Annotated in this window: 41 protein-coding genes (1 of these 41 running past the window's edge); 20 read left to right on the top strand and 21 right to left on the bottom strand. The window is 71.7% G+C overall.

Annotation, left to right across the window (positions count from 1 at the left end):
- The 4 genes from BLT21_RS00005 to mmsB form a co-directional block, all read left to right on the top strand.
- Positions 1–411 (top strand): class II aldolase/adducin family protein (locus tag BLT21_RS00005; RefSeq protein ID WP_176786771.1); only part of this gene is annotated, 411 nt, incomplete at its 5' end.
- A 63-nt stretch (positions 412–474) separates the two neighbouring features.
- Positions 475–1,599 (top strand): multiple monosaccharide ABC transporter substrate-binding protein, encoded by a 1,125-nt coding sequence (chvE, locus tag BLT21_RS00010; RefSeq protein ID WP_176786772.1) that lies wholly within the window; start codon positions 475–477, stop codon positions 1,597–1,599.
- A 97-nt stretch (positions 1,600–1,696) separates the two neighbouring features.
- Positions 1,697–3,226, top strand: a complete 1,530-nt coding sequence (mmsA, locus tag BLT21_RS00015; RefSeq protein ID WP_091497081.1) for a multiple monosaccharide ABC transporter ATP-binding protein — start codon at positions 1,697–1,699, stop codon at positions 3,224–3,226.
- A 23-nt stretch (positions 3,227–3,249) separates the two neighbouring features.
- Positions 3,250–4,482 carry a multiple monosaccharide ABC transporter permease gene (gene mmsB / locus BLT21_RS00020; RefSeq protein WP_091497087.1) on the top strand — a complete coding sequence of 411 codons (1,233 nt, stop codon included), beginning with the start codon at positions 3,250–3,252 and terminating at the stop codon, positions 4,480–4,482.
- 75 nt (positions 4,483–4,557) lie between these two features.
- Here the strand turns inward: mmsB and BLT21_RS00025 are convergent, their stop codons facing one another.
- The 13 genes from BLT21_RS00025 to BLT21_RS00085 form a co-directional block, all read right to left on the bottom strand.
- Positions 4,558–5,499 carry a quinone oxidoreductase family protein gene (locus tag BLT21_RS00025; RefSeq protein ID WP_091497091.1) on the bottom strand — a complete coding sequence of 314 codons (942 nt, stop codon included), beginning with the start codon at positions 5,497–5,499 and terminating at the stop codon, positions 4,558–4,560.
- Positions 5,500–5,516: 17 nt separating this feature from the next.
- The gene (gene hrpA, locus BLT21_RS00030; protein ID WP_091497094.1) at positions 5,517–9,497 is read right to left on the bottom strand and encodes an ATP-dependent RNA helicase HrpA; all 3,981 of its coding nucleotides are present in this window, start codon (positions 9,495–9,497) and stop codon (positions 5,517–5,519) included.
- Between the two features lie 31 nt (positions 9,498–9,528).
- A complete protein-coding gene (locus BLT21_RS00035; protein WP_091500603.1) occupies positions 9,529–10,293 on the bottom strand; it encodes a hypothetical protein in 765 nt (254 codons plus the stop codon).
- Between the two features lie 5 nt (positions 10,294–10,298).
- The gene (locus BLT21_RS00040) at positions 10,299–11,573 is read right to left on the bottom strand and encodes a serine/threonine-protein kinase (RefSeq protein WP_143024907.1); all 1,275 of its coding nucleotides are present in this window, start codon (positions 11,571–11,573) and stop codon (positions 10,299–10,301) included.
- Positions 11,566–12,420, bottom strand: coding sequence for a PP2C family protein-serine/threonine phosphatase (locus BLT21_RS00045; RefSeq protein ID WP_091497102.1), 855 nt, complete (start codon positions 12,418–12,420; stop codon positions 11,566–11,568). Before BLT21_RS00045 ends, BLT21_RS00040 begins: the two co-directional genes overlap by 8 nt.
- Positions 12,417–13,718 (bottom strand): FHA domain-containing protein, encoded by a 1,302-nt coding sequence (locus BLT21_RS00050; protein ID WP_091497105.1) that lies wholly within the window; start codon positions 13,716–13,718, stop codon positions 12,417–12,419. The genes BLT21_RS00045 and BLT21_RS00050 overlap by 4 nt, the downstream gene beginning before the upstream one ends.
- Before the next feature lie 51 nt (positions 13,719–13,769).
- Positions 13,770–16,319 (bottom strand): transglutaminase domain-containing protein, encoded by a 2,550-nt coding sequence (locus BLT21_RS00055; RefSeq protein WP_256335855.1) that lies wholly within the window; start codon positions 16,317–16,319, stop codon positions 13,770–13,772.
- Positions 16,316–17,671, bottom strand: a complete 1,356-nt coding sequence (locus tag BLT21_RS00060) for a DUF58 domain-containing protein (protein ID WP_091497113.1) — start codon at positions 17,669–17,671, stop codon at positions 16,316–16,318. The genes BLT21_RS00055 and BLT21_RS00060 overlap by 4 nt, the downstream gene beginning before the upstream one ends.
- Positions 17,668–18,633 carry an AAA family ATPase gene (locus BLT21_RS00065; protein ID WP_091497118.1) on the bottom strand — a complete coding sequence of 322 codons (966 nt, stop codon included), beginning with the start codon at positions 18,631–18,633 and terminating at the stop codon, positions 17,668–17,670. The genes BLT21_RS00060 and BLT21_RS00065 overlap by 4 nt, the downstream gene beginning before the upstream one ends.
- A 29-nt stretch (positions 18,634–18,662) precedes the next feature.
- Positions 18,663–24,596, bottom strand: coding sequence for an Ig-like domain-containing protein (locus BLT21_RS00070; protein WP_091497122.1), 5,934 nt, complete (start codon positions 24,594–24,596; stop codon positions 18,663–18,665).
- Between the two features lie 2 nt (positions 24,597–24,598).
- Entirely contained in the window at positions 24,599–25,744 is a 1,146-nt protein-coding gene (locus tag BLT21_RS00075) for a serine/threonine-protein kinase (protein WP_371113409.1), read from the bottom strand.
- Between the two features lie 133 nt (positions 25,745–25,877).
- The gene (locus BLT21_RS00080; RefSeq protein WP_091497130.1) at positions 25,878–26,933 is read right to left on the bottom strand and encodes an FHA domain-containing protein; all 1,056 of its coding nucleotides are present in this window, start codon (positions 26,931–26,933) and stop codon (positions 25,878–25,880) included.
- A 33-nt stretch (positions 26,934–26,966) separates the two neighbouring features.
- Positions 26,967–28,562, bottom strand: a complete 1,596-nt coding sequence (locus BLT21_RS00085) for a dolichyl-phosphate-mannose--protein mannosyltransferase (protein WP_091497133.1) — start codon at positions 28,560–28,562, stop codon at positions 26,967–26,969.
- Between the two features lie 22 nt (positions 28,563–28,584).
- Between BLT21_RS00085 and rsmI the strand changes: the two genes are divergently transcribed.
- Positions 28,585–29,403: a 16S rRNA (cytidine(1402)-2'-O)-methyltransferase gene (rsmI, locus tag BLT21_RS00090; protein WP_091497137.1), complete on the top strand. Its 819-nt coding sequence runs from the start codon at positions 28,585–28,587 to the stop codon at positions 29,401–29,403.
- A gap of 86 nt (positions 29,404–29,489) precedes the next feature.
- Here rsmI and BLT21_RS00095 read toward each other — a convergent pair whose 3' ends face one another.
- The 5 genes from BLT21_RS00095 to BLT21_RS00115 form a co-directional block, all read right to left on the bottom strand.
- The gene (locus tag BLT21_RS00095; protein WP_091497141.1) at positions 29,490–31,886 is read right to left on the bottom strand and encodes a glycosyl hydrolase 53 family protein; all 2,397 of its coding nucleotides are present in this window, start codon (positions 31,884–31,886) and stop codon (positions 29,490–29,492) included.
- A 142-nt stretch (positions 31,887–32,028) separates the two neighbouring features.
- A complete protein-coding gene (locus BLT21_RS00100) occupies positions 32,029–32,922 on the bottom strand; it encodes a sugar ABC transporter permease (RefSeq protein ID WP_091497145.1) in 894 nt (297 codons plus the stop codon).
- Positions 32,922–34,550 (bottom strand): ABC transporter permease subunit, encoded by a 1,629-nt coding sequence (locus BLT21_RS00105; protein ID WP_091497149.1) that lies wholly within the window; start codon positions 34,548–34,550, stop codon positions 32,922–32,924. The genes BLT21_RS00100 and BLT21_RS00105 overlap by 1 nt, the downstream gene beginning before the upstream one ends.
- A gap of 61 nt (positions 34,551–34,611) precedes the next feature.
- Entirely contained in the window at positions 34,612–35,844 is a 1,233-nt protein-coding gene (locus tag BLT21_RS00110; protein WP_091497152.1) for a sugar ABC transporter substrate-binding protein, read from the bottom strand.
- 145 nt (positions 35,845–35,989) lie between these two features.
- A complete protein-coding gene (locus BLT21_RS00115; RefSeq protein ID WP_091497157.1) occupies positions 35,990–38,011 on the bottom strand; it encodes a beta-galactosidase in 2,022 nt (673 codons plus the stop codon).
- 198 nt (positions 38,012–38,209) lie between these two features.
- On the opposite strand from BLT21_RS00115, the gene BLT21_RS00120 reads away from it, so the two are divergent.
- The 3 genes from BLT21_RS00120 to BLT21_RS00130 all read left to right on the top strand — a co-directional run bounded on the left by BLT21_RS00120 (position 38,210) and on the right by BLT21_RS00130 (position 41,795).
- Positions 38,210–39,226 carry a LacI family DNA-binding transcriptional regulator gene (locus BLT21_RS00120; RefSeq protein WP_091497160.1) on the top strand — a complete coding sequence of 339 codons (1,017 nt, stop codon included), beginning with the start codon at positions 38,210–38,212 and terminating at the stop codon, positions 39,224–39,226.
- A 58-nt stretch (positions 39,227–39,284) separates the two neighbouring features.
- Positions 39,285–40,853 (top strand): methionine--tRNA ligase, encoded by a 1,569-nt coding sequence (gene metG, locus BLT21_RS00125; RefSeq protein WP_091497165.1) that lies wholly within the window; start codon positions 39,285–39,287, stop codon positions 40,851–40,853.
- 75 nt (positions 40,854–40,928) lie between these two features.
- Positions 40,929–41,795 carry a TatD family hydrolase gene (locus tag BLT21_RS00130; RefSeq protein ID WP_371113410.1) on the top strand — a complete coding sequence of 289 codons (867 nt, stop codon included), beginning with the start codon at positions 40,929–40,931 and terminating at the stop codon, positions 41,793–41,795.
- Between the two features lie 4 nt (positions 41,796–41,799).
- Here BLT21_RS00130 and BLT21_RS00135 read toward each other — a convergent pair whose 3' ends face one another.
- Positions 41,800–42,777, bottom strand: a complete 978-nt coding sequence (locus BLT21_RS00135; RefSeq protein ID WP_091497173.1) for a LacI family DNA-binding transcriptional regulator — start codon at positions 42,775–42,777, stop codon at positions 41,800–41,802.
- Entirely contained in the window at positions 42,774–44,084 is a 1,311-nt protein-coding gene (locus tag BLT21_RS00140) for a glutamyl-tRNA reductase (protein WP_091497176.1), read from the bottom strand. Before BLT21_RS00140 ends, BLT21_RS00135 begins: the two co-directional genes overlap by 4 nt.
- A gap of 20 nt (positions 44,085–44,104) precedes the next feature.
- On the opposite strand from BLT21_RS00140, the gene hemE reads away from it, so the two are divergent.
- The 10 genes from hemE to BLT21_RS00190 all read left to right on the top strand — a co-directional run bounded on the left by hemE (position 44,105) and on the right by BLT21_RS00190 (position 54,515).
- Complete coding sequence (hemE, locus tag BLT21_RS00145) at positions 44,105–45,271, top strand: uroporphyrinogen decarboxylase (RefSeq protein WP_371113424.1); 1,167 nt, start codon at positions 44,105–44,107, stop codon at positions 45,269–45,271.
- On the top strand, positions 45,268–46,659 hold the full coding sequence (locus BLT21_RS00150; protein ID WP_091500606.1) for a protoporphyrinogen/coproporphyrinogen oxidase: 1,392 nt from the start codon (positions 45,268–45,270) through the stop codon (positions 46,657–46,659). The genes hemE and BLT21_RS00150 overlap by 4 nt, the downstream gene beginning before the upstream one ends.
- A complete protein-coding gene (gene hemQ, locus BLT21_RS00155; RefSeq protein ID WP_091497179.1) occupies positions 46,656–47,345 on the top strand; it encodes a hydrogen peroxide-dependent heme synthase in 690 nt (229 codons plus the stop codon). The genes BLT21_RS00150 and hemQ overlap by 4 nt, the downstream gene beginning before the upstream one ends.
- On the top strand, positions 47,345–48,559 hold the full coding sequence (locus BLT21_RS00160) for a ferrochelatase (protein WP_091497183.1): 1,215 nt from the start codon (positions 47,345–47,347) through the stop codon (positions 48,557–48,559). The genes hemQ and BLT21_RS00160 overlap by 1 nt, the downstream gene beginning before the upstream one ends.
- Entirely contained in the window at positions 48,556–49,533 is a 978-nt protein-coding gene (gene hemC / locus BLT21_RS00165) for a hydroxymethylbilane synthase (protein ID WP_256335856.1), read from the top strand. Before BLT21_RS00160 ends, hemC begins: the two co-directional genes overlap by 4 nt.
- A 23-nt stretch (positions 49,534–49,556) precedes the next feature.
- Positions 49,557–50,297 (top strand): uroporphyrinogen-III synthase, encoded by a 741-nt coding sequence (locus tag BLT21_RS00170; RefSeq protein WP_256335857.1) that lies wholly within the window; start codon positions 49,557–49,559, stop codon positions 50,295–50,297.
- A complete protein-coding gene (gene hemB / locus BLT21_RS00175) occupies positions 50,294–51,289 on the top strand; it encodes a porphobilinogen synthase (protein WP_091497196.1) in 996 nt (331 codons plus the stop codon). The genes BLT21_RS00170 and hemB overlap by 4 nt, the downstream gene beginning before the upstream one ends.
- Positions 51,286–52,599: a glutamate-1-semialdehyde 2,1-aminomutase gene (hemL, locus tag BLT21_RS00180; RefSeq protein ID WP_091497200.1), complete on the top strand. Its 1,314-nt coding sequence runs from the start codon at positions 51,286–51,288 to the stop codon at positions 52,597–52,599. The genes hemB and hemL overlap by 4 nt, the downstream gene beginning before the upstream one ends.
- 52 nt (positions 52,600–52,651) lie before the next feature.
- Positions 52,652–53,497, top strand: a complete 846-nt coding sequence (gene rsmA, locus BLT21_RS00185; protein ID WP_091497203.1) for a 16S rRNA (adenine(1518)-N(6)/adenine(1519)-N(6))-dimethyltransferase RsmA — start codon at positions 52,652–52,654, stop codon at positions 53,495–53,497.
- Between the two features lie 100 nt (positions 53,498–53,597).
- Positions 53,598–54,515, top strand: a complete 918-nt coding sequence (locus tag BLT21_RS00190; protein WP_091497207.1) for a phosphodiesterase — start codon at positions 53,598–53,600, stop codon at positions 54,513–54,515.
- On the opposite strand, the gene BLT21_RS00195 is transcribed toward BLT21_RS00190, so the two are convergent.
- Positions 54,460–56,049, bottom strand: coding sequence for a stealth conserved region 3 domain-containing protein (locus tag BLT21_RS00195; protein ID WP_091497211.1), 1,590 nt, complete (start codon positions 56,047–56,049; stop codon positions 54,460–54,462). The genes BLT21_RS00190 and BLT21_RS00195 overlap by 56 nt on opposite strands.
- Before the next feature lie 191 nt (positions 56,050–56,240).
- Between BLT21_RS00195 and BLT21_RS00200 the strand changes: the two genes are divergently transcribed.
- Complete coding sequence (locus BLT21_RS00200; RefSeq protein WP_091497215.1) at positions 56,241–57,311, top strand: aldo/keto reductase; 1,071 nt, start codon at positions 56,241–56,243, stop codon at positions 57,309–57,311.
- Positions 57,308–57,671, top strand: partial view of a 4-(cytidine 5'-diphospho)-2-C-methyl-D-erythritol kinase gene (locus BLT21_RS00205; protein WP_091497218.1) — the start only. The gene runs 578 nt beyond the window's last position; only the first 364 of its 942 coding nucleotides appear in the window; the start codon lies at positions 57,308–57,310; its stop codon lies off the right edge, out of view. Before BLT21_RS00200 ends, BLT21_RS00205 begins: the two co-directional genes overlap by 4 nt.

The following is a 57,671-nucleotide window of genomic DNA, read 5'->3' on the forward strand; positions in this document are numbered from 1 at the left end:
ATGCCCGAGGTGGGTGGTGTGGTGCACACGCATTCGCCGTATGCGGTGGCGTGGGCGGCGCGGGGTGAGGAGATCCCGTGTGTGGTCACGGCGATGGCGGATGAGTTCGGGGGTCCGGTTCCGGTGGGGCCGTTCGCGATCATCGGTGATGATTCGATCGGTCGGGGGATCGTGGACACGCTTCGGGGGCATCGTTCTCGTGCGGTGTTGATGCAGAATCATGGGCCGTTCACGGTCGGGGCGAGTGCGCGGGATGCGGTGAAGGCTGCGGTGATGGTGGAGGACGTGGCTCGCACGGTCCACCTGGCGCGGCAGGGCGGTGAGGTCCTCCCGATCCCGCAGGACGCGATCGATGCGCTCTACGACCGGTATCAGAACGTTTACGGACAGACCACCGACGACCGCCGGTAGCCCCGCACCGGGGCGCGGTCACCATTTCCCGCAAGACAGTGAAGTCACTGGAAAGGACACACAGTGAACAAGAAGTTCCTGTACGCAGCAGCGACGCTCGCCGTCGGCGCCCTCGCGCTCTCGGCATGCTCCAGCACCGGCGGCGGCGCCGGCGGTGAGGGCGGCGGCGACGGCGGCCTCATCGGCGTCGCGATGCCCACCAAGAGCTCGGAGCGCTGGATCCAGGACGGCGACGCCGTCAAGAAGGCGCTGGAGGACCAGGGATACCAGGTCGACCTCCAGTACGCCGAGGACGACATCCCGACCCAGGTCTCGCAGATCGAGAACATGATCACGAAGGGCGCCGAGGCTCTCATCGTGGCCTCGATCGACGGCACGACGCTGACCGAGGCCCTCCAGAACGCGGCGGACGCCGACATCCCCGTCATCGCCTACGACCGTCTCATCAAGGGCACCGAGAACGTCGACTACTACGCGACGTTCGACAACGCGCTCGTGGGCCGTCAGCAGGCGTGGACCGTGCTCAACGGCCTCGGCCTGACGGACCTCGAGGGCAACCCGCTCGACGGCGCGCCCGCCGGACCGTTCAACATCGAGCTGTTCGCCGGCTCGCTCGACGACAACAACGCCTTCTTCTTCTGGGACGGCGCGATGGAGGTCCTCGAGCCGCTCATCGACGACGGCACCCTCGTGGTGAAGTCGGGTCAGACCGACATCGAGCAGGCGGCGACGCTCCGCTGGGACGGCGAGACCGCGCAGAGCCGCATGGAGGACATCCTCACGGCGAACTACTCCGACGGCACGCAGGTCGACGCGGTTCTCTCGCCGTACGACGGCATCTCGCGCGGCATCATCTCCGCCCTCGAGGGTGCGGGCTACTCGCTCGGCGACGAGTGGCCGATCATCTCGGGTCAGGACGCCGAGGTCGACTCGGTGAAGGCGATCCTTGCCGGTGAGCAGTACGCCACCATCTTCAAGGACACGCGTGAGCTCGCGAAGGTCGCGGCCGACATGGCCGCCGCAGCCCTGAAGGGCGAGGAGCCCGAGGTCAACGACACCGAGACGTACGACAACGACGTCAAGGTCGTGCCCTCGTACCTGCTGGCGCCGGTGCCCGTCGTCAAGGACAACGTCGAGTCGGCGCTCGTCGAGACGGGCTACTGGACCGCCGAAGAGCTCGGTCTCTGAGCCGCGGCATCCGCCCACCCTCGGAACGGCGGCGGGAGCGACACGCTCCCGCCGCCGCATCCGGAACCACCATCCACCCCACAAGGAAGTCGGAGACGTGAGCGAAACCATCCTCGAGATGCGCGGGATCACCAAGACCTTCCCCGGCGTCAAAGCGCTCTCGAACGTCAATCTCGCCGTCGAGCGCGGCGAGATCCACGCGATCTGCGGCGAGAACGGCGCCGGGAAGTCCACCCTCATGAAGGTGCTGTCGGGCGTGTACCCGTACGGCACCTACGACGGTGAGATCGTCTACGCGGGCGACACCGTCGAATTCAAGAACCTGCGCGACAGCGAGGCGCGCGGCATCGTCATCATCCACCAGGAGCTGGCGCTCAGCCCGTACCTCTCGATCGCCGAGAACATCTTCCTCAACAACGAGCGGAAGGGCGTCGGCGGCCTCATCGACTGGAACAAGACCAACTTCGCGGCCGCCGAGCTGCTGCGGCGCGTCGGGCTCAAGGAGAATCCGACGACCAAGGTCAACCAGATCGGTGTCGGCAAGCAGCAGCTCGTCGAGATCGCGAAGGCCCTGTCGAAGGAGGTCAAGCTCCTCATCCTCGACGAGCCGACCGCGGCGCTCAACGACGAGGACTCCGACCACCTGCTGGACCTGATTCTCAGCCTGCGCGAGCAGGGGATCACGTCGATCATCATCAGCCACAAGCTGAACGAGATCAAAAAGGTCGCGGACACCGTGACGGTCATCCGCGACGGCAAGACGATCGAGACGATCTCGAAGACCGATGTGACCGAGGACCGCATCATCAAGGACATGGTCGGCCGCGACCTCGAGCACCGCTACCCCGACCACGAGCCGCAGATCGGCGACGAGCTGCTGCGGGTCGAGAACTGGACCGCGCACCACCCGCAGGATCCGAGCCGCGTCGTCGTCGACGACGTCTCGGTGACGGTGCGCGCCGGCGAGATCGTCGGGATCGCCGGACTTATGGGCGCCGGGCGCACCGAGTTCGCGATGAGCCTGTTCGGCCACAGCTACGGCACGCGCATCACGGGCAAGGTCTTCGTGCGCGGCAAGGAGATCCGTACGCGCACGGTGTCCGAGGCGATCGCCAACGGCCTCGCGTACGCGACCGAGGACCGCAAGACCTACGGTCTGAACCTCATCGAAGACATCAAGCGGAACATCTCGATGGCGTCGCTGAAGAAGCTCGAGAAGGCCGGTCTGGTCGACGACAACGAGGAGTTCTCCGTCGCCAACCAGTACCGCAAGAGCATGAACATCAAGGCGCCGACGGTGCTGGCCAAGACCGGGAAGCTCTCCGGCGGCAACCAGCAGAAGGTCGTGCTGTCGAAGTGGATCTACTCCGATCCCGACGTGCTCATCCTCGACGAGCCCACGCGCGGCATCGACGTGGGCGCGAAGTACGAGATCTACACGATCATCAACAAGCTCGCGGCAGCCGGGAAGGGGATCATCGTGATCTCGTCCGAGCTGCCGGAGCTGCTCGGCATCTCCGACCGCGTGTACGCCCTCTCGGAGGGGCGCATCACGGGTGAGCTGCCCATCGCCGACGCGAGCCCCGAGTCGGTCCTCAAACTCATGACCATGGAGAAGCCCCGCTGACCGGGGCCGCAGGAGATCCTCGAATGTCTCAGAACACCCTCGCTCCCGAGACCGCCGCTGGCGGCGGGATCAACCCGAACGAGAACCGGTTCACCCGGTGGCTCGGACACATCCTCGCCGACCTCGGCAAGAACGGCATCTTCATCGCGCTGATCGCGGTGGTCGCCCTCTTCGCCATCCTCACCAACGGCATCCTGCTGCGCCCGCAGAACCTGTCGAACCTGGTGGTGCAGAACGGCTACATCCTCGTTCTCGCCATCGGCATGGTGATGATCATCATCGCCGGGCACATCGACCTCTCGGTCGGTTCGGTTGCGGCGTTCATCGGCGCCGTCTCCGGCGTGTTCGCCGTCAAGATGGGGATGCCGTGGTGGCTCGCCATCGTCCTGTCGCTGCTGATCGGCGCTCTCGTGGGGGCGTGGCAGGGCTTCTGGGTCGCCTACGTCGGCATACCCGCCTTCATCGTGACCCTCGCGGGGATGCTCATCTTCCGTGGCCTCGCCCTCGTGGTGCTCGGCAACGCCAACATCGGCTCGTTCCCCACGGAGTACCGAGCGCTTGGCAACGGGTTCCTGGCCGGGATATTCGGCGAGTCCGATCCGGATCTGTTCACGCTCGCCATCGGCGCCCTCGGCATCGTCGCGTTGGTCGTGCAGCAGTGGCGCACCCGCGCCGGACGCCAGAAGTACTCGCAGGACGTCGAGCCCCTCGTCTGGTTCGTCGGCAAGCTCGTGCTCATCGCCGTCGTCATCGGCTGGTTCGCGTGGGCGCTCGCCTCGTACAAGGGCATCCCGGTGACGCTCATCGTGCTCGCGGTTCTCGTGCTGGTCTACGGCATCGTCATGAACCGCTCCGTCTTCGGGCGCCACATCTACGCGATCGGCGGCAACCGCCACGCGGCCGAGCTCTCGGGTATCAAGACGCGTCGTGCCGACTTCTGGCTGTTCGTGAACATGGGCGTGCTCGCGGCCCTCGCCGGCCTCATCTTCACCGCTCGTCTGAACCTCGCCGGTCCGAAGGCCGGCGACGGCTTCGAGCTCGAGGCGATCTCGGCCGCGTTCATCGGCGGCGCGGCGGTGCAGGGCGGCGTCGGCACGATCGGCGGCGCGATCATCGGCGGCCTCATCATCGGTGTGCTCAACAACGGCATGTCGATCATGGGTATCGGCATCGAATGGCAGCAGGCCGTGAAGGGTCTCGTGCTGCTTCTGGCGGTCGCATTCGACGTCTACAACAAGCGGCGCTCGGGCAACTGACGCACGAGCCCGAACACGGCGGCGCTCGCGCCGGCACCCGCAGGGGTTCGCCGGCGCGAGCGCCGCTTCGTCGTGTCAGGGCAGCAGGGTGATCTTGCCCGGTGTGTGCGCCGCGACGAGGCGGTGCGCCTCGGCGGCCTCGGAAAGCGGCAGCTCGGGACCCAGCTCGACGCGGAACGCGCCCGCCGCGAGCAGCGCCGCCACGACCGGGATCGCCTCGGCACGCCACGCGAGCTGCTGCGGGGTCAGCGGTTCGGGGCTGCCACCCGAGAAAGCGCGGATGCCCAGGCCGGCGGCATCCGCACCGCGCACGACGGTCGCGATGCGAGCGCGGTCGGCGACCAGTTCGAGCGAGACGTCGAGCGCTTCGTCGGTTCCCGCGCAGTCGAGCGCCACCGTCACGCCCTGCGGCGCAGCCGCGCGCACGCGGTCCGCCAGGCCGTCGCCGTACGCCACTGCGGTCGCGCCGAGCTCGCGGACGCGTTCGGCGCGCGCCGTGCTCGCGGTGGCGACGACCGATGCGCCCCGCAGGCGGGCGAACTGGATCGCCGCCTGGCCGACCGACCCGCTGCCGCCGTGCAGCAACAGGGTGTCGGCGGGACCGACGTCGAGGGACCGCAACGCCTGGTAGGCAGTCGCGACCGGGATGCCGAGCGCCGCACCCATGGCGAAGGACACTCCCGCGGGCAGCGGTGCGAGCTTCTCGGGGGTCACGACGACCTCGTCGGCGTAGACGCCGCTCGCGCCGAACACCACGACCTCGTCGCCCACACGGAAGCCGTCGACCCCGGCGCCGACCTCGGCGACCACACCCGCGCCGTCGCTCCCGACCCGCCGCGGCGTCGAGATCGTGGCGGACGGCCGCAGGCCGGCACGCAGCTTGTGGTCGATCGGGTTCACCCCGGCCGCGGTGATGCGGACGCGCACCTCGCCGGCACCGGGGGAGGGGACCTCGATCTCACGGAGGGTGAGGACCTCGGGTCCGCCGAACTCTGAATACGTCACTGCGTGGACCATGATGCCACGCTACCGATTCAGCCGTCCTTGCCGGCGAGCGTCTTCGTGATCCGCTGGATCGAGACGGGCTCGGCGGTGCCGAGCCGCTGGGCGAAGAGGCTCACGCGATACTCCTCGAGCAGCCACCGCGCACGGCGCAGGCTCGGCGGCGCGTCGTCGGGCACCGGCATGGTCCCGCCCGCCTCGGTGAACAGCGCCGCCGCACGCTCGTATTCGGTCAGCCGCTGGCGGTCGCGACCGGGGTTGTCGCTGAGCGTCGTCACGCGCTCGAGCGCGGCTTGGAGATAACGCGGCAGGTGAGCGAGGCGCGCCGTCCCGGTCCGTGCCAGGAAACCGGGGAAGACCAGTCCGGCCAGCTGCTGCTTCACGTCACCGAGCGCGGCGAGGAGCACCATCGAGTTCTCTTTGCGGATCGCCCGCTCGACGTCGCGCTGCAGGGTGAGGATGCGGGCACTCAGCGACACGGTCTGGAACAGCTCGTCGACCACGGCGGCCGAGAACGCATCGCGGACCGCCTGGAACTGCGCGGAGGTGCGGACCGAAGCCGTGGTGCGATCGATCACGGCATCGGCGACGGCGACGCGCGCGTCCTCGATGAGGGCCTTGGCCGACGGGTATGGGGACGCCGCGAGGGCGAGCTTCTCGGACGCAGTGAGATGGTCGAGCACGTACGCGGCGGGCGACGGGACCGACAGCAGCACGAGCCGGCGGACCCCCGTGCGGGTCAGGCGGGCCGCGCGCTCGGGTGTCGCCTCGATCCGCAACGCGACCGTCGACCCCTCGTCCACGAGCGCGGGATAGCCGCGGACGACACCGCCGGCAACGCGCGTGTCGACGAGTTCCGGCAGATCCCCGAAGCTCCAGTCCGTCAAGCCGGCCTGCTCGGCGACGCCCGCCCCTGGTGTACCCGAGCCGCGACCACCGCCGGACGCCGGTGCTGCTGCGGGCTGCGCGCCCGGTCGTGGCGCCGCCCTCGCGAGTGAGCGGGCGACCGACGCCCGGCTGCGTCCCTCGAGGTTCTGCTGCAGCTCCGAGAGGTCGCGGGAGGAACCGAGCGGGCGGCCGCGCTCGTCGACGGCACGGAACGACATCGACAGGTGCGCGGGCACCCGCTCGAGATCGAAGTCGGCCGCCGTCACCGGCTGGTTCGCGACCCGCTGGATGCGTGCGGCGAGTGCGTCGCGGAGGGTGCGCGGGGGCAGACCGTCGCGGGACTCCGGCCCCTCGCCGGCGAGCTCCTCGGCGAATCGCGAGGCCCAGTCCGCAGCGGGGACGACATGGCGGCGGACGGCCTTCGGCAGCGCGCGCAGCAGACCGGCGATCAGCTCGTCGCGGAGGCCCGGCACCTGCCAGTCGAAGCCGTCGGGCCGGAGTGAGGCGAGCAGGGCGACCGGGACGACGACGCTGACTCCGTCGTCGGGCGAACCCGGTTCGAACCGGTAGGCGAGCGAGAGCACCTGGTCGCCCTGCCGCCAGCGCGCGGGGAACGCCCGCTCATCGCCTCCGGCGGCGTCCCCCGCGAGGTCGCTCTCGGTCATGTCGAGCAGGCGCGGTGTGCGGGTCGCGGCGTCGCGCCACCAGGCTTCGAACGACCGCACGTCGAACACGTCGCGCGGGAGGCGCGCGTCATAGAAGGCGAACACCGCCTCGTCGCCGACCAGGATGTCGCGGCGGCGCTCGCGTTCCTCGATCTTCTCCAGGCGCCGACGCAGCTCGAGGTTGCGACGCTCGAAGGCCGTGAGCCGCTTGTCGAGGTGCGCGGAGTTCCAGTCGCCCTCGACCAGGGCGTGTCGGAGGAAGAGCTCGCGCGCGAGCTCGCGGTCGCGTCCGGCGAGCTGCACGCGACGCCGCGGTACGATCTCGACCCCGAAGAGCGTCACCTTCTCGGCCGCGACGGCCGCTCCGGCATCCTTCGACCAGTGCGGGTCGCTCATCGAGCGATGGGCGAGGTCGCCGGCGAGGTCTTCGGCCCAGGCCGGATCGATCGCCGCCGCGGTGCGGGCGTAGAGGCGCGAGGTCTCGACGAGCTCGGCGGCCATGACCGCGTCGGGCGATGCCTTGCGCAGCCCCGAGCCGGGGAAGATCGCGAACTTGGCGCCGCGGGCGCCGCGGTACTCGGCACGCTGCCGCTGCGGCTTGGCGCTCCCGCCGCGACCGCCGGTCGGGCGGCTCGCCGTGGTGCTGCGGGTGTCGAGCACGCCGATCTGCGAGAGAAGTCCGGCGAGGATGGCGCGATGCACCCGGTCGGGGTGGGCGGCGCCCGGCGCGGGGGCGGTGGTCGAGGCATCGTCGGGCGCTGGACGATCGCGGCGATCGTCTCGGTCGCGACGGCCGCGGTCGCCGCGGCCGAGGGCGCTGAGCTGCCGGTGGACGTCGAACCACTCGCGCACGCGCACGTAGTTCAGGTGCTCGGCTCGGCAGGCGCGGCGGAACGCGCTCGAGCCCAGCTCGCGCTGCTGGTCCTGCAGGTGGTTCCAGAGGTTCAGCAGCGTGAGGAAATCGCTCGTGGGGTCGGTGAAGCGTGCGTGCAGCCGGTCGGCCTCATCGCGCCTCTCCTCGGGGCGCTCGCGGACGTCCTGGATCGACATCCCCGCGACGATCGCGAGCACGTCGCGAGAGACGCCGAGCGCTCGCGCCTCGATCAGCATGCGGGCGAACCGCGGGTCGATCGGGATGCGCGAGATCTCGCGGCCGGTGTCGGTGAGCCGCCACCCGCCGGCGTCATCGCGGCGCACCGCGCGCAGCTCGACGAGCAGATCGAACGCGGCCTTCACGCCACGGGAATCGGGTGGCGTCAGGAACGGGAAGTCGGCGATGTCACCGAATCCCAGCGCGAGCATCTGCAGGACGACCGACGCCAGGGACGTGCGGAGGATCTCGGGCTCGGTGAACTCCGGGCGTGAGGCGAAGTCATCCTCGGCGTAGAGGCGGACGGCGATACCGGGGGAGGTGCGGCCCGCGCGCCCGGCGCGCTGCTGCGCCGATGCCTGCGAGACGGCCTCGATCGGCAGTCGCTGGATCTTCGACCGGTTGCTGTAGCGCGAGATGCGTGCCGTACCGGCGTCGACGACGTAGCGGATGCCGGGGACGGTCAGGCTCGTCTCGGCGACGTTGGTGGCGAGGATGACGCGTCGGCGGACCCCGGCGACGCGGGAGGGCTCGAAGACGCGATGCTGCTCGGCGGCGGAGAGCCGGCCGTACAGGGGGAGCACCTCGGTCGGACGCGCGTCCCGCGCGTACGCCGACCGCACGGCGTCCATCGCGTCTCGGATCTCCGCCTCGCCCGGGAGGAACACGAGCACGTCGCCGTCCGACTCGCGGTCGAGCTCGCGCAGCGCGGCGACCAGACCGTCGACGTCGTCGGCGGCCGCGTGGTCGTCACCCGTGTCGTCGTGCGGCCGGTAGCGGACCTCGACCGGATAGGTGCGACCCGACACCTCGATGATCGGCGCGGGAGCGCCCGCCGCGTCGGCGAAATGGGCCGCGAAACTCTCGGGATCGATCGTCGCCGAGGTCACGATGACCTTCAGATCGGGGCGACGGGGGAGGATGCGGCGGAGATAGCCCAGGAGGAAGTCGATGTTGAGCGAGCGCTCGTGCGCCTCGTCGATGATGATCGTGTCGTAGCGGCGCAGCAGCCGATCGCGGTGGATCTCGTTGAGCAGGATGCCGTCGGTGACGAGCGCGACCCGGGTGTCGGCGGACACCTGGTCGGTGAACCGCACCTTGTACCCGACCGCGCCGCCGAGCGGCACCTCCATCTCGGCGGCGATGCGTTCGGCCACGGTCCGCGCGGCGATGCGGCGCGGCTGCGTGTGAGCGATGCTGGTGCGGCCGAGCTCGAGACAGATCTTCGGCAGCTGCGTGGTCTTGCCCGAGCCCGTGGCACCCGCGACGATCACGACCTGGTGATCGCGAATGGCGCGCGCGATCTCGTCCCGAGCCGCGCTGACCGGCAGCTCGGGCGGGAAGGAGATCACAGGGGCGGGCGAGGACACAGCCCTCCATCGTACGACGACACAGCGCCGCTCAGGACTTCTGCGCGCCGGCCTCGTCGAGCAGCGGCAGATCGGCGGCGGTCACGAGGCGCGACAGGACGGCATGCTCGACGAGCCGTGCGCGACGGTTCGTGGCGAGTTTGCCCACGCCGCCCCGCAGACCCCGGACGCCCTCGCGGTCGAGCTTGTCGCAGACGTTGTCGAGTTTGCGATTGAACGTCGTCAGCGGCCAGCCGAGCCGCTCGGCTGCGGCCGCAGACGTCGGCACCTGGCTCGACCCGACCATGCCGCCGCGCAGGATGGGCTCGCACATCGCCACGAGCAGCAGGCGCTGGCTCGCCGTGAGCGCCACCGCCCCGACGGTGGTCGTGCCGACGTGCTCGTCCACCGTGCGGGGGAAGGCGTCGCGCACGGTGAAGCGCGACCCGTCGGTGTGGACGGTGAGCTCGTACGTGAAGGCCCCTGCCGTGAACATGACCACCAGGGCCGGGAACACGAGCGGCACTCGGGCGCCGGGGCCGAGGACGGCCTGATAGGCGCCGTCGGGGGTGGCGAGGCTCACCGAGATGGACTGCCCGGTGTTGGAGAGCCACCACAGCCCGTGCTCGGCGTCGATCGCCAGGAGACGGCGATGCAGATAGGGGTTGGTGTCGATGATGAGATCGGCGTCGCGTCCGATCGCGTACGTGGTGCCCGCGACCGGTCGGAACCACTCGCCGCAGAACTCGATCGCGACGCTCTCGTCGGCGGGGGCATCCGGCTGGTCCCGCTCGTGCTCGCCGGTGTCCTGATCCATGGCGGTCATACTCCTCCTCCGATGACCATCGCCACGACAGTGGCGGCGGTGCCGAGGATGACGACCCCGGCTGTGATGACGGCGACGACCGCGACCCGCGGTCCCCGGCGTCGCGCCGCCGGACCGTCGTGGCGGCGGACGGGCTGCTCGATGTGAAGGCGCTCGACCTCGGGTGACGCGCGCTGCGCGCGGGGTCGGTATCGCTCGCGCCTGCCGTCGGGCACGGCTGCGGCGCGATCCGCGGCGACGTGATCCTTCTCGACGGGGCTGCGCGGCGAACGGCGGGCGAGCATCGTCGACTCATCGTCCGCCTGGTCGGCTCCGGCCGTGTCGGGGCCGGGTCCGCGGCGTTCCACGAGAACGGTCTCGTCGGGTGCGGCGGCCTCCGCGCCGGCGGCGCGATCCCGGCGGTCCACGAGCACGGTGCGGTCCTCGCCGGAGCGGCTCGACAGGACGGTGCGGTCGTCGGGGTCATCGGGGTTGTTGCCGACATCGCCGACATCGCCGACGTCGAGGTGCGTGATCGGCAGATGGAGATCCGCCTCGATGCGCTGCAAGGCGTGGCCGAAGTCCGCGGCGGAGGGCCCCGTGCCCACCGCCGCGTCGAGCGTCGCGAGAATGAGCGACTCGAGGGCGACGGGAATCGCATCCTCGTGCGTCGAGCCTGCGGCGGATTCGGCGATCGGGCGGCCCGTCAGCAGCTCAGCGGCAGCGACCGCCAATCCCCGGACGTCCGCGGCGCGGGTCTCGGTCGTCGCGGTGTCCGCGCGGCCACGCAGCACGGCATCGGAGTCGAAGCCGATCATCGCGGGCCACCCGTAAGGCGTGGTGAGCACGCGCTCGATTCCGACCCGCCCGTGCGCCAGGCCCGCTCGATGCGCGCTCTCGAGCGCCCCGCACAGCCGGATCAGCAGGCGCAGGGCTTCGGGGACGCTGGCCGGGCCGCGAGCCGTGGTCTCGGCGAGGTCCGGCTGCGAGCAGTACTCGAGCACGATGTAGGGACGACCGTCCGACGACGTGCCCGCCCGATGGACCGTGGCGATGCTCGGGTGCGCCGAGAGCGCGATCAGGCGCGACGTCGCCGCCGGGAAGATCTCAAGCTCGCTGTCCGCGAGCGGGCGTCGGAAAACCTTCACCACGACCTGCCGGGATTGGGCGGCATCCCGGCAGAGGTGGAGATCGGCGCGCTCGCCGGCGGCCAGGAAACGCTCGAACGAGAGCCCGGTCGGCAGCTCCACGGCAGGCGCGGCGCCACGGGAACGGCGACGGAGCTCAGCCACGGTCCACCCGCCGGCGAGGGGACCGGGCCGTCGCGACCTCGACGGTGGAGGTGACGGATTCGCTGTTCATGATGTCGCCGGTCGTGTCCTCGAGGCGGGGACTGATTCCGCCGGCCACGACGTCCAGGACGATCGTGCTGATGTTGTCGCGTCCGCCGTGGGCGAGCGCCTGCGCGACGAGCGACTCGGCCGTCTGCGCGGGTGAGCCGCCCATCATGAGGCCCGCGCGCAGGGCCTCGTCGGAGATCTCGCCCGTGAGGCCGTCGGAGCAGACGATGATGCGCTCGCCCGTCACGATCGGGATGAGCCAGTAGTCGGCACGGCTGTGCTCGCCGCCGATCGCGCGCGTGATGACATTGCGTCCCGCATACGTCGACATCTCGAGCCGCGAGAGCTCGCCCGCATCCACGAGCTCCTGGGCGACCGAGTGATCGATGGTCAGCTGCTCGAGTCGCTCGGCGAGCAGCCGGTACACGCGGGAGTCGCCGACGTTGACGATGAGCCAGCGCGGGGCGCCCGCCTGCTGCACGGCGACGACCCCCGAGAGGGTCGAGCCAGCGCCGCGCTCGGTTCCCGCCGCCACCGCGGCGACCGCCGAGTGCGCGCGCTCCACGGCATCCGCGACCTCCTCCGGTCGCAGGTCGTCGCGCCCCACGAGCGGACGGAACACCTCGATGACGGCCGCCGACGCCCGATCGCCGGCGTCGTGCCCGCCCATCCCGTCGGCGACGACGAACACAGGGTACGCGGCGAGGAGCGCGTCCTCGTTGACGGTGCGACGACGTCCGGTGTCTGTGCGACTGCCGCTCGTGACATGGACGTCGATCGGCGCGGTCGCGGGCGTCATCCGGCCTCGGAGAGCCGCAGCTCGGCGTCGCCGAGGTGGAACACGTCGACGACGGCGACGGGTCCGACCGCCTCGACGGCGTCGGACCCGACGAAGACCCCGTTCGTCGAGGCGAGGTCGGTGACGATCCAACCGGAGTCCGTCTGTCGGAGCATCGCGTGGGTCTTGGAGACGGTGCGGCTGACGTCGTCGATCGGCACGAGCTGGGCGTCGACGACGCCGTCGGGGGCCAGCGGGTTGCGTCCGAGCACGACGGTCGCCGACGACAGGAGCACGGTCGATCCGTCCGGCAGCGCGAGCGTCGTCTGCGGTGCGCGTCGTACGGCGAGGACGGTGTGATCGTCGACGTCGTCGTTCGCGTCGGCGCCGGCGGGCGCCGCTGAGGCGAACGACGCCGCTGCGGGCGCTGAGGCGAACGGCGCCGCCACGGGCGCTGCGACGGGGGGCGCGACGGGCGGCGCGCTCCAGACCTGCGGCGCGCTGCTCGCGGGCTCGAGCTCGACCGGCGGAGGCGGTGGAGCCCACGGGCTGGCGCTGATCGGCTCCGGTGCGGGAGCCGGCGGTACAGCGGGGCCGGTCACCGCCGCGGCGTCGCCGCTCGGCGGTGCGAAGACCGGAGCGCTCGGCGCCGAGGCCGCCGAGGCGCTCGTGCGCGTCGCGTCGGCGGAGCTGCGGCGGGGCGCGGCCGTGTCGTCGGAGCGACCCGCCTCAGCCTCGGGCGCGACCTCGCGGCCGAGCCAGCGTGCAGATCCCCACCCCACGATGCTCGCCCACACCGGGAAGAGCACCGCGCCCAGCACGACGAAGCCGGTGCCGAGACCGAAGCCCCGGCACAGCGCGCGGATCATCCGGACCTGGATGACGAGCGCGAACGCCAGGAAGGCGATCCAGATGAGGGCCGGCACGATCGCGGCGGCGGCGAGAGCGCCGGCGGCGCTGCCCGCGTCGCCGCCGAAGCCGGCGTTGAGGGCGATCCCCGCGAAGAGTCCCGCGATCAGTCCCGCGACGGCGGCGACGATCACCGAGCCCCCGGCGAGCACCGCCGCCCACCAGCCGCGCATGCCGGCCAGCACGAAGAGCTCCCAGACATTGAGCACGGGGACCCACGCCCGCCAGGTCTCGATGCCGGTCTTGCGGAACACCGCAGTGAGCGTGAGCGCGGTCCACACGTAGATCGCGATGCCCGCGAGCGCCGGCACGATCCCCAGGGCCGCGAACGCCCCCGATGGATCGGCGCGGCCTCCACCGAGCGCCATGACCTCGAGTGCCAGCTCGACGGGAATGCCGTGTGCCCTCACCTGTTCTCCTGCCCTCGCGCGCGGTGTGTCCCGCGCCTGCCGCGTGCCACCCTATCGATCCCGACGGTCGCGTGGGAGCCGTTGCGCGGCTCCCGCGCGGGCGCTGCGCCGGAGGAGGGATCGCAGGGAGATCTGCGCGCGCAGTCGCGCCCACGCGCTCAGTCCGTCGTCCAGCCGGGTGCGCTCGGCATCGACGATGCGCCAGAACCGCTCGCCCTCGGCCTCGTCGGGCGGTCGCACGTCGAAGACCGACCGGTCGGCGAGGGTCGCCAGCTCGGCGGCTCCGGGCGAGCCGCCGTAGGCGGCGACGAGCTCGTGCCGCGTCTGCGCGCCGGGCCCGGGCATACCGTGGTCGACCGCGGCGTCGACGAACTCCTGCCACCCGCCCGTGAAGCGCTCGACCGGGTCGGGGCTCGCGCGGCGCGCACGTCGGCGAACGAGTTTGACAAGCACCACGAGCGCGAACGGTCCGATCACGAGCAGCAAGACGAGCAGCGACACGCCTCCGACACGCAGCGCCGCCCACAGGGCCGTCAGGTCGGTGGCGCCGGTGGTGTCGTCGCCGGGGCTGCGGCCGCCGTCGCTCGGATCGGCGTCGGCGGGCTGGACGACCTCGGCCTGTTCCTGGCGGACCTCCGTGGGGTTCTTCGGATCCTGCCGCTGCTGCGTATCGGGCGAGGGGAACGCCGTGTGCTGGGGGGTCACGTCGACCGCGACCCAGTCGGAGCCCGCGCCGCGGACCTCGACCCACGCGGCGAGGTCGCCCGCCGTGCATACCCCCGCATCGCAGGCTGCGAGCGACTCGTCGTCCGACGCGAGCCGGGCACCGACCACGATGCGCGCGTCGAATCCCAACCGATCGGCGATCATCATCGCCGCCACGGCGAACTGCTCGTCGTCGCCGACCCCCGCGACCAGCGCAGCGTCGTCGTCGCCTCCCACCTCGTCCTCGCGGGCCAGCAGCGCGGCGAACAGCTGCTCGATCCTGTCGGTCGAGTGCCCGGCACGGCTCGGCTGGAAGGCGTAATCTCCGAGCGCTTCGGCCCACAGCGGCGGCGACGCCGGGTCGATGACGAGCGCATGGCTGAGGAAGCCGCGGGCACGGAGGAGGTCGATGAGGTCGGCCAGGGCGACGCCGCCCTTCCCGGCGGCATGCTCGTCGACCCACCGGACGAGGCTCTCCGGAACGAGGTCGTCGCCGAGCGTCGGACCGGTGCGCGCGGGTTCCAGCCCGGTCAGGGCGGGTCCGTCCGATACGAAGGCCGTCGCCTGGCGGTACGCGGTCCCGGGGGCGAATCCCGTGTCGGAGAGCTGCACGCCCGCAGCGGTCTCGGCGTTGTAGTAGAAGCCGTCGGCGAGGGTCGCGGCGCCGCCTCCCTCGAAGTTGACGGAGGTCACATCGCCGACCGTCGGCATCCACACCTCGTTCCACTCCTCGACGACGAAGCGCGCGCTTCCGCTCGACGACCCGGCCGGCGCGGCAAGGGTCGAGGGCACCCGGGAGAAGGACGACCGCGCATCCGCGGACGCGGCGGCGGCATCGACCACGCGGGCGGCGCGGCCGTCGTAGAAGGGCAGCGTCGCCAGTCGGACACGATCGATCCCGGCCGGCGCCTCGACGCGGAAGAGCGTCTGCTCGTAGCGGTCGTCCGCGAAGACGGCGCGGTACTGGCCGAGCGGGCTCAGCTCGGCGGCGAGCTCCAGGCGCGGGTCGATCTCGGACCGCAGGACGTCGCGGGTCGCCCCCGCGAGGGCCCAGGGGGCGACCGCCGACGCGGCGACGACGGCGATGGCGACCATGCCCACCGCTGTCGCGACGCGACCGGCGACGCCCCGCAACGGACGTCCGCTGGCGCGCGCGCCGCTCGCCGCCGTCGCGGTGGCGAGCGCGCGGCGGCGTTCGACGACGGTCCGCCAGACGACCGCCGCGAGAGCGGCCACCAGGACAGCCACGCCGACGACGGCCTCGCGGCCGACCGAGAGCGGTCCGAGGTTCACGGCGGGCGCGGTCGCGGTGTCTCCGAAGGCGATGCCGAACAGAGCGGGGACGAGCGCCGTCACCACCGCCAGCGGCCACCACCGTCCGCCACGCCACGCGATCGTCAACGCGAGCACCGGGACGGACAGGAAGATCAGGAGCGCTGGGGCGAGTGTCGCCTGGTAGCTGCCGAGGGGCAGATCGAGCGTCAGCAGATCCTTCCACCCTGTCACGGGGGCGGTCGCGACGCCGCGCAGGCCGACCACGGCCTGCGCGGGGGACGTGAGGGAGCCCGGGGATGCGAGCGGGAGCCCGAGGACGAGGTACGCGGCGATGGTCGCCAGCGCGAGCCACCACCCGTTCCAGCGCCATCGCAGACCCGCCGCGGCGACCGCGTTGCCCGCCACGAGGGCCACGAGGACGAGGACGACGAAGGCGGTATCCCGGTAGATCGGCCACGCCGCGAACGCGCCCACCACCATCACGAGGTCGAGGAGGGCCGCCTGCATCACGAGCGTGCGCCGAGGTGTCCGCGGCGCACGCAGCGAACGACGATCGCGTCGTGCGGGTGTGCCCACGTCCGCGCCGCTCACGTCTGCGCCGTTATCGTTCGCGTCGCTCACGTCTGTGCCGCCCGCGAGAGCAGTTGCCGGAGGTCGTCGAGCAGGCCGATGGACACGACCGACATGTTCCCGAGTGCGCGGAAGCCGGGCTCGGCCGCCGGCGAGCAGACGATCGCCACGACGCCGACGGCGGCCGGGAAGGCGAGGGCGGCGGACTGCAGCTGCGCGGGAGTGAGGGGCGAGCCGCACACGAGGAACGCGATCGAGACGTCGGGGTGGCTCTCCGCCGCGAGCGACGCGGCGTCGCGCAGCGGGCTGACGTGCTCGATGCGCTCCAGACCCGAGAGGTCGTCGAGCAGGGTGCGGGTGGTGACCGTGGTGAGCTCCCGGATGGTGCGGACCCGACGCCGCGCGAACTCCGGCACCTCGCCGCCGACCACGACGTCGACGTCGCGTCCGTCGCGGATCCCGCGCAGGGCGAGTGACGCGGCCGCGCTCACCGCGAGCTCGAACTCGTCGTCCGACGCGAACTCGTCCTCGCCGGCGGCGAGCGCGATGATCATACGGCTGCGTCGCGTCTCCTCGTACTGCCGCACCATGAGCGTGCCGGTCTTGGCGGTCGACTTCCAGTGGATCTGACGCTGCGAGTCGCCGGCCACGTAGGGGCGGATCGCGTGGAACGAGAAGTCGGCGTCGACGACCGTGCGCGACGCGCTGCCCTCGAGATCGCGGATGTAGCCGGTCGTCGTGCTGCGGAGGGTCGTGGTGACCGGATGCACGTAGAGGGTGTGCACGTCGTCCCATGTGCCCTCGCGCTTGAGGATGCCGAGCGGGTCGCCGCGCACGGTCCGGGCGGGGCCGATCGTGATGATGCCGCGCCGGCGCGTCGGTATGAGCACCTGCTCGGTGTACGTCTGGTCGTGTCGCAGCAGCGGGACGTGCACGTCCACGATGCCGTCGCCGACCGGCACGTCGATGCGTCCGGGCAGGGCCGGTGCGTTGCCGACGTTGGTCACGACGAGGGTGCCGACGACCTCCGAGCCGGCGACCACCCGATCGTGCTCGAGTCGCAGCGAGACCTCGTACGCGCGCGCGCTGAAGAGGAACGGGATGGACAGGAGCAGGAGCACGAGCGCGGCGGCGCCCGCCGCTGCGAGTTCGAGGAGCCCGAACCCGAGCCCGGTTCCCAGCCCGACGGCGGCCGTGGAGACGACGAGCCAGCCCGCGACGGTGACCGTCTCCGAGATCCATCGCAGGGTCGAGGTCGTCGCGCGCCGCATCCGACGCCACGACTGCACGCCGCGCACCGCGAGCGCCGTGGTGCGGCCGGTCGTGCCGAAGCGCGTGCGCGCGAAGCCCGTGCCGTCGGCGATCGACGTGCGGGTGAGGCGTGACTCGGTGTCGAAGCTCACACGGCCTCTCTCTGGCTGGGCGGCACCGTGTCGAGCAGCACCTGTCCGACGACCGCGCCCGCGGTCACGCCGTCGAACTCCGCCTCCGGGTCGAGGATGAGACGGTGCGCCAGCACCGGCTCGGCGAGCGCCTTGACGTCGTCCGGCGTGACGTAGCTGCGTCCGTGTGCGACCGCCCAGGTCTTCGCCGCCTTCGTCAGCGCGATCGCACCGCGCACGCTGACGCCGAGACGCACCTGCGTCGCAAGACGCGTCGCCTCGACGAGCCGCGCGATGTAGTCCAGGACGAGCGAGTCCAGATAGACCCCCCGGGCGATGTCGGCCATGCTCACGATCCCCTGCGGGCTGATCACGGGGGAGACCTCATGCCGCGCCTCGGCGGCGCCCTCCAGGATGCGGACCGTCGCTGCGTGGTCGGGGTAGCCGAGCGACGTCTTCAGCAGGAAGCGATCGAGCTGCGCCTCGGGCAGGCGATACGTGCCCGCCTGCTCCACCGGGTTCTGGGTCGCCACGACGAGGAACGGCACGCCGACGCGTCGGCTCACGCCGTCGACCGTCACCTGTCCCTCCTCCATGACCTCGAGCAGCGCCGACTGGGTCTTCGGCGATGCGCGATTGATCTCGTCGGCGAGGACGATGTTGGCGAAGATCGGCCCCTGGTGGAACTCGAACTCGCCCCGGCTCTGGTCGTAGACGGTGATGCCGGTGACGTCGCCCGGAAGCAGGTCGGGAGTGAACTGGATGCGGCTGCTCGTGCCGTCGACCGACTGTCCCATCGCCCGGGCGAGCGAGGTCTTCCCCGTGCCCGGGTAGTCCTCCAGCAGCAGGTGGCCCTCGGAGACCATCGCGGTGAACGCCAGCTCGATCACGTGCCGCTTGCCGAGCACGACGGTCTCGACGTTGTCGACGAGCGTCGCGAACGTCTCCTGGAACCACGTGGTCTGCTCCGGGGTGATGCTCATGATGTCCTCTCGCTGCGCCGTACGGCGGGTCAGGGTGTGCCGTCGGTGGGCGTCGGTGTGGGGGTGGGTGCGGGGGTGATCTGGCGGCAGTCGATGCGCACGGTCAGCGGGTCGAGCCCCGAGAGGGCGCCGCGCCAGGTGAGACGCCACTGCACGCTGCTCGGTCCGCCGAGCGGCCCCTCCTCGACGGTTCGCTGCACGCCGACGACGTTCGAGCCGAACCCCGCGGGCGACCAGTCCGGCGCCGTCTGGTCCGAGCGACAGGTCGGTAGATCGTCGGTCGCGACGGAGATCGGGTAGTCGGCGCTGCCCGCGGCGGCCGCGATGGGGCTGGCATCGGAGCAGGTGGTGTCGACGCCCAGGAAGGAATCGCACCATCGCGCGGTCCAGCGGTCGTCGGGGGCGTTGTAGCGTGGCGCGAACACGTCGCGGGGCTCACCGTTGAGGAAGAGCCGCAGGCGGGCGTCGTCGAACGGTCGCGGACCGGGATCGGAGAGGCCGCTCGCGTCGTAGCGGAAGCCGTTCGCCGTCGTTCCCGCGGGCTGCGGGGCGACCGTGTACGTCATGCGCGCGGGCGCCCCAACGCTTCCGACGGGTCGTGCCGTGATCTCGGCCGTGGTCACGCCGAAGCCCGAGCGGCCGTCGTAGGTGTTCTCGGCGCACGCCCAGATCGTCTTCTGCTGGAAGGGCTCCGCGTCGAAGCGCTGGCTGGCGGCGGAGCCGGTCGGAGTGCATGCGGCGGCGGACCGATCGCTGAATCCGATGCGCACCTGCGTGCCGTCGCCATTGGGCGCGACATCGGCGGTGACGGTGACGGAGTCGGCCGTGTTCGTCTCGGACAGCGTCAGTCGCGGCGCGCCGACGCCGTGCGCGCGGACGTCGATCGATCGGCCTTCGCTCGACCCGGCGGCGATGGGCGGCAGGTCGAACGTGGTCAGCGGTGTCGCGGTGAGGGTCGTGGCCGAGTTCGAGCCCACGTCGTAGCCGGGGAATGTGGCGGTCCCGCCCACGACGGGACGTGTGTCGGAGCCCTGGCGGCCGCCCGAGAGCCGCACGCTGCCGGTGGTCGCGTCGAGGCCGGTGACGGTGACGGTCGCCTTTCCGCCCTCCGTGCCGCTCGGGACCGGCTCGAACGCGGCGCTGCTCGGCTGCGCCGGCGGGCGGTAGGCCCAGGCCTGCGCGCGGACGGTGGCGCGCGACTCGCCGACGGCGCTGTATGCACGGGCCTCATAGGTGATCTTCTCGCCCACCGGCGCGGAGATCGGCGCGCAGGACCCGGACGCCGGGCACGAGGCAACCTCGCGGCCGTCGGCCGTGATGCGGTAACCCTGAACCGCGGGGTACGAGCCGCCCTCCGCGGTGACGCGGAGGGTCACCGAGTCGCCGGTGTAGGCGGTCCACTCCATCCGCGCCGGATCGGCCGGGAGCCCCTGCAGGTCGAGGATGACCTGGCCGTCGCGCGCCCCGCTCGACTGCCGCCCCTGCGCGTCCTCGACGGTGAACGTGCCGGTGCAGGCGGCGGCACCGGGGGCGTCCGACTGCCACGAGGCACGCACCGCGGTGTCGCTGGCTCGCGAGAACGACACGCCCGTGCAGTTGCCGGGCCCGCTCGCCCCCACCAGCCGCAACGGCGTGCCCGGCAGCGGGTTGACTTCGCCGGCGCCCCCGATGACCTCGATCGTGCACGATGTCGTGCCGCCGGACTGCGAGCACGTCTGCACCGCCGACCCGCCCTTGGGGAGCGTCGACGGTGCGGGCCCGACCGTGAGCAGCAGGTTGGCGGGGCCGGCATCTCCATGACTCGGCAGAGACACGGAGACCGGCTCCTGGCGGCCCGGCCGCGCCGTATCGACGGCCGTCAGGGTCGCGGTGCTGCCCTCGACCGTGACACGGAACTGGTCTCCGCCGTACGACGCGTCGTAGCGGAGCGAGGGCCAGTCGGCCCGGCCCGCCCACTGCACCATCTGGGCGAGGTCGTATGTCTGGGTCGCGCCGGGGCTCACGGTCAGCGAGGCGCTGCGCAGGCTGGGCTGGGGGATCTCGGCTTCGACGACGACACGAAGCGTCAGGTAGGTCGGGGCGTCCTGCGAGTCGAGGCGGGCCGGCACGATGCAGCTGTCGGTCCACGGGGCGCCGGACCCCGCCGTGTAGCGCACCGTGGTCGCGGACACGACCGTGCAGACCGCTTCCGCGCGTGCCCCGCCGGTGCGGATGCCCTCATCGATCACGAGCGTCGCGCCGCGGGGGATCCGGACGGCGTCTGCGAGGTCGACCTCGACGCTCTCCTTCTCGCGGACCTGCAGCGGCGGGAACCCGTCGCGCACCGCGAGCCGCACGTCGGCGTCGCCCGGCACCCTCAGGAAGCCGTAGGACGTCACCTCGGACCCGTCGAACGCGGTGCCGGCGACCTCGAACGGGATCAGCCGCGAGCGCTCCGGAAGCTCGCCCGAGATCTCCCAGCCGTCGACGGATAGGTCGTCGGCACCGTCACCCCACAGCGACAGATGCAACCCCGACACGTCGCCGGTGTTCCACGAGACCTGACCGTCGAGCACGTCCACGCCCCGGGGGAAGTCGTCGCGGTCCTCGAGGGTGAGAACGGTGTCGGTCACGAGGGGATAATCCGGCACGGGCTCGCGCACGGTCTTCACGACGATCAGCCCGATCGCCGTATCGCCCTGCTCGTTGCGCACCGTGTACGTGTACGAGAACGTTCCGAGCACCTCCCCGGCGCGCAGGGTCACCGCCCCGTCGTCGATCGGTCCGATGAGCGACCGCAGCGCGTCGAACTCCTCCGAACCCTGGGGGGCGTTGGGCGAGACGTCGATGAGCTCGAGGTCGCTGCCGCCCGGGTCGATGTCGTTGTCGGCGGGACGCACCACGACGGTGCTCTCGGCACCGACCTGCACCTGCAGGTAGTCGCTGTAGGTCACCGGACTCGGATCGGTCTGGGTGTCGATCACCCCCACCCGGACGTCGGCGGTGCCCGTCGCGCCGCTCGGATCGCGCACCGCATACCCGAACCGCACCTGGCCGCTGTAGCCGTCCGGGCTGGTGTAGACGATGGCCGACCCGTCGGCCGAGATCGTGGCCGACCCCTGCTCGGGCTGCTCGACGATGCGATCGAGCACGACCGGATCGCCGTCGGGGTCGACGGCGTAGCCATCGAGCGGGATGGTCGTCGACTGACCGCTCAGGACGCGCCCCACGAGCGTCCGCGGCAGCGGCGCCTGGTTCGACTCGTCACCGACGACCGTGATCGTGACCCGTGCCGTGTCGGTGACCTCGGGGAATCCGAGCCGGAAGATCGTGTAGGTCAACGCGTAGGTCCCCGCCTCGTCGGGGGCCAGGTACCGCACGACCCGGCTCGTGGCGAACGCGAGCCCGCCACCGGTCTCGTTGACGATCGACGAAGGGTCGATGGCGATCGGCGCGCCCGACGGCGCGGTGTCGTTGTCGAGGACCGGGATGTCGATCTGCGTGCCCGCCCGGACCGTGACGGCATCGTCGACGGCGATCGGCGGTTCGGCGCTCGCCGCCGGCAGCAGGACGACGGTCAGCTCGCCCTGCGCGGTCGCTGCGGCGGTGCCGGTGCCGTCGGAGACGGTGTACCGCACCACGCCGAGTCGGCCGGGCTCGCCCGAGTCGGTCGTGCCGCTCACGCGGATGAGGCTCTGGCCGACGAGATCGACGCCGAGCGACGCGAACGGGTCGCTCTCGGGGCGGATGTCGCTCAGCAGCAGAACGGAACCGGCGGGATTCGACACGGCCGAGGCGACATCGATCGTCGCATCCTCGTCCGGCCGCACGAAGGCCGTGAGCGGTGGGGTGGTCACGACGGCCGACTCGGGTGCCAGCAACGTCACGCGCACCGCGGCGGTGGCCTCGGCGAGCTCGTCGCGGACGCTGTACTGGACGATGTAGGAGCCCGGCTCGGACGCGTCGACGACCATGCTGAGCGCGGCGGGATTGGCTGCGGCCGTCGAGCGCGCCGCGTCGAGCGCGACGACTCCCGTCAGCGTGACCGGCCCGGCCGCGCCGGTCACGAACGGCGCTACCGACACGTCGAGCGGTTCGCCGGCGACGCCCGTGACGGCGAAGGACTCGGCCGTCAGCTCGGGCGTCGGGGTGACGGTGACGGTCAGCGGCTGCGAGGCGGTCGCGCCACGGGCATCCGACACGGTCACCGTGATCGTCACCGTCAGCGACTCCGTCGCGTTGGGATCGGGGTGCTGGTAGGTCAGCGTGCCGTCGGGCGACGTCGTCACGGTTCCCACCCCGGTGTCGTTGGTGGCACCGGCGAGGAACACCGGATCGCCCTCGGGATCGACCCATCCCCCGAGGACCTCGGCCGACACCGTGCCGCCGGGCGTGACGGTCAGCGCGGGCCACGTGGCGAGGCATCCCTCGACGCCGCACCACACCGGCGGACTGTTCTGCTCGTCGTCGACGACGGTGAGCGTGACGATCGCGTAGTCGGAGAGCAGCCCGTCGGCGGTCGTTCCATCGGTCACGCGGTATCGCAGGGTCGCCGTGCCCGCAGCATCCGGCGACACTGCGACCGTCAGCTGCTGTTGCGCTCCCGTGATCGATGCGGTGCCGAACGCCGGGTCCAGGTTCTCGAGCGATCCGGGGTCGATGCTGAGCACGTCGTCGTTCGGGTCGTGGTCGTTCAGCAGGACCGGGAGCAGCGTGACGGACCCGGGACGGACGCCGAACGCGTCGTCGACGGCGACGGGCGGTTTCGGGTCTGTCACGCGTTCGGAGGTCGCCTCGTCCTGCTGCTCGACCTCGGTCTGCCGGTCGAGGGTCCACTGCTGCGACGACGCGACGAGCGCGCCGTCCGGAACCGTCCAGACCCAGCCCGACCGGCGGTCGTTGAGCGCGAGCCGTGTTCCGTTGCCGACGAAGGCCGGGTCCACCGTGTCGCCGATGTCGGCGCCGGCGTAGTCGAGCGGCGTGACGACGTCGGGGCGGTCGCTCGACCACAGTGCACCCGACGACTCGCCGTCGCCGAGCCAGGCGGCGTGCACCACGGATCCGAGCACCGCGGGCGCCGCAGCCGCGCCGATGCCCGGGCGGTCGAGCACTCGCGCGGCCGTTCCCTCGCCGAGGTCGACGCGCACGACCCCGTCGACGTCGGCGGCGTACGCCGCATCGCCGTCGGCGGCGGCCTCCTGCAGCCGGGCGCCCGCTGCCAGTCCCGCGGCGACGGGCTCGTCGCGTCCGCGGATCCAGAGCTCGTCGGCATCCTCGTCGAGCAGCACCCAGCGCGTGCCGACGACGCTCAGCTGCGCCGGCTCGGCCTCGACCGGCGCCGGATCGTCGCCCAGGATGCGTCCGGTGAGCGCCTCGGCGCGCACGACGCGGCCCTCGGCGGCCGAATAGGCGTAGACGATGCCGGCGGCGTCGACCGCGACGGCCGTGGCGACGAATCGCGGCCGCTCCGCGCCGTCCGCGACGTCCGCGTCGGCGTAGGGATCGATGGGGACGGCTTCCCCGCCGCCAGACAGGCTCGAGCCGAACACGGTCCCGGCGTCGGTGCGGTAGGCGAGCGCGTCACCCGAGACCGCGACATCCACGGTGCCCGGCGGCGTCGGGGTGAAGACATCCTCGGCATCTGCCGTGAGGTCGGCGGGGCGGCCCATGTCGACGTCGGAGAACTGCGACGTCCCGTCGCTGTACACGAACAGGCGATCGGCGGTCTGCGCGAGCCGGGTGCCGTTGTCGACCTGCTTGACGGTGTCGATCTCACCCAGCTCCAGGTTGACGCGCGCGTACCCGCTGCCGGTGCCGTTCTGCAGCGCCCACACCATGGGGTCGTCCGGCGGGGTCTGCCGTGCGTCGTAGCCGGGCCACACGACCGCGAGGGTCACCGTCAACGCGAGCAGCGCCGTGACGGCACCGGCGGCGATGAGGGTGCTCCGGCGCGCGCGGGGGCGGAGCCGTTCGCGTCGCGCCACGATCAGAGGCCCCCGCCGACGACGAGCAGCGTGGTCACGGCACCCAGTCCGGCCAGCAGGAGGGCGCCACCGGCGAAGAGGGCGACCCGGGCGACGGTGCCCAGCCGACGCTCCGGCTCGGAGCCCGCCAGGATCGTGCCCTCGTCGGGCCGCCTGTCGACGGCACGCGGGGTGCGTGCCGCACGCCGCGACTCGTACGCGACCGCGGGTCGGACGGGGCCGCGCAGCCGGTCGTCGGCGAAGTCCACGCTCGCGCCCGCCGCCGCCCATTCGTCCACCGCGACCTCGATCGGGGTGTGGGGGAGCTGCAGCTCGTGCTGCACGAGCTGCAGCTCGTGCGCCAGCTCGACCGCCGTCGCGTGCCGCCCCGAGGGGTCGCGGCTCATCGCGCGGGCGAGCACCTGCTCGAGTCGATCCGGCACGTCCGCGCGGCCGACGGGTGTGTAGTCGGCTCTGCGGATGCGCGACTTCAGCTGCTCGCGGGTGTTCTGGCCGCGTCCCGCCCGCTCGAAGGGGCTGCGGCCGGCGAGCAGCGAGTAGAGCGTCGCCCCGAGCGCCCACACCTCGGCCGCGACGGAACCGGAGATCCGCTCGTCGACGATCTCGGGCGCGCTCCAGGGCACCGACATGGCGAACACCTCGTCGCCGTCGGCGCGCCCCGTGATCGCCGCGGCGATGCCGAAGTCCGACAGCACGGGGGTTCCGAAGGTCGTGATCAGGATGTTCGATGGCTTGATGTCGCGATGCAGCAGGCCCGAGCGGTGGGCCGTCTCGAGCGCCGACGCGATCTTCACCCCGAGCTGCAGCACCTCGGCGACCGGGATGACTTCGCGGCGGTAGCGATTCGTCAGCGACGTGGGGCAGTACTCCATCACGATGTACGGCCGGCCGTCCGACGAGATGGAGGCCTCGTAGATCGTGAGGATCGAGGGGTGCGAGCTCAACCGCGCCATGACATCGGCCTCGGCGTTGAACATGCGCAGCAGACTGTCGTCGACGATGTCCTCGAGCAGCACCTTCACCGCCACGGGGCGTCGGGGCAGGTTCTGCTCGAACAGGAAGACATCGGCGAAGCCGCCGGTGCCCAGGGGGCGGACATAGGTGAAGCCGGCGAGGCCGGGCGGCGCGGAGGGGAGTCTCGACGCCACAGTCATGCACCCCCTGTCGACGGGGGCACGATCAGCGGGTCCCCCGGAGTCCGTATCCAGTGAGATTTTTCTAACACACAGACCCGGGGCCGAGAAATCGCTCGCGCGCCGTCACCGCGTCGTCACCACGCCGTCACGAGCGGGACTCGAAGGTCGCTGTGACGCCGTCGCCGAGGTCGAGCACCGTACCCGGGGCGACGCTCGTCACGGCACCGCCGCGGAGCAGCACCGCCTCGCCGGCGGGATCGCGGATGATCGTGCCGTTCGTCGAGTCGAGGTCACGGACTTCGAGCACGTCGCCGTCGAGGCGGACCTGGACGTGCGTGCCGGACACCTCCTTGCGCGGCGAGCTGACGCTCACGACGCGGACGCCGGGATGCCGGTCGGCCCGCGGAGACCGGCCGAGCACGATCGGGCGGTCGAGGGCCAGCTCTTCGCCGGGGTCGAGCCGGAGCACGTACCGGCGCTCGGCGGGAGCGTCCGTGACCCCGCCGCCGCTGCGCCGAGCGCCGAGCATCGTTCGGTCGTCGACGTCGGGCGTGCCAGCCTCCGCCTCGAGCGGAGCGGAGCTCTGGCGCGATCGCCGGCGCGGGCCGACCACCTCGGCGAGCGCCGCGCGGTCGATCGAGATGGTCTCCAGGGCAGCGCGCTCGGCCGGCGACTCGGTGACGGGGTCCGGCGACGCGTGCGACACGTCTCCTGCGCCGGTGTGCGCGGACCGCCGCCGGCTCCGCTCCCTCTCGCCGGTGAGCCCCCAGCGGAGGGCATCCGCTCGGACGATGCCACGTCCGAGCGGAAGCACCGACGAGTCCGGAACCGTGGTCAGCGCCAGCGAGATGCCGCCGACGTGCTGAGCGGAGCCCTCGACCCAGGTGCCCGCGCCTCTCCCGGCGTAGGTGCTGCGCTGCGGACCGTGCAGGTCGATCGTCGCCGAGCCGCGCACCGCGACCGAGACGGAGCTCGAGGCGGCGTCGACGAGTTCGACGAGCGCGAAGTCGGGGAGCGAGCCGATGCCGGCCGCTGCGATCACCGACAGAACGTCGTCGAAGGCGGCATCCGGGGCCGTCATGGCCTCCCAGGCCGCGGTCGCGAGCGCGTCGCCCGCCGTCTCCCCGATCAGCAGGGCGAACCGGTCCGTCACCATCGCGAACCCGCCTCCGGGGCCGTCGGTCGTGGGATAGCGGAACACGCGCCTAGCCTACGGCGCCGTGCCGGCGACGCATCAGACCCAACCGGGCAGCCAGTTGTGCAGGCGGTAGTACTCGTAGGGCACGGAGATCGCCGACCACAGGGGGAACCAGAAGACGGCGAGGACGACGACGAGCGCCAGGAAGCCGATCACGGCGCCCTCCACAGTGCGGACACGCGAGCCCGCCTCTCGGGCGGAGCGCACGGCGGAACGGATGACGAACACGAGGGCGAGCAGCAGGAAGGGCTGGATCAGCACCGTGTAGAACTGGAAGATCGTGCGCTCGGGGAACAGCAGCCACGGGGTGTACGTGGCCACGATGCCGGTGAGGACGATCGCGTAGGCGCCGTCGCGCGTACGCACGAACAGGTAGACGAGGTACAGCGCAGCGGCGACGCCGGCCCACCACACCACCGGGTTCGGCATGCTGTACAAGATCTCCCAGCACCCGTTCGGGTCGGTGCACGAGCCCGTGCCGGCCGGCGTGCTGCCGGCGTACATCGACGTCGGCCGCAGCAGCAGCGGCCACTGCGCTGCGGGGCTCGCGTAGGCGTGAGGCGTCGACATCGCGGCCGTCGAGCCGTACATCGACTCGTGGTACCGCCACAGGCTCTGCAGCGAGAGCGGCACCCACGACCAGATGCCCGTCGCCGGGGCGGCATCTGCGGCATGACGGTCGTACCCGCCATCCGTCGCGAACCAGCCGGCCCACGAGGCGAGGTAGACGCCGAGCGCCACGGGAACCAGCAGCAGGAACGACACCACGCCCTGGCGGGCTGCCGCATCGGCGGGCCAGAAGAGGATGCCGGCACGACGGCGCGCGAGGGCGTCGCTGACGACGAGATAGATGCCGATCGTCGCGAGGACCCACACGCCCGACCACTTCACGGCCGTCGCGGCTCCGGCGGCCGCCCCCGCGGCGACGACCCAGGGGCGGTTCCACAGCACCGGCCCCCAGGCGGGAGCGCCCGCGTCGTCCCATCGGGCCGCGGTGCGCTCGGCGAGCACGATGCGGTGCCGTCGCCGGTCGAGGACGACGAACCAGAACGCGAGCAGGGTGAAGAGCGTGAGGAAGATGTCGAGGAGGGCGACCCTGCTCATCACGATTCCCAAGCCGTCGATCGCGAGCAGACCCGAGGCGAGCGAGGCGAACACGGTCGAACGGGTCAGGCTGCGGGCCACGAGGTAGAGCACTAGCACGCACGCCGTGCCCGCGATCGCCGTGCCGAGTCGCCAGGCGAACGTCGAGTCCGCGCCGAAGAGCGCCATCGGCAGGGCGATGAGGTACTTCCCCAACGGGGGATGCACGACGAAGCTGCCGGTCGTGGTGAAGATGTCGGTCTCGCCCGCCAGGAACCGCTCGTCGGCTCCATCGGGCCAGGTCGCCGCGTAGCCGAGCACCCACTGGCTCCACGCGTCCTTGACGTAATACGTCTCGTCGAACACGACGGCGTGCGGGTGCGCGAGGTTCCACATCCGCAGGACGGCCGCCAGCAGCGTGATCACCAGCGGTGCGATCCATGCCGCGCGCCGGGCGAGCGCGGGGTCGGCGGTCGCACGCGCATGCCATCGGTCGAGCAGCGTCGTCGCGCGCGCTGCAGGCGCCGGCACCTCAGCGGTCGTCGTCACGCCGCCAGCCTATGCTGGGGCGGTGATCATCCTCGCCGCGACGCCCATCGGGAACCTCGGCGACGCCACCGCGAGGCTCGTCACCGCCCTCGAGCAGGCGACCACGATCGCCGCCGAGGACACGCGCACCACGCAGCGATTACTGCAGGCGCTCGGGGTCGACAATCGTCCGCGCCTGATCGCGCTGCACGACCACAACGAGAAGCAGCGCGCGGATGAGCTCGTGGAGCGCGCCCGTACCGAGGATGTCCTCGTGCTCAGCGACGCCGGCATGCCCACGGTGAGCGACCCCGGGTTCGGCCTCGTCGCGGCCGCCGCCGCCGCTGGTGTGACCGTGACCGTGCTGCCCGGGCCGAGCGCCGTCCTCGCCGCGCTCGCCGTCTCGGGCCTGCCCACCGATCGATTCGCCTTCGAGGGCTTCCCGCCGCGCAAGCCGGGGGAGCGCCGCCGGCTCTTCGCACAGCTCGCTGCCGAGCAGCGCACGCTCGTCTTCTTCGAGGCGCCCTCGCGTATCGCCGAGGTTCTGGCGGCGATGGCCGACACCTTCGGCCCCGACCGCCGCGCCGCCGTCTGCCGCGAGCTGACGAAGCTGCACGAGGAGGTCGCGCGCGGCACGCTCGCCGAGCTGGCGGCGTGGGCGGCGGAAGGCGTGCGCGGCGAGATCGTCGTCGTGATCGAGGGCGCTGACGCCCGTGGAACCGACCCCGACGATGCACTGGCGCAGGTGCAGCGCCTCGTCGCCGACGGCATCCGGTTGAAGGACGCCGCCGCCGAGGTCTCCGCCGCGACGGGGCTGTCGTCCCGCGACCTGTACCAGGCCGCGTTGGCTGCTCGACGTTAGCGGGCCGCCGCCGCGAGGACGCACCGCCGCCGCGAGGACGCACCGTTCCCGGTGCATTCTCGCGAGCAGGGTGCGTCCTCGCCGGGTCACGCGCGCTGGCTGCGCACGAGGCGGCGGACGGTGAGCACCGTCGCGCCGAGCGCGACCAGCAGACCGCCGAGCGCCAGCGCGGCGACGGGGGCCGCGCCGCCGGAGGAAGCGAGAGCGCCGGACCCCGAGGCCGACGGCGACCCGGGTGCCGCCGCCGGGTCGCCGCCCGCGGGCGGGACCGACGTGCCGGGCTCCGGTGCGGTCGGCGATTCGGTGCCGGGCGGGACGGCGACGAGGGCGTCGAGGGCCGCGACGAGCGCGGTCGCGGCCGCGTCGACGTCTCCCTGCGCCGTGGCGGGTTCGGCCAGCACGGCACGCGCAATGCCGAGCGCGGCATCGACCGCGGTGAGGGATGCCGGGGTGTACAGCGTCCGATCGAGGGCATCGGCTCGTTCCGCAGCGGCGGTCAGGGCCGTCGCGTCGGCAGCCGGCGCCGCGCGGACCAGGGCGACGTCGTCGAACGTCCCCCAGGCGCCGGCGGGGAGGTCGGCGGCGACGCCTACCGAGAGACGGTCGCCCGCAGCGGCGAACACGCTGTCGGTGACCGGCGTAGACCACGCGCGCCAGCCGTCGAGTCCGAAGTCGACCGAGGCGGTGCCGCGGGCGGAGTCGTCGTCTCCGTGGCCGAGGTTGGCGAGCGTCAACCGCACGTGTCCGTCCGTGCCTCCCGCGCCTCCCTGCAGGGCTGCCGTCGCCGTGTAGAACCCGGCCTCGGGCGCCGTCACCTCCTGCTCGAGGGAGAACGTGTACGGCTCGTCGGCGTAGAAGTGAGTGGCGTAGGCGCCGGATCGCGGGTCGTCTGCCGTCCGCACGGTCATCCCGTCGCCGCCGGCCTGCCACATCGACGTGTCGGCGTCCTCGAAGCCGCCGTTGCCGAGCAGATTGCGGCCGACCACCGTGACGGTCGCGGTCGTGGACAGTCCCGACGCCGTCGTCCCCGCGAAGGTGTAGACCCCGACGCCCTGGACGGCATCCGTACCCGGCGTCCAGACGACGTCGTGCTGCTCCGTCGTGCCGTCGCTGTACGAGACGGCGACGCTCGGGGCCAGGTCGACCGGCTGGCCCTCCTCGATCGTGAGCGACAGCCTCTCGACGTCGCTGACGGTGCGCGGTGCGACGGCGCCCGTGCGGATGTACGAGAACACGTCGAGCGAGGCGAGGGGCGAGCCGTCGTGGTCGAAGAGGGCCTGGTTGTCCCATGCCGAGCCGCCGAACCATTCGCCGGCGTCCTCGGCGTCGTACTCGCCCGCGTAGCTCGATGCCCAGCCCGAGCCGTCGCGCTCCCAGAGCGCCCGGTTGGCCTCGAGCCGGTCCGGCGGGCCCACGGGCAGCCACGCGGGCTCCCAGTAGAAGAGGCCCAGTGCGGCGTCGCCCACGTCGGCGACGGCCTGTGCGACGTCGCGGAACGCGGTCGCCTGGCCCTGCACGCTCACGGGGTAGCGCTCGGCATCCGCGGGGGTCTTGACGACGTTCGGGTGCCCGTCGCCGTCCTCGAGCGTGTAGGCCCACGACGTCTCGGCGACGAGCACCTTCTTGTCGTAGGTCGTGGCGATGTCGGACAGCACGGAGGTCAGGTTCTCGGGCGACCCGTGCCAGAAGGGGTAGTACGACGACGCGAAGACGTCGTAGTCGACGTCGCGGGCGTCGAGCTCGCGCGCGACGCCCGCGTAGAACCCGTCGCGCTCGGGGTTGGTGAAATGCAGCACGACGAGGGCCTCGGGCAGCACCTCGCGGATCGCGGCGGAGCCAGCATCGAAGATCTCGGCCATGTCGTCCCAGCCGCGCACGCCGGCGACGCCGCCGTTCGTCTCGTTGCCGACCTGCACCATCTCGACGTCGACACCGGCATCGCGGAATCGCAGGAGGGCGTCGCGGGTGAACTCGCCCGTCGCGACGGCCTTCTCGTCGACCGACATTCCCTCCCACGCCTTCGGTGCCTGCTGCTTGGCCGGATCGGCCCAGAAGTCGGAGTAGTGGAAGTCGACGAGCACCCCCAGGCCCGCCGCGGTCGCCCGCCGACCGATCTCAACCGCGCGGGTGACGTCGACGTCTCCGCCGCCGTATCCGTTGCCGGCGGCGTCGAACGGGTCGTTCCAGACACGGATGCGGATGTCGGTGACACCGGCGTCGCTCAGGATCGCGAACAGGTCGCCGGGGGTGCCGCTCGCGTCGCGGAAGACGACACCCGACTGCTCGAGCGACAGCACCGACGACACATCCACGCCGCCGATGAAGTCGTCGGGCAGGTTCTCGATGCGCGGGACGGTGATGGTGCTGTCGACGGGCGACGGTGTGTCGGCGGCCGCCGCTGCGGCACCCGGGAGGGCGAGCGCACCCAGGGCGAGCGTCGTCGCGGTGACGGCGGCCGCCAGGCGCGGGATCGTTCGGGACATGAGCCTCTCCTTCGAGGGTCGGTGATGCCTCCGCGGGCGAGCGAAGGTGTGCGGTCCCGGCGAGGACGTGCCGGGGACGGTGCCCTCTCGACGAGAGGGTGTGATGTCGGCGGGCGGACCGAGGGCCCGCTCGGCCGGGCGTTCAGCCCTTCACGGAGCCGGCGGTGAGTCCGCCGATGATGTACCGCTGGAGGCCGAGGAACAGTGCGAGCACGGGGAGCGATGCGAGCACAGCCCCCGCGGCGAACAGCCCCCAGTTGCTCGCGAGCTGGTTCGACACCCACTGGAACATCCCGACCGCGAGGGTCCAGTTGTCCTGCGAGACCAGCACGATCTTCGAGATGATGTAGTCGCCGAACGAGGCGATGAACGCCAGCAGGGCCACGACGGCGAGGATCGGCGTCACGAGGGGCATGATGATGCGCCAGAACACCTGGGCGTGGGTCGCGCCGTCGATCTTGGCCGACTCGTCGAGCTCCATCGGGATCGTGTTGAAGAACCCGTACATGAGGAACGTGTTCACCCCGAGCGCACCGCCGAGGTAGACGCAGATCAGTGCGATCTTCGAGTTCAGCCCGAGCACCGGGAAGACCTCGCCGAGTGCCAGGAGCATGAGGAAGATCGCCACGAACGCGAGCGCCTGCGGGAACATCTGGATGATGAGCAGTGCGGTCAAGCCGGGGCGGCGGCCGCGGAAGCGGAACCGCGAGAAGGCATAGGCGGCCGCAGCGCCCATCAGTACGGCGCCGACGGCGGACGCGCCGCTGACGATGAGCGTGTTGCCGTACCAGGTCCAGTACGACGTGCCGCCGAGCGAAGCGAAGTTCGCGAGGTCGAAGACCCCGAACAGCTGGTTGCTGGCCGCGAGGCTGCCGCGCGGATTGAGCGCGGCCGAAACGACGTGGAGCAGCGGGAACATCGCGTAGAAGAGGATGACGAGCGCGACGAGGTACTTCCAGCCGACCTCGAGCAGCCACCGGCGACGGCGAGCGCCGACGCGGCTGGGCGGGGTGGCGACGGTGGTGGTTGCAGACATCACTGGTACTCCTCCAGCTTGCGGGTCTGGCGGAACGCCAGTGCGGAGATCGCGCCGACCACGATGAAGACGAGGATCGACAGGGCGCTCGCGAGACCGTAGTCGGCGGCACCTCCCGAGACTCCCGAGATGTCCCAGATCGCGGAGATCAGGATGTCGGTGGCCCCGAGCGCGTAGGGCGCGCCGGGGATCGCCGGCCCGCCGCTGTTGAACATGTAGATGACGGTGAAGTTGTTGAAGCTGAACGCGAACGACGAGATGAGCAGCGGTGCGGTCGCGACGAGGACGAGGGGCAGGACGATCGCGCGGAACTGGCGGAAGCGCCCCGCGCCGTCGATCGACGCGGCCTCGAGGGTGTCGGATGGCAGCGCCTGCAGCGCCCCCGTGCACACCAGGAAGTAGTACGGGTAGGTGAGCCAGACGTTGACGAACAGCACCGCGACGCGCGCGAGCCAGGGATCGCCGAGCCAGTCGATGTTCGCGCCGCCGAAGAAGAATTCGTTGATCACGCCGAACTCGGCATTGAACATGCCCCTGAACAGCAGCGCCGACATGAACGCGGGGAAGGCGTACGGGAGGATGAACAGCGTCCGCAGGACCTTGCGGCCCTTGACTCGCGGGTCGTTGAAGATCAAGGCGACGACGAGTCCCATCGCGAACGGGATCAGCACCGACAATGCCGCCCAGACGAAGGTCCACAGGGTGACGAGCGCGAGCGGCTCGAGCAGGCCCGGGTCGGTGACGAGGCGCAGGAAGTTGTCGAACCCGACGTTGACGACCCACCCCGTGGGGAGCGCCGCCCCGTCGGCCGCGACGAATCGTCCGTCGTCGGTCGCGGTGTAGACGGCCCCGGATGCCGTGTCGGTGATGGTCTGCGCGTCGGCATCCCAGGTCAGCGTCGACAGGTAGACGGCTCCGGTCGAGCCGTCGCGCGTGCGGATCGAGCCCTCGTTCGGGTCGTCCGACACCGGCACGCGCAGTTCGACGACCTGCTGCTGCAACGCGGTGTCGCCGAGGAAGGTGCCGCGCGGCACGACGTTCCATCCCGGCACCTCGGTCGGTGCGCCCGACGCGGCGGCGTCGCCGACGACCTCGAGCGGCTGCTCGGCCGAGCCGGCCTTGATCTCGCCGTCGTCGACGATCGCGAAGCCGTACTCACCGCCGCGCTCGACGACCGAGAGCGGGTAGGAGGGCGACGTGTCGATGCGGCGCTCGCCTTGCGCGAGGGCGGCAGCGACAGCCTGGTCCTGCGAGCCGACGTGTCCGGCGCCGTAGTTCGTGAAGGCGATGTACGCCGTGTAGCCGAAGATGAAGACCTGGAAGACGAGCAGGAACGCCAGCCCGGGCAGCAGGTACTTCAGGGGTAGGGCGCGCTTGGTGAAGTAGACGACGTCGGCGGCGATCAGCAGGACGGCCGCGGCAGTCGCGATGACCCACGACTCGGCCTGGACCGCGGCGAAGATGCCCATCAGTCCGAATGCGTTGACGATGGCCATCAGAACGAGCTTCACGACGAAGCCCCAGCCGAGGCCCGACCAGCGACGGCCGTGGGGTTCGGCCTGCCGCGATCGCGCGGGGGTGCGGGGCGGCGGTGCGCTCTCGCTCACGGTTCCCTGGGGGACCGACATGTGCATCTCCTTCACGAGAGGGGTCCGGGGGCGGAGCATGTCACTCCGCCCCCGGAGGGGGTCAGCCGATCGCGGCCTGGACGTCGGTCACCATGGTGTTCCAGGTGCCGACGGGCTCGCCGCCCTTGATGATCTGCACCTGTGCGGCGTTCCAGAGGTCCCACACCGATCCCATCTCGGGGATCGACGGCTGGGGCACGCCGTTGGCCGCGGAGGCCAGGAAGCCCGCGACGACCGGGTCCGACGACACCTCGGCCGCGACCGTCTTCCACGCGGGCAGACGGGGGTCGGCCTCGTAGAGGGCGCGCTGTGCGTCGTCGGTCGCGAGGTAGGTGGTGAGGAACTCCTGCGCGAGCAGCTTGTTCGCGCTCTCCGAGCTGATGTAGAAGCCCTGCACGCCGACGAACGGCGCGGCGGTCTCGCCACCGGCGGACGGGATCGGGTTGACCTTGACGTTCACGCCGTTGGCGGTGAGCGCCTCGATGGCCCACGGGCCCTGCACGGTGTAGGCGGCGGTGCCCGCGGCGAACAGCTCGTTGTTCGTGTCGTAGTCGATCGTCGTCGAGATATCGCCCGAGCCGGCCTCGCCGTGAGCGCCGAGCCAGGTCGCGAACGCCTCGCCGCCGGCGCCGCCCATGCCGACCTCCGTCGTGTACGAGCCCGACGCGTCCTGCACGAACACCGGAGCGCCGAAGGACGTCTGGAAGCCGTACATCGTGTACGCGTCGCCCTTCTGGCCCGCGGTGTTGACGACGATCGGACGCTCGGCGCCTGCGGCCTGAGCGCGCGCGATCATGTCGTCCCACGACGTCGGGGCGTCTTCGCCGACGAGGTCGGTGTTCTGGACGAGGGCGATGGTCTCGAGAGCGTAGGGGAAGCCGTAGAGCTGGCCGTCGTAGGTGAAGGCGTCGAGCGCGACCTGCTCGATCTGGTCGGCCTTGTCGCCGAGGTCGATCGTGTCGACGACACCGGCCGACACGAACGAGCCGAGGAAGTCGTGCGCACCGACGGTGATGTCGGGGCCCTCGCCTGTGGGCACCTGGTTGATGAAGTCGTTGCGGATGTCCTCGAAGTTCTTCTGGACCAGCTCGATCTTGGTGCCGGTCTCCTCCTCGAACGCCTCGGCGGCGGCCTCGATGGCCGGCGCGCGGTTCGCGTCGGTCCAGACGACGAGCGAGGCTCCCGAACCGCTGTCGGCGTCGCCGCCCTCGCTGGGGGTGCTGCTGCCGGAGCAACCGGCGAGCAGGACGGTGGTCGCCGCGATGGCGACGAATCCGGTCCCGATCTTGCGCATGGATCTTCCTTCCGAAATGGTCGGACGGAAGGGCCTCTCGCGAGGTCGCTCCGTCACGACCGGTGTGGATGCCGTCCCCGGATGGCGACGGCGTTTTCTCAGTGCTCGCCGAGAGACGTCGGCTGTCTCTCGATGTCGGGGGCGGTCACCGACCGCTCCCGGGTGCTGTGCGCGGTGCGCGGACGACGGCGACGTCGCCCGCGCACACCTCCAGCGTGCCCGCGACGGTCCGGCCTGTCACCAGGTCGACGCCGTCGAGGGCGAGTCGTGCGTCCGTCGTGGCGTGGTTGATCACGACGACGAAGTCATCGGTCTCGCCCGCCCGCCGGACGACCTCGAGGCCGGCCGGCGCGTCGAGCGGGACGAGGCCCGCGTCGGCATAGACCTCGGTGAGGATCGCAGCCAGTCCTGCGGCATCCGGGCGGGTGCTGATGTACCAGCCGGTGCCGCGGCCGTGTCGCTTGCGGGTCACCGCGGGCATCCCGGCCCCGGGGCCGTCGACGTAGGTCGCGCGAGCTTCGGCGTCGGTGAGGACGAGGTGCTCGTGCCAGACATCGGCGCGGAGCTCATCGCCGCCGAACGAGATCGAGGTCGTGTCGCCGGCGCGCAGCGGCAGGTGCTCCTCGATGCGCACGCCGAGCGCCGGCTCGAGTGGAGCGCCGAAGCCGCCGGGGTGCACCGCGTCGTTCTCGTCGACGACGGCGGAGAAGAACGACACGACGAGCGTGCCGCCGTTCTCGACGTAACGGTTGAGGTTGTCGGCGTCGGCCTGGCGCAGGAGGTACTGCGCGGGCGCGATCACGAGGCGATAGCCCGAGAGGTCGTGGCCCGGCAGGGCGAAGTCGACCGTGATGTTGTCGCGCCACAGCCGCTCGTAGAACGCCCGGATGCGCTCGTCGTGCGAGACGTCCTCGGACGGGCGCCATTCCAGATCCTGCGCCCAGAACGACTCGAAGTCCCAGAGGATCGCGACGTCGGCCTGCACGCGCGCGCCCCGCACCTCGCCCAGACGGTCGAGCTTCGCGCCCAGGTCGACGACCTCGCGGAAGACGCGGGAGTCCGCGCCGGCATGGGGGAGCATCGCGGAGTGGAACTTCTCGGCGCCCGAGCGGCCGGCCCGCCACTGGAAGAAGAGGATGCCGTCGGCGCCGCGGCCGAGGTGCGCGAGCGAGTTCCGCGCCATCTCGCCGGGCCGCTTGGCGACGTTGCGCGGCTGCCAGTTCACGGCCGAGGTGGAGTGCTCCATGAGGATCCAGGGCGCGCCGCCGCCCACCGAGCGTGACAGGTCGGCAGCGATCGAGAGGCCGATCTCGCCCTCGGTGTCGGCTGCCCACAGGTAGTGGTCGTCCGAGACGATGTCGACCTCGCGGGCCCAGGCCCACAGGTCGCAGCCGTGGTGCTGGTTGGCCATGAAGTTCGTCGTGACGGGCAGAGACGAGAACCGGCGGATGGCGTCTCGCTCGGCGACGAAGCAGGCGCGCAGCTGGGAATCGGTGAACCGTGCGAAGTCGAGCCGCTGAGCGGGGTTGACGACCGACGGGGCGGCGGCGGGGACACCGACGTGCTCCCACTGGCCGTAGTGCTGCCCCCAGAACGCGGTGCCCCAGGCGGCGTTGAGCGCCTCGAGCGATCCGTACTTCTCCTGCAGCCAGATGCGCCATGCGCGCTGGGAGTGGGCGGAATAGTCCTCGCCCACGGGCACGCCGTACTCGTTGTGGACGTGCCACATCACGACGCCCGGGTGATCGGCGTAACGCTCAGCGAGCGTGGCGGCGATGCGGACGGCGGCGTCGCGGTACGCGGGGGCGGAGTGCGAGGCCATGCCTCGCGAGCCGAAGCCCATGACCACACCGTCGCGGTTGACCGCACGCGCGTCGGGGTGCGCGGCGAAGAACCAGGCGGGCGGCGAGGCCGTGGGCGTCCCCAGGTCGACCGCGATGCCGTTCTCGTGGAGCAGGCCGATGATCTCGTCGAGCCACGCGAAGTCGAACACGCCCTCGCTCGTCTCGATGAGGGCCCACGAGAAGATGCCGACGCTGACGAGATTGACACCCGCCTCGCGCATGAGGCGGACGTCGTCGCGCCACACCTCCCGGGGCCACTGCTCCGGGTTGTAGTCGCCGCCGTAGGCGATCCCGTCGATGGCCGGCCAAACGCTCGCAGGCATGAAACGCGTCCTCGTGTCTCTCGGTGCACCCGGTCGTACTGTGACCGGTCACAGGGTGTGGCATCACTCTAAGCGAGCGCTCGATCCCGGACACGCGTCGTTATCGAACTGTGACCGGTCCCAACCCGGTCTGCCAGCCTCGGCGCGTCGGCGCCGCTCGTGTCGGGGGGACCACGGCCGCAGAGTAGGCTCGCCGTCGTGAACGGCTCCACCGGCGCGTCGCGCAGACCGACCATCCGCGACGTCGCGGCTGCCGCCGGCGTGTCGCACGGAACCGTCTCGCGGGTCATCAACGGTGGCCACTGGGTCTCTCCCGAGGCCCGCGACGCCGTGGATCGCGCGATCCGCGAGACCGGCTACACCGCGAACCACGCCGCCCGCAGCCTCGCGACCGGTCGCTCGAACTCGCTCGCGTTCCTCCTCACCGAGCCGCAGCACCTGCTCTTCGCCGACCCGACGTTCGCCCTGCTGCTGCGCGGCGCGACGGAGGCCCTCGCACAGCGTTCGATGACGCTCGTGCTGATGATCGCCGACACCGCCGCCGAGCGTGCCAACGTGGAGCGTTACGTGCGAGCGGGCCACGTCGACGGGGTGCTCCTGATCTCGTCGCACGAGTCGAACCCCCTGCTCTCTTCGCTCATCGCGGGCGGTGTGCCCACCGTCTGCACCGGCGTCCCGCTCGGCGACCGCGCGCATGTGCCGACGGTGTCGGTCGACGAGCAGGAGTCGGCTCGCACGATGACGCGCCATCTCCTCTCCCGCGGGCACCGGCGGATCGCCGTCATCACGGGTCCCGACGACACCCCCGGCGGACGGTACCGCCTGGCGGGGTTCCGCTCCGAGATGGGCGACCTGTTCGATCCTGCCCTCGTCGAGCAGGACGTCTACTCGAGCGACGCGGGTGCCGCCGCCATGACGCGGCTGCTCGAGCGGGCCCCCGACATCGACGCGGTCTTCGCCGCATCCGACGTCATGGCGGTCGGAGCGATCGCCGCGATCCGCCGCAGCGGACGTCGGGTGCCCGACGACATCGCCGTCGCCGGCTTCGACGACTCCGGCCTCGCGGCCACCCACGACCCGCCGCTCACCACGATGCGACAGCCGTGGAACGAGATCAGCTCGGCCATGGTCGACATGGTGCTGCAGGTCATCGCGGGCGGCGACCCCGAGCCCCTCGTGCTGCCCACGTCGCTCATCGTCCGCGACACGGCCTGAGCCCGCCCGGCCCGACACACGGCTCCGGCGGGTCGTGCGCTCGAACTAGAATCTCGGGGTGAGCAACGGCCGCAGCTTCTACATCACCACGCCGATCTACTATCCGAGCGACCTGCCCCACATCGGGCACGGGTACACGACGGTGGCGGTCGACACGCTCGCGCGCTGGCACCGTCAGGCGGGCGACGACACCTGGATGCTGACCGGCACCGACGAGCATGGACAGAAGATGCTCCGCGCTGCGGCGGCGAACAACGTGACCGCTCAGGAGTGGGTCGACAAGCTCGTCGAGGAGTCCTGGTTCCCCCTGCTCCGCACGCTCGACGTCGCGAACGACGACTTCATCCGCACGACCCAGGAGCGCCACGAGGAGCGCGTGAAGGTGTTCGTGCAGACGCTGTTCGACCGCGGATACATCTACGCCGGCGAGTACGCCGCGCTCTACTGCGTCGGCTGCGAGGAGTTCAAGCCCGAGGCCGAGATCGTCAACGGCACCGGCGCCTTCGAGGGGCTCAAGGTCTGCGCGATCCACTCGAAGCCCCTCGAGCTGCTGCAGGAGAAGAACTACTTCTTCAAGCTCAGCGAGTTCCAGGACCGTCTGCTCGAGCTGTACCGGACCGTTCCCGATTTCGTGCGCCCCGAGTCGGCGCGCAACGAGGTCGTCTCGTTCGTGAAGTCGGGGCTCAAGGATCTGTCGATCTCGCGTTCGGCGTTCGACTGGGGCATCACGGTGCCGTGGGATCCGGCTCACGTCATCTACGTGTGGGTCGACGCGCTGTTGAATTACGCGACCGCGATCGGCTACGGCACCGACCCCGAGGAGTTCGCTCGCCGGTGGCCGGCCTACCACGTCGTCGGCAAGGACATCCTGCGGTTCCACGCGGTGATCTGGCCGGCGATGCTGATGGCGGCGGGTCTCGAGGTGCCGCGTGGCGTCTTCGCGCACGGATGGCTCCTCGTGGGCGGCGAGAAGATGTCGAAGTCGAAGCTGACGGGCATCGCCCCGACCGAGATCACCGACGTGTTCGGGTCGGACGCCTACCGCTTCTACTTCCTCTCGGCGATCGCGTTCGGTCAGGACGGGTCGTTCTCGTGGGAGGACCTCTCGGCGCGGTACCAGGCCGAGCTCGCCAACGGGTTCGGCAACCTCGCCTCCCGCACGATCGCGATGATCGAGCGCTACTACGAGGGCGTGGTGCCCGCGCCCACCGAGTACGCCGAGGGCGATCTCGAGATCCAGCGGGTCGTCGCGTCGGCGGTCGATGCGGCCGACGCCGCGATGGAGCGCTTCCGCCCCGACGAGGCGATCGCCGCCATCTGGACCATCGTCGATGCGCTCAACGGGTACATCACGGAGAACGAGCCGTGGGCCCTCGCGAAGGACGACGCGCTGCGCGCGCGTCTCGACACCGTCCTGTACACCGCCGCCGAGGGACTGCGCGCCCTGGCCGTGCTGCTGTCGCCGGTGATGCCCGCGTCGACCGGCACGTTGTGGGCCGCGCTCGGCATCGACGCGCGCCTCGAGGAGCAGCCGCTGCGCGAGGCCGGGTCGTGGGGCGTCCTGCCGGCGGGCACGCGGGTGAGCAGCCTGGCCCCGCTCTTCCCGCGCGTCGAGCAGACGGCCTGATCCATGGTCGACTCGCCAGCGAATGCGGATCAGGCCGGCCTGACACCGCCACTTCGTGGCGAGTCGACGGATGACGTGTCGCAGTACGTACGCCAGCGCACGCAGGCGGCGCGCGATGTGCGCTGGCCCGACGCGCCGGAGCCGCTCGCGGTGCCGGTGTACGACAACCACACGCACCTCGAGATCGAGGACGGCGACGAGCCTCGCACGCTCGACGAGCAGCTCGAGCTCGCCGCATCGGTCGGCGTGATCGGCGTCGTCCAGGCCGGCGGCGACATCGAGTCGTCCCGCTGGTCGGCGTGGGCCGCGGCATCCCACCCCCGCGTCCTCGCCGCCGTCGCCGTTCACCCCAACGAGGCACCGCTGTACGCCGCGGCCGGGCGGCTCGACGAGGCGATCGGCGTCATCGATGAGCTCGCCGCGCAGCCCCGGGTGCGGGCGATCGGCGAGACCGGTCTCGACTTCTTCCGCACGGGCGAAGAAGGGCTGCCCGCGCAGTTCGCGAGCTTCGAGGCGCACATCGCGCTCGCCAAGAAGCACGGCATCGCGATGCAGATCCACGACCGCGACGCGCACGACGCCGTTCTCGAGACCCTCGAGCGCGTGGGCGCTCCGGAGCGGACGGTGTTCCACTGCTTCTCGGGCGATGCCGAGATGGCGCGCACGGCGGCCGACCGAGGATACTGGCTGAGCTTCGCGGGGAACGTCACCTTCAAGAACGCGCAGAACCTGCGCGACGCGCTCGCGGTGACGCCGATCGACCGCATCCTCGTCGAGACCGACGCGCCGTTCCTGACGCCTGCGCCGCACCGCGGGCGTCCGAACGCGCCCTACCTGATCCCCGTGACGCTGCGGTTCCTGGCTGCGGAGCTCGGCCTCGAGGTCGACGAGCTGTCGGCCCGGGTCGCGGCGAACACGCTCGAGGTCTACGGCGCGTTCTGACGACTCAGCGCGTCGACGAGCCGCGCACGATCTCCCAGGGGAGGTCGACGATGTCGGGAGCAGCCGCGTCTCGGATGCTGCTGAGCGCCTGGAACATCGCGGCCGGGGCGAGTTCGGGATGCACGCACACGTGCGTCACGCCGAGACGCGTGTTGACCGCGCAGTCGGTCGTGCAGAGGGTGACGAACTGCATGTCGCGGGGGATGACGAAGTCCATCTCCTCGAGCTGCAGGTAGATGGCCGGGCCCTCCTCGGCGAACGAGAAGATGGCGTCGGCCCCCGCGTCGCGCAGCTCCCCGACACGGCGGGGGAGCGACCCGTGCTCGGCGTCGACGTAGGCGACGAGCGGGTCGCGGCCGCGGACCGTGCTCCACGCGCGGTAGGCGGTCTCGCCGATCTCGTCGCGCGGCGCGCCCGCGTCGTCGACGAGGAAGCCGATGCGGCGCGCGCCGCCGGCCTCGAGCAGCGCGAGCGCGGCGCGGACGGCTTCGTCGTAGCCGGTGCGCACCGTGATCGACAGCTCGGTGTCGATGAGGAGGTCGTTCGTGGCGACCGGGATGCCGCGCGACAGGGCCTCGTGCAGCAGGAGGTCGTCGGCGGCGACCTCGGCGAAGTAGACGACGTCGATCTGCGCGCCGCGGAGCAGGTCGGGTCGGGCGGCCGGGAGCATGGTCACGGTGAAGCCCTGCTCGGCGGCCGCGCTCACGAGCGCCCCGATGTGGCGGCTGCGGTGCAACGCCCCGCGTTTCGAGAGGTCGAGCTCGGCGTCCTGCGGCACGACGAAGCCGACCGACATCGTACGGCCGCTGCGGAGCGCCGCAGCGTACTTGTTGGGCTGGTAGCCGAGCTCGGCGGCGATCGCCTTGATGCGCTCGCGGGTCTCGGGCCGCAGGCTGCCGCGGTCGTTGAGGGCCTGACTGATGGCGGCCGTGGAGACACCCGCGCGCAGCGCGATGTCCTTCAGGGTCACCTGTCGGGTCATGACCGGCCGGCTCCCGCCTCGATCGCTCCCGGTGCGCGCTCGGCGGGGGGCTCTGCGGCGACGCTCGGAGGCGCCGTCGGGAAGACGGTGCCGACGGCGTCGGTCCACGCCGCCCCCGAGCCGGAGGAGGCGAGGGTGTGGCCCTGCGCGATGAGGCGATGGAGGAGCACCCCGGAGAAGTGGCGGAGCGCCGCCTCGACCTGCGGCGATTCGCCGCGGAGGTGCGCGCGCTCGAGCTCGTCGTCGAGGATGCCGGTGATGTAGCCGCGCATCGCGACGACCGACGGTGCGACCTCGTGCACGCGTCGTGCGGCCGCATGACGGGCGGCGGCACCCGCCACGATCTCGCGCGCCTCGTCGAGCGTCGCGAACTCGTCGATGGGGGCGTGGATGCGGATGGTCTCGAGGTCGAGGAGCTCGATGTCGGGGACGTCGCGCAGCGCCGGGTCGACGTTGCGGGGCAGCCCCAGGTCGATGATCAGCTGCGTGCGGTCGGCACCGGCTCGGCGCGCGGCGTGCTCGGCGGCCGTGAGCGCGTACGTGTCGGTCGTGGTCGTGCACGTGACGACGACGTCGGCAGCCGCGGCCTCGTCGGCGTAGTGCGCGGCGTCGACGGCGACCAGGTGCTCGCGCTGCGCGAAGCGGCTGCGCCCGGAGCGCGAGTGCACGCGGACGTCGACGGCGCCCTTGTCGCGGAGCGCGGCGAGGGAGGCGGCGGCGTAGCGTCCCGTGCCGACGAGGAGGACCCGTGCCGTCGACCAGTCGGCGACGCGCGACGATGCGAGCTCGAGCGCGAGCCGCACGAGCGAGCGTCCCGACTCGCCGATGCGCGTGCTGTTCTTGACGGCACGCGAGGTCTCGGTGGCGCGCTGGAACAGATGCTCGAGCGGCGCGGTCGTGAGTCCGCCCCGGCGCGCGTCGTCGAGGGCGCGACGCACCTGACCGGCGATCTCGTCCTCGCCGACCGCGACGGAGTCGAGGCCGGATGCGACGGAGAAGAGGTGGTGCGCGACCTTGTTGCCGTGGGCGAAGTCGACGGTCTCGCGGACGGTGCGGTAGGGCAGCTCGCTGAGTTTCGCGATCTCCTCCATGGCGGCGTCCATCGCGGGGATGGTCGAGGGGAAGTCGGCGTCGTCCTGCAGGTCGAAGTAGGCCTCGAAGCGGTTGCACGTCGCGAGGACGACGGCGCCCTGGATGGCTTCATGGGCCTCTGTCAACCGGGTGCCGACTTCGTCTCCGATGACGGAGAGTCGCTCGAGTGAAGCGAGCGGCGTGGAGCGCTGATGCGCGGTGAGAGCGACGAGCACGTGCGGAAGAACCCCCTGGAATCGTGACTAGTATATCGATTAACTCATTCGAGGAGATCATCATTCCGGCATCCGCCCACCCTCTCGTCTCGCACGCCACCGCATCGAGCCGGCTCGTGCGCTCCCTGCTCGGCGAACGCGTCGAGAAGACCCCCGTCTGGTTCATGCGTCAGGCCGGGCGGTCGCTGCCCGAATACCGCGCCCTGCGCTCGCAGGGATCCATGCTCGACGCCTGCCTGACACCCGAGCTCGCGAGCGAGATCACGCTCCAGCCGGTGCGTCGTCACGGTGTCGACGCCGCCATCTTCTTCAGCGACATCATCGTCCCCCTCGCGATCCTCGGCATCGAGGTCGAGATCGCCGCCGGCCGCGGGCCGGTGTTCGCGCAGCCGCTGCGCACCGCCGCCGACATCGCCCGCGCCGTCGAGATCGATCCACGCCTCGTGCGCGAGCGCGGCGAGGCCATCGCCCGCGCGGTGGAGCTGACGACCGGCATGCTGGCCGAGGAGTCCGAGTCGCGCGGCGAAGCGGTGCCGCTCATCGGTTTCGCCGGCGCCCCGTTCACACTCGCGGCCTACCTGGTCGAGGGCGGTCCCTCGAAGGACCACCTCGCCGCACGGCGGCTCATTCACGAGGACCCCGCCGCGTGGCGTGCGCTCACCGAATGGCTCGCGCGCGTGACGGGCGAGTTCCTCGCGCTGCAGGTCGAATCCGGTGCCAGCGCCGCCCAACTGTTCGACTCGTGGGCCGGCGGTCTGCCGCCCGAGGACTACCGGGCCGCCGCGCTGCCCGCCTCCGCAGCCTCGTTCGACGCCGTCCGCGCCCTCCCGGTGCCGGCGGGCGCCGGCATCGACCACATCCCGCTCGTGCACTTCGGCGTCGGCACCGGCGAGATCCTGCGTGACATGGCCTCGATCGACATCGATGCGCTCGGGGTCGACTACCGCGTGCCGCTCGACGAGGCCGCCCGGCGCGTCGGTCCCGAGCTGACGCTGCAGGGCAATCTCGACCCCGCACTGCTGTTCGCGCCCGCACCGGTGCGCGACGCGGCGATCGCCCGCATCCTCGAGGCGGGGCGCGCCGCGCGGGCGCACGTGTTCAACCTCGGTCACGGCGTGCCGATGGAGGCCGACCCCGACGCGATCAGCTCGGTCGTCCGTACCGTCCACCAGTGGCGCGCCGGATGACGGGCGAGACCGACCTCGTCGTCGTCGGCGCCGGCATCGCCGGTCTCGTGGTGGCGCTCGAGGCCGCTACCGCGGGTGCGCGGGTGACCGTCCTCGAGTCCGACGACCGCGTCGGAGGGATGCTGCGCCGCGGCCGCATCGCCGGCGTCGACGTCGACCTCGGCGCGGAGTCCTTCGCCAAGCGCACCGATGCCGTCCCGCGCCTGATCGCCGACTTCGCGCTGCCCCTCGAGGTGGTCGTGCCGAACTCCGGTCCCGCTCATCTCGTGTCGCAGCCGGGCGTCGGGCGCTGGAGCCGGCTGCCGCTGCCGCGACGCACCGTGATCGGCATCCCCGCCGACCCGCTCGCGGCGGACGTCGTCGCGATCATCGGTGAGCGCGCGGCCCGGCGTGCGGCCGTCGAGGTGCTCGACGCGCCGGTCGACCCGACCGCGTCGCTCGCCGATGTCGTCGAGGAGCGCCTGGGCGCCGGGCTCGTCCGCGACCTGGTCGACCCGCTGTGCCGGAGCATCTATTCGCAGCCCGCCGCCGCCGTGCCGCTGCCGCGCCTTCATCCGAAGATGTGGGCGGCGTTCGAGCGCACCGGTTCGCTGCTGGCCGCCGCGGGCGAGGTCGCGCCCCACGCGGCCGGCGGTACCGCCGTGGGCGGGATCATGGGCGGCATGTGGCGCCTCGCCGACGCCGTCGCCTCGCTCGCGCAGGAACGCGGTGCCGTCATCCGCACGGGCGTCGTCGCCGAGGCCCTGTCGTCGGACGCGGCCGGCGTGTCGGTGGTCCTCGCCGACGGCGAGAGCATCCGAGCCGCCCGCGCGGTGGTCGCGACCGGCCCTCGCGGTGCCGCGGCTCTGCTCGGCGCGCCCGCGAGCGAGATCGACGAGGCCGCGACGGCGCCCATCCAGCCCGCCGTGCGCCTGCTGACCGCCGCGGTCACCGCGCCCGACCTGGCGGCGGACCCGGTCGGATCGGGCGTCATCGTCGCCCCCGGGGCGCACACCGCCGCCAAGGCGCTGACGCACATCGACGCGAAATGGGCGTGGGCACGCGCGGCGCTGCCCGAGGGCACTCACCTCGTGCGGCTGTCCGCGCGCGTCGACGACTCCGCCGGACTCGACTCGGCCACGGCGGTCGCCCGCGAGATCGCCCATCTCACCGGTGGGCGTGTCGACCGCGACGACATCGGCGAGATCGTCACGACCCGTTGGCGCGACGCCGTCGTCCCCGCCGAGTCCGAGGCGTGGACCGAGACGGTGGCGGATGCCGCCGCCCGCGGCATCCACGTCGTCGGTGCCGTCGCCGCCGGCACCGGACTGGCCTCCGTCATCCCGCACGCCCGTGCCCTCGCGCACGAGCTGCTCGCTCCCACCTCCGTCCGAAAGGAGTCCCGATGACCGAACAGATCCCGCTCGGTTACACCCTCTTCGCCATCCTCGCCGGTCCCCGTCCGCGGCCCCAGGCACCGACGGAGGCCGATCTCGCCGAGCTCGAGCGCGTCGTCGCCGGGCTGCCGGAGCGCGGAGTGACGGTGCGCGGCCTGTACGACGTGACCGGCATGCGTGCCGGTGCCGACCTGATGGTGTGGCTGCACACCGCCCCCGGGTCGGACGACGATCCGGCGGCGCTGCAGCGCGCGCTCCGCGAGCTGCGCCGGACGGCCGCCCTCGCGGCCTTCGACCTCGAGTGGAGCGCGATGGGCGTGCACCGCGAGGCGGAGTTCAACAAGCGGCACGTTCCGGGCTACCTCCGCGGCGAGCACGCTCGCGACTGGCTCTGCCTCTACCCCTTCGTGCGCAGTTACGAGTGGTACCTGCTGCCCGAGGAGGAACGGTCGGCGATGCTCGCGCAGCACGGCCGTCGTGGCGCGAAGTTCTCGGATGTCATCGCGAACACGGTGTCGACCTTCGCACTGAGCGACTACGAGTGGCTGCTCCCGCTCGAGAGCGACGAGCTCATCAGCCTCGTCGACCTCATGCGCGACCTGCGCGCCACCGACGCCCGTCGGCACGTGCGCGAGGAGGTGCCGTTCTACACCGGACGGCGCGTCGAGGTTTCCGAACTGGCAGAGGTGCTGTCCTGATGAGTGCGACCGAGTTCCGTCCCAAGCCCCCGCGCGCCGAGAGCGCGCCCCCCTGCGCACCCGGGTGCGCGGTCCCCGCCGCAGGTCCGGCATCGTGCGGGGGAGCGCCCCACGTGAGCGAGCCCACGTCGTACGATGCCCTGCTCCTGCTCGGCTTCGGCGGCCCGGAGGGTCAGGACGACGTCCTGCCCTTCCTCCGCAACGTCACCGCCGGTCGCGGCATCCCCGACGAGCGGCTCGAAGAGGTCGCGCACCATTACCGCCACTTCGGCGGCGTCTCACCCATCAACCAGCACAATCGCGAGCTGAAGGCCGCCCTCGAGGCGGAGATCGCGGCGCGGGGGCTGGGGCTGCCGGTGTACTGGGGAAACCGCAACTGGATGCCCTACGTCGACGACGCCCTGCGCGACCTCCACGCCGACGGGCACCGCCGGGTGATCGCCGTCGCCACGAGCGCCTACAGCTCGTACTCGTCGTGCCGTCAGTACCGCGAGGACCTGGCCGACGCGATGGCGGCGACCGGACTCGCGGGCGAGGTCGAGATCGACAAGGTGCGTCAGTTCTTCGACCACCCCGGCTTCGTCGCCCCCTTCGTCGAGGGCATCCGGGACGGTCTCGCTCAGGTGCGCGACCGCGGTATCGCCGAGGAGGACGTCGAGATCCTCTTCTCGACGCACTCGATCCCCGATTCCGATGCCGACCGTTCCGGTCCCCCCGAGCGCGGTTTCGGGCCGGGCGGCGCGTACGTCGCGCAGCACACCGCCGTCGCCGAGGCCATCGTCGCGGAGCTCGGCACCACGAGCCCGTGGCAGCTCGTCTTCCAGAGCCGCTCCGGCCCGCCTTCCGTGCCGTGGCTCGAGCCCGACATCAACGATGCGATCGCGGAGCTCCCGGCCGCGGGTCGCAAGGCGATCCTGATCGTCCCGCTCGGGTTCGTCAGCGACCACATGGAGGTGCTCTGGGACCTCGACACCGAGGCGATGGAGACCGCCGAGGAGCACGGCCTGTTCGCCGTGCGCACCGCCTCGCCCAGCACTCACCCCGCGTACGTCTCGGGGCTGGTCGACCTCGTCGAGGAGCGGGTGAACGGCACTCCCGTCGAGGAACGCCCCGCCGTGACGTCGCTCGGACCGTGGTACGACGTGTGCCGTCCCGGATGCTGCGAGAACAAGAGACTGGGCTTCCAGCCGGCCCTCGCGGGGGTCGCCCCGTGACAGCCGGCGTCGACGCCGCCGAGGCGGGCGCTCCGGTCCTGCGGCTCGGGACGCGCGCGAGCCTGCTCGCGACGACCCAGTCGCGTCATGTCGCGGACGCGATCTCGGCGGCCACCGGCATCGCTGTCGAGCTCGTCGAGATCACGACCGACGGTGACGTCCTGACCGGATCGCTCGCGCAGATGGGCGGCACCGGCGTGTTCGCGACGGCCCTGCGCGAAGCGCTCCTGCGGGGGGAGTGCGATCTCGTCGTGCACTCGATGAAGGACCTGCCGACGGCGCCCTACCCGGGGCTCACGATCGCCGCGGTGCCGCCCCGCGCGCCTCAGCGGGACGTGCTCTGCGGGCCGGTCGCCGCGACGACCCTCGACGATCTGCCCGCCGGCGCGACCGTCGGCACCGGCTCACCTCGACGGGTCGCGCAGGTGCTGCGCCGCCGCCCGGACCTGCGCGTGCGCGACATCCGCGGCAACATCGACACGCGCCTGCGCAAGATGCGCGACGGCGAGTACGACGCGATCGTCCTCGCCGAGGCGGGGCTGCGCCGCATCGAACGGGATGCCGCCATCGGCGAGGTGTTCGCCCTCGAGCAGTGGCCGACCTCTGCAGGTCAGGGGGCGTTGGCCGTCGAGATCCGGACGGTCGACGGCGACGGTCCGATCGGTCGTGCGGTCTCCGTCATCGACGACCCGGAGTCGTCGTCGCGCGCGCGTCTGGAGCGCGCGGTGCTCCGGCTGCTCGAGGCGGGGTGCGCCGCCCCCGTCGGCATCTCCGTCAGCGGGCAGGGCCCCGAAGCGGTCTTCGTCGCCGAGGTCTACGCGCCCGACGGTCTGCGCACGGTGCGGGCGCACCGCACCCTCGGTGCTCAGCCCGCGTCGGACGAGGCTCGTGAAGCCCTCGCGGCCGACGTCGTCGCGGAACTGCTGGACGGCGGTGCCGCCGACATCGTCGATCTGCCGGGGACGAGCCGATGACGGGCGGTCTCCGTGGGCGGCGCGTGCTGATCCCTCGCGGTGGTGCCTGGGGCGAACGCGTGCGCGACGAGCTCGCGCGGCGCGGCGCGGCGGGCGTCGTGGCGCCGCTGATCGAATCGCGCCCGCCGCGCGACACCGCCGCGCGCGACGCGGCGTTCGCACGTCTGGCGGCGGGCGAGTACGCCTGGGTGTTCATCACGAGCGCCGCGACGGTCGAGCAGCTCGTCGCGCAGCGGGTCGACATCCCCGTCGGCACCCGCATCGCGGCCGTCGGCCGCCCGACCGCCCGCGCGGTCGCCGAGGCGGGCTTCGAGGTCGAGTTCGTCCCGGTCGGCACCTCGTCGGCCACGAACATGATCGCCCAGTGGTGCGCCGGCCGATCGCCGCGCTCGACCGGGCGATGCCTCGTGCTGCGCTCCGACCTCGCGATGGCGGTCATCAGTGATGAGCTGGAGCTGCAGGGGTACGAGGTCGACGTGTGCATCGCGTACCGCACGGTGGGGGTCGACCTCGAGCCGGACGTCGCAGACGCGGTGCGGTCGGGCGCGGTCGACACCGTGCTCCTGACCTCGCTGAGCGTCGGCCGCGAACTTCGCCGCCAGGTCGGCATCCCCGGGCCCGAGGTGTTCATCGCCTCGATCGGCCCCGGCACCACGCGCGACGCCGAGAAGCTCGGCTACACCGTGCACCACACCGCACACTCGCAGAGCGTCGACGCCCTGATCGCAGAGCTCGACGCGCGACCATCGGAGGATTCCCCATGAGCACCTTTCCCGAGCGGCGATTGCGCCGCACCCGCCGCACGCCCGCGATGCGACGGCTCTCGACCGAGCATCACCTCGTCGCCGCCCAGCTGGTCCTGCCGGTCTTCGTCAAGGAGGGCATCGACGAGGCGTTGCCGATCGCGAGCATGCCGGGTGTCATGCAGCATCCGATCGAGGCCATCGCGAGCGTCGTGACCGACGCCGCGGATGCGGGCGTCGGCGGCATCATGCTCTTCGGCGTGCCCGCCGTGCGCGACGCCGAGGGATCGGGCGCGGTGGCCGAGGACGGCATCCTCAACCGCGCCATCCGCGTGGCACGCGACGCCGCAGGCGGACGCATCACCGTGCAGGCCGACCTGTGCCTCGACGAGTTCACCGACCACGGCCACTGCGGCCTGCTCGCCGCCGACGGGTCGGTCGACAACGACGCGACGCTCGAGGTGTACGCGCGGATGGCACTCGCGCAGGCGCGTGCCGGAGCCGAGGTGCTCGGTCTGTCGGGCATGATGGACGGCCAGGTGGCCGTCATCCGTGCCGCGCTCGACGGAGCCGGTCACAGCGACGTCGCGCTGCTGGCGTACTCCGCCAAGTACGCGTCGGCCTACTACGGCCCCTTCCGAGACGCGGTCGAGTCGACCCTCCAGGGCGACCGCCGCACCTACCAGCTCGACCCCGCGAACGCTCGCGAGGGGCTCTCCGAGGCGATGCAGGACATCGCCGAGGGCGCCGACTACGTGATGGTGAAGCCCGCCGGCCCCTACCTCGACGTGCTCGCTCGCGTCGCAGACGCCGCCACCGTCCCGGTGTGGGCGTACCAGGTGTCGGGGGAGTACGCGATGATCGAGCTGGCCGCGCGGGCCGGTGCGATCGATCGCGAGCGGACAATCGCCGAGTCGCTCGTAGGCATCCGCCGGGCGGGCGCCGACGTCATCCTGACCTACTGGGCGCGCGAGGTCGCCGACTGGATCCGCGCCGGAAAGGACTTCGCATGAGCCGCAACGACGACCTGTTCGACCGAGCCCGGGCCGTCATCCCCGGCGGTGTGAACTCGCCCGTCCGCGCCTTCGGATCGGTCGGCGGTACGCCGCGCTTCTACGTCTCGGCCAGCGGCCCCCTCGTGACCGACGCCGAGGGCCGCGACTACGTCGATCTCGTTGCGAGCTGGGGTCCTGCCCTCGTCGGCCACGCCCATCCCGAGGTCATCGACGCCGTCGTCGAGGCCGCTCGTCGCGGCCTGTCGTTCGGCGCCTCGACACCCGCCGAGACCGAGCTCGCCGAGGAGATCCGGCGTCGCGTGCCGATCGCCGAGAAGATCCGTCTCGTGTCGACGGGCACCGAGGCGACGATGACCGCGATCCGCCTCGCCCGTGGCGCGACCGGCCGCGACCTGCTGGTGAAGTTCTCGGGCCACTACCACGGGCACTCCGACGGACTCCTCGCGCAGGCGGGCTCGGGCCTCGCGACCCTCGCCCTTCCCGGTTCCGCGGGAGTGCCCGCGGCGATCGCCGCCCAGACGCTCGTGGTCCCCTACAACGACCCGTCTGCTCTCGAGGCCGTCTTCGCCGAGCACGGCCCGAACATCGCCGCGGTCATCACCGAGGCCGCCGGAGCCAACATGGGCGTCGTGCCGCCCGCACCGGGATTCACCTCGTTCCTGCGCGAGCTCACCGACCGCCACGGCGCGCTGCTCATCAGCGACGAGGTGCTGACCGGGTTCCGCTCGGGACCGTCGGGCTACTGGGGAGTGCTCCGCGAGGCCGGCGAGGACGTCGCACCCGACCTCCTGACCTTCGGCAAGGTGGTCGGCGGCGGGCTGCCTGTCGCCGCGCTCGCGGGTCGCGCCGACGTCATGGATCTGCTCGCGCCGCTCGGTCCCGTCTACCAGGCCGGCACGCTCTCGGGTAATCCCGTCGCGGTCGCGGCCGGTCTCGCGACCCTGCGTCTCGCCGACGCCGAGGTCTACGCGCACATCGGCCGAGCGGCCGACGTCGTGTCGCACGCGGCATCCGCGGCTCTCGACGCGGCGGGCGTGCCCCATGTCGTCCAGCGCGCCGGCACCCTCTTCAGCGTGTTCTTCGGCGCCGAGGTCGCGGCGGGCGTGCCCGACTACGAGACGGCGACGCGGCAGGACACCCCGGCCTACGCCGCCTTCTTCCACGCCATGCTCGACGCGGGGGTGTCACTGCCGCCGTCGGCCTTCGAGGCATGGTTTCTCACCTCGGCGCACGACGACGCCGCTCTCGGCCGCATCCTCGACGCCCTTCCCGGCGCCGCGCGGGCTGCGGCGGCATCGGCCCGTTGAGCCGACCGTCCTCCGGCGGGAGGCGTGAGGCGCCGCAACTAGGCTTGTCGTCATGCCTGTGACCCTGCTCGGTGCCGCCGAGATCCGCGCCCTTGCGGCCGACCTCGACGTGACACCGACCAAGAAGCTCGGGCAGAACTTCGTGGTCGATGCCAACACCGTCCGCAAGATCGTCCACGCCGCACGCGTGCAGCCGGGCGAGCGTGTGGTCGAGATCGGACCCGGACTGGGGTCGCTGACCCTCGCCATCCTCGAGGCCGGGGCGAGCGTGACGGCCGTCGAGATCGACCACCGCCTGGCCGCGCAGCTGCCGGCGACCGCGGCGCGGCACGGGGTGCCGGACGGCGCATTGACCGTCGTCGACGCCGACGCGATGCGCGTCACCGAGCTCCCGGGCGCGCCTGCCGTGCTCGTCGCGAACCTCCCGTACAACGTCAGCGTGCCGGTTCTCCTGCACTTCCTCGAGACCTTCCCGTACCTGCAGCGCGGCGTCGTGATGGTGCAGGCCGAGGTGGCCGAGCGGCTGGCCGCCGCGCCCGGGTCGAAGATCTACGGCTCACCGAGCGTGAAGGCGGCCTGGTACGGGTCGTGGCGCCTCGCGGGCACGGTATCGCGCCAGGTGTTCTGGCCGGTGCCGAACGTCGACAGCCTGCTCGTCGGGTTCGATCGCGACGAGATCGAGCGCGGTGACGATGCGCTCCGGCGGCGCACCTTCCAGATCGTCGATGCTGCGTTCGGGCAACGCCGCAAGATGCTGCGCCAGGCTGTCTCGCCGCTGTTCGGCGGCACCGCCGCAACGGCGTCGGTCGCGCTCGAGGCGGCCGGAATCGACCCGACGCTGCGCGGCGAGCAGCTGACGATCGACGACTTCGTGCGGCTCGCACGAACCGTTCATTGAATGATCATCAGCGCGTCATCGGTTTCACCCGAAACATGCCGGTAACATTCCGGACGAGCCGCGAGCGTCGTGGCGAGCATCACCCGACCTGGAAGAGACGATGCGAACCGCCGAGTACCCGGCACCCGAGAGGGTGCTGCTGCACCTGAGCGACACCCACCTGAGAGCAGCCGGCTCCCAGCTCTTCGACCGCGTCGACGCGGCCGCGCACCTGCGCCGCGCCCTCGACGCTATCGAGGCTGCGGCCCTCCGTCCCGACGGCATCGTCTTCACCGGCGACCTGGTCGACCTGGGCGAGCGGCGGGCCTACGCCGAGCTCCGCGATCTCGTCGAACCTTTCGCCGAGCGGCTCGGCACCCGGGTGTTCTGGGTCATGGGCAACCACGACGACCGCGCGGGGTTCCGTGAAACGCTGTGGCGTGACACGGGCACCGAGACCGCCGACCGTGTCGACGAGATCGACGGACTGCGGCTCATCACCCTCGACACGAGCGTGCCGGGGGCGCACCACGGCGAGGTGCGACCGGAGCAGCTCGCGTGGCTCCGCGACGTCCTGGCGACTCCCGCGCCGTTGGGGACCATCCTCGCGATGCATCACCCGCCGGTCCCGAGCGTGCTGCCGCTCGCCGCCAGCGTCGAGTTGCGCGACCAGCGGTCGCTCGCCTCCGTGCTCGCCGGATCCGACGTGCGCGCGATCATCGCCGGACACCTGCACTATTCGACGTTCGCGACGTTCGCGGGCATCCCCGTCTCGGTCGCGTCGTCGACCTGCTACGCGCAGGACCTGACCGTTCCCGTCGGCGGGACGCGGCCGCAGGACGGCGCGCAGTCCTTCAACTTCGTGCACGTCTACGACGACACGGTGGTCCACTCGGTCGTTCCCGTCGAGGCGCCGGTGACCCTCGAGTACACCGATGCGGGCGAGGCGCAGCGACGCCTGGCCGAGGCGGGGATCGCCCCGGTCAGCGCTTCGCGCCGGAGCGCGCCACCGACGCGTCCCGTGCCCGTCCTTCGCTGACGGCCGGGATCTCCCACGGCGCCCGGATCGGGAACATCCGCTCGAGCACGTCGCGGAGCGAAGCGACCCGGATCTCCTCGGGGACCTCGGTCTCGCCGCCGTCGTTGAGGCAGAACATGTCGATGTCGCGCCGCTTGGCGAGCCGCTCCATCCCGGCGAGGGACCGCGCCAGGGTCGTCTGGACGTAGCGCGTGCGCGGCACCGAGCTCGGCAGCGCCCGTCCGGTGAACATCGCGTAGTAGTGATACAGCGAGTTCGTGACCGAGATGTCGGTCGCCGCGCGGAATCGGGACGCGGCGGTGCGCCGGAAGTCGTCCGGGAACGTCTCCTCGAGCTCGGTCATCACACTGCGGCGCAGCGGCGCGGCGCAGTGCTCGAGGTCCCGGACGATGACGCGGCCGAAGCGCTCCTGAAGCAGCGCGCGGTTCACCCGCAGCCCGTTGTCGTGGCCGGAGCGCTCGATGCGCGGATCGCCGGCGCCGATGCGCACGTCGCACTCGACGAACGACGACACCCCGCCGGGGGAGAAGAACAGCTCGGGGTGTACCGGTCGACCGAAGAACATGTCGTCGTTCGAGTACAGGAAGTGCTCGGCGAGGCCGTCGATGCGGTGCAGCTGCGACTCGACGGCATGCGAGTTGTGGGTGGGCAGCGTCGACGGGTCTGCGAAGAACTCCTCGCTCCGCACGATCGTCACCTTCGGGTGGTCGGCCAGCCAGGCCGGAGCGGGGGAGTCGGTGGCGATGAAGATCCGCCGTACCCACGGCGCGTACATATGCACGCTCCGCAGCGCGTAGCGCAGCTCGTCGACGTGGCGGTAGCGCGCCGGACCGTCGTCACCCTCGCCCACCACGTATTCCGACAGCTGCGCGGCCCGCTGCCGCTGGAAGTCGGTGGCCGAACCGTCGACCCAGGAGAACACCATGTCGATGTCGTGCGTGACCTCGCGCGGGTGCGGGTCGAGCATGCCGTCCACGGTCTGCCAGTCGCGCCCGTACCGTGCCGCCGTCACGACACGCACGTCCTCGGCCGGCGTGATGCGGCGCATGAGGGCATTGGCCTGCGGGGCTTCGACGGTCGCGTCGCCGAAGCGCCAGAACTCCAGACGCACACCGTACTCGTGGTCGTAGCGGCGTCCGCCGGTGCCGGTGACCCGCGGGCGGTAGGCGCGGAGCGCGTGGGGCGTGGCGGCCGGGATCACGGCATCGGCTGCAAAGATCGGCGCCGCACCCTTCGCCTTGAGATACACCGGCTCGCGACGGCCCAGAGTCTGCAGCGCCGCCGCGGCCTGCCCGGCATCCGCGAGATCGACCGCGAGGGCGGGGGTGTGGAGATCGTGCCGGATGAGCAGGGCGCGCACGCCGGCGCCTTCGAGCGCGTCGGCGATGAGCAGCAGGTCTGCGATGCGGGCGGCGTCGGGAGTCGTGTCGTCGTGGACGAGGCGCAGCACGCCCTCGTCGAGGACGACGTCGTCGCGTCGCGCGGGCAGGTCGATCCAGGGGTTCTCGCGGCGAGGCAGAGCGGAAAGGGCCAGGGTTTCCTCCTCAGGAAGACGGTGTGCTTTGTGAGCAGACTAGACATTCTCCGTTACATCGGTGTTTCCGTGCACATCGGGCGGCTCTGCTCCGACGGTGGCGGTCGTGTCTCGGGCGTTCATGGATGCAACGCCGGGGAGTGTGCCGGTGTTCCCGCCACGCCGAGCCGACCTGTCGATAGGCTCGGGGCGTGACCGCCTCGCCCCGCTTCCCCGCTTCGCGCGGCGGAGACCTGCACCGTCCCTACTCCGCCGCAGCCGACCGCTACGAGAACACCTCGTACCGTCAGGTGGGCTCGTCCGGGCTGTTCCTGCCGCCGATCTCGCTCGGCCTCTGGTGGAACTTCGGCGACAACATCGCCTTCGATCAGCAGCGAGCCGTGCTGCGTCACGCGTTCGACCGAGGCATCACGCATTTCGACCTCGCCAACAACTACGGCCCGCCCTACGGGTCGGCCGAGACGAACTTCGGCCGCATGATGCGCGAGGACTTCGGCCCCTACCGCGACGAGCTGATCGTCTCGTCGAAGGCCGGATACGACATGTGGGACGGCCCGTACGGCAATCACGGCTCGCGGAAGTACCTCATCGCGAGCGCCGAGCAGTCGCTCGCCCGCATGAGCCTCGACTACGTCGACATCTTCTACTCGCACCGCGAGGACGACACCACGCCCGTCGAGGAGACGGTGGCCGCGCTCGACACCCTCGTCCGTCAGGGCAAGGCGCTCTACGTCGGCATCTCCTCGTACTCGGCCGAGAGCTCGGCCCGCGCCGCTGCCGTCGCCCGCGAGCTCGGCACGCCTCTCGTCATCCACCAGCCGTCGTACTCGATCCTCAACCGGTGGGTGGAGGACGGGCTGACCGATCAGCTGCGCGCCGACGGCATGGGGGCAATCGGCTTCATGCCCCTCCAGCAGGGCCTGCTGACCGGCCGCTACCTCGGCGACGGCACCTCGGATCGCTCGATGCAGCGCTTCTCGCTGCCCGAGGACGGCCGCCTGTCCGCGTCGGCGCTCGCGGGCCTGCGCGACCTCGGCGACCTCGCGCGCGAGCGCGGACAGACCCTGGCGCAGCTCGCGATCCGGTGGACGCTGCGCGACCCGGTCGTCGCCTCGGCCCTGATCGGCGCTTCGCGCACCGCCCAGCTCGACGAGAACCTGGCGGCGCTCGAGGGGCCGGATCTCACGGACGACGAGCTCCAGCGCATCGACGAGATCGCCGCCCGCATCGGTGAGATCTGGGACGGGTCGGACGGCTCATGAATCTCAGCGCCGTCCCCGACCGCGTCCGCGTGCGGGCGCCGGGCAAGATCAACCTCTTCCTCGAGGTCGGGTCGGTGCAGGACGACGGCTACCACGACGTCGCGTCGGTCTATCAGGCCGTATCGCTCTACGAGGACCTGATCGCGACCCCGGCGGACGACTTCACGGTCCGAGTGGTCGACGAGTCGGGGCAGGTCGTGCCGGGCGTGCCGTCGGACGATCGCAACCTCGCGCTGCGGGCCGCCCGCATGGTCGCCCGCGAGGTCGGGTACCTGGGCGGAGTGCATCTCGACATCCGCAAGAGCGTGCCCGTCGCCGGAGGCATGGGCGGCGGGTCGGCCGATGCGGCGGCGGCGCTCG

The organism is Microbacterium sp. cf332 (genome assembly GCF_900102175.1).
In the GTDB taxonomy this organism is placed as follows: Bacteria; Actinomycetota; Actinomycetes; order Actinomycetales; family Microbacteriaceae; genus Microbacterium.

What these genes read in the sequence shown, in the direction of transcription:
- BLT21_RS00110 (WP_091497152.1), bottom strand. Translation starts at nt 35,844, where the DNA reads ATGCGCAAGATCGGGACCGGATTCGTCGCCATCGCGGCGACCACCGTC.
- hemL (WP_091497200.1), top strand. Translation starts at nt 51,286, where the DNA reads ATGAGCCGCAACGACGACCTGTTCGACCGAGCCCGGGCCGTCATCCCC.
- BLT21_RS00025 (WP_091497091.1), bottom strand. Translation starts at nt 5,499, where the DNA reads ATGGTCCACGCAGTGACGTATTCAGAGTTCGGCGGACCCGAGGTCCTC.
- BLT21_RS00065 (WP_091497118.1), bottom strand. Translation starts at nt 18,633, where the DNA reads ATGAGCATCACCCCGGAGCAGACCACGTGGTTCCAGGAGACGTTCGCG.
- hemB (WP_091497196.1), top strand. Translation starts at nt 50,294, where the DNA reads ATGAGCACCTTTCCCGAGCGGCGATTGCGCCGCACCCGCCGCACGCCC.
- BLT21_RS00045 (WP_091497102.1), bottom strand. Translation starts at nt 12,420, where the DNA reads ATGACGCCCGCGACCGCGCCGATCGACGTCCATGTCACGAGCGGCAGT.
- BLT21_RS00100 (WP_091497145.1), bottom strand. Translation starts at nt 32,922, where the DNA reads ATGTCTGCAACCACCACCGTCGCCACCCCGCCCAGCCGCGTCGGCGCT.
- BLT21_RS00190 (WP_091497207.1), top strand. Translation starts at nt 53,598, where the DNA reads ATGCGAACCGCCGAGTACCCGGCACCCGAGAGGGTGCTGCTGCACCTG.
- hemQ (WP_091497179.1), top strand. Translation starts at nt 46,656, where the DNA reads ATGACCGAACAGATCCCGCTCGGTTACACCCTCTTCGCCATCCTCGCC.
- BLT21_RS00160 (WP_091497183.1), top strand. Translation starts at nt 47,345, where the DNA reads ATGAGTGCGACCGAGTTCCGTCCCAAGCCCCCGCGCGCCGAGAGCGCG.
- BLT21_RS00035 (WP_091500603.1), bottom strand. Translation starts at nt 10,293, where the DNA reads ATGGATCAGGACACCGGCGAGCACGAGCGGGACCAGCCGGATGCCCCC.
- mmsB (WP_091497087.1), top strand. Translation starts at nt 3,250, where the DNA reads ATGTCTCAGAACACCCTCGCTCCCGAGACCGCCGCTGGCGGCGGGATC.
- rsmA (WP_091497203.1), top strand. Translation starts at nt 52,652, where the DNA reads ATGCCTGTGACCCTGCTCGGTGCCGCCGAGATCCGCGCCCTTGCGGCC.
- BLT21_RS00115 (WP_091497157.1), bottom strand. Translation starts at nt 38,011, where the DNA reads ATGCCTGCGAGCGTTTGGCCGGCCATCGACGGGATCGCCTACGGCGGC.
- BLT21_RS00095 (WP_091497141.1), bottom strand. Translation starts at nt 31,886, where the DNA reads ATGTCCCGAACGATCCCGCGCCTGGCGGCCGCCGTCACCGCGACGACG.
- BLT21_RS00135 (WP_091497173.1), bottom strand. Translation starts at nt 42,777, where the DNA reads ATGACCCGACAGGTGACCCTGAAGGACATCGCGCTGCGCGCGGGTGTC.
- BLT21_RS00105 (WP_091497149.1), bottom strand. Translation starts at nt 34,550, where the DNA reads ATGTCGGTCCCCCAGGGAACCGTGAGCGAGAGCGCACCGCCGCCCCGC.
- BLT21_RS00150 (WP_091500606.1), top strand. Translation starts at nt 45,268, where the DNA reads ATGACGGGCGAGACCGACCTCGTCGTCGTCGGCGCCGGCATCGCCGGT.